The sequence below is a fragment of the Rhodococcus sp. KBS0724 genome (genome assembly GCF_005938745.2).
In the GTDB taxonomy this organism is placed as follows: domain Bacteria; phylum Actinomycetota; class Actinomycetes; order Mycobacteriales; family Mycobacteriaceae; genus Rhodococcus_F.
Genome location: NZ_VCBX02000001.1, coordinates 57,672 through 115,342 on the forward strand (window position 1 = coordinate 57,672; position 57,671 = coordinate 115,342).

Below are 57,671 nucleotides of genomic sequence, written 5' to 3' on the forward strand. Positions count from 1 at the left end.
CCCGATATTGCACCGGCATACGGCCGCTCGCGCGTGTTGCCCCAGACCGGCGAAAAGTGCCGCTGCACTGGAGAACGCCGCCTCGGCAAGGTCGAAGTCTCCTCTCGCGACATGAAGGCCACCCATATTTTGGTCGACCATCGCGACTCGATCGATCGAGCCGAACGAGTCGAACGCCGCGCGAGCCTTGACAAACGAATTCTCCGCGTCGGCGAGCCTTCCGGCCTCGAGATAGACCTGACTGAGGTGGGAATCGCTGGTCGCAACCCCGTAGCGAATACCACTGTTCGAAAAGGCTTTTCGTGATTCGAGTAGTGCTTGCTCGGCATCGTCGTATCGACCCAAGGAGAGGAGGCACACGCCGATACTCTGTTGGCATGCGGCAGACTTCTCGACATTCTCCCCGTTCACGAATGCAGCTCGAGCGAACTCGAGCCCGTCAATTGCCGCCTCGTATTCAGCGTTTTGCATCAACACCAGAGCTAACTCTTGCCGACAATCCGCCTCCAACTCGGACTCGCCCAATCCCACGATCAGTGCGAGCGATTGGTTGACAAAGTCTTCCGCTCTGGATAATTCGAGCCCTTCTCGCGCGAGCGCGCCGAAGTATCGTAGGCATGTCGCACGAAGTACCGGCTCTTCCACGGCGCTGAACTCTGCCAAGGCCGAGATCAGTAGTCGCTCGGCGGAGACCAAGTCACCGAGCTGCATCTGGACTGTGGCCAAGTGCATGTCGCACGTGGCCACAGAAACGATGTCACCAAGGCGTGTGTGAGCTTGTCGCGCACGGTTATAGGCGTCAACTGCGTCGGAAGGCCTTCCCTGGTCTTCGTAGATCATTCCGAGGCCGACGTCGATACCTGCTGCGTCGTCCGGATGTTCGTCGGCAAACAGATTGCGCGCGGATACCAAGGATGTGATTGCGTCGTCGATCATTCGGAGATGCAACAGCAAGAGTCCCAACTGCCTGTGGCAGTGTGCGCTGCGACTTGGACGGTCTGTGCGCGAGTGCAGCGCGATCGCCGCTCGGTAGGACTCGACTGCGTCTGTCACACGTTTAGCCTCGAAGTAGAGGTCTCCGAGTTGTTCCCAGCAATCTCCCTCTGCATCAAGGACTTCAGCCGTTCGAAAGAAATCGATTGCGGCGTGCAATTCGATTTCGGTGTCAGCAAGGTCCTCGACAGTTGACGTGATTCCGATGAGGTACTGGCAACGAGCGGCTTCCAGACCCTTGTCGACTTCGCGGTAGAGTGTCCGCGCGATGGTGAACTGCGCCTTTGCGGAAGTGATGTCCTCCATCTCGAGGAGACACGATCCGGCACCTTCGTGGCAGCGGGCGGACTCCTCTATCTGCCCAGAGGCGAAGAATCCGCGTGCTGCCCGGCTGAACGCTGCGTACGCATGTTGGACAGCGCCACTGTCCTCGTACAGTTCGGCGAGCACACCGCAGTATGCGGCTCCGGTCTCGACATCACCCCAGGATTCGAAGAGGTCACATGATTTCTGGAGCCACACGATCGCCTCGCGCTTGTCACCTGTGTCCGCGAGAACGAGGCCGAGTTCGCCGGCGCAGTCTGCTGTCAATTCCGGATCGTCGAGATCTGTCAGCAATTCCAGTGCCTGGCGCAACGTTTTGATCGAATCTGCGAATTGTTCGATGTCCGCCTGTGCAATGCCGATCAATCGTAGGCAGTGTGCGATGCCGTGAAGTTCGCCTTCTCTGACACATTCGCGCTGTGCGGCCCGAAGAAGTTCCAGCGCGTCGATGGCGTTGCCATCGGCAAGAAGATCGAGTCCGTCTAGATACAGACGGCTCGGCCAAGGGTGGTGTTTCATATTCATCCCACTCGGTCGGGCATGAATTTGCCGATCGTCCATCGACCTATTCCGAATACAACTGCATACGTGGCAAACACTGTCAGTGATCCCACAGAATCAACCTCGTCGCAATTGGTGGACATTCCAGATGCCGACGAAAGTAGCACGATAAGTCCCAATGCGGTGCCGACGATCAAGAGTCCCGTCTCAGGCCTCGCTCCGATCGTGCTTCCCAAAATTACAGCCGCAATAATACCGAGTGCAAGTGGAGTGGAACCCGAGGTGACCCCGACAGGAGAGGTGAGAAACAGGACGACATCAATAGCGCCGAACCAGGCCAGGCCGGCGACTGCTGCGCCGTTTATATTCATACCCCCGATAACGAACCCGCACGCAGCGCTGAGGAATGCGATCGCGACGAACAGTGCAACTGCGCTTATCCGCAGCGGTACATTCGTATCTATTCCGCAAATACTTGGCTCAGTGAGTTCTGACATCGCCGGCACCAGGGCTATAAGTCCGATCACGGAGTAGAGCAGGTCGGCCCCGATGGATACCCCTGGTAACGAGCCGAGCAGGGCAACGACCAGGGCGAAAATGCCAACTGCCACTCCCACTTCGGCCGGAGAGCCAAACGTCGGACTCTCGGACGCTGACAGTTGCACAAGCGCACTCACTGCTATGAACCCTGCCAGAAATGAACGTCCAAATCTATTCGAATTCGATGACGATTTCAATGGGAAGGTTGACCCACCTGGGTGTTCAGCGCGCGATGCTCGCCCGCCGAGCACGAAATACACCACCATCATCAGGAAGGCTAGAACGATGACGATCGCAGTCATAATGGGAAGTGAGTAGACATTGCGACCAGTCCTTCCGTCCGATCCGATATTGGCGAGGTTTCGAATAGGAGGACGATCACCTGCTTGTCGGATAATGATGAAGGAGTTCAGCGCCGGCCGAAAGTCATTCGATGAGACTAATCTACGAAGACGTTTCAATAGGGAGTTGGTGACATGTCGGGGAGCAGTGACTGGGCCGTCAGTGGTTGGTGGATCGGCCGTGAACTCGGCCGTGGTGGTCGTGCCGAGGCAACCCTGACACGAAATGACCTGATCGAATTATGGGTTAAGGCTTCGGCGTCACCGAAACCGAATATCAGGCACTTCGCCGAAGATCTTACGACGTGGACACACGAACTGGGAGCCACTGAATGGGTCGAGACGATGACCACACCTGAGGTTGCGCGACGTATGCGTCAGGGCGTCAACGAAGTGGCAACAGGTGTCGAAATTTGGGACATGGTGAGCATGATTGCTGCAGAGTATGCGGATCCCTTCGCGCGATGCTCCGCCAATGTTGTTCGGGACGTGAGGGCAGAGCGTCCTAGAGGTCTGTCCACTGCAATGGTTGATTCCATTCGGCCGCTCGAAGAAAACCATCCACGCACCGCTGCGCGAAACGCCATGATCGCAACCGAGCAGTGCGGCACAGTGACATCAACTCGAGATCATGCCGATCGCTTTGTCGAGACCCCGCAGTCGTTCACGAGTGAGATCGTGGCCGCAGCTATGCGGGGGTACAGCGGAAAGTTGGTGGACTATCTGGATCGAATCGCCGACGATGACGGCAATGAAGACCTCGAAATCCTCAGCAGCGCAATCGAAGATATGACCATCAGATATGGTGAACCCGACGTTGCGGATCGCTCCCCGTCAGCAGAGGAAATCGAGTTTGTCGAGCAAACTCTCGAGTCCTATCTCAATCGACGAATTGTCGACACCGGAGATCTCGACAGGCCACTGATCCAAGGAAGCAACCTGTACACCAGCTACGACGTCGTGGGCGAGACATGGCGCCGTGCACGTCGAAATATGTTGAAGCTTCATATCGCCGAAATTGAACTGACCGATGACCTCGTGACACGCGTCTACAAATCGAATCGCCACCGTGCGACGCAGGATCTGCGCCGCAAACTGTTCCGATCAGCTGATCGGACGGCCCACGCGCAACACCCTGAGAGCTATGGTCCTGAACGCACTGAACTGGCGCTCGGCCACCGAGGTGTGTTGATGAGGCTTCTGTTCGCCCGCGCGCATAGGTACGTGATGGACAGCTCGATCGAGTCGAGTCATCCGTGGGGCAAAAAATACGAAGGGCCGCTGCCGTGTTGGGAACGCGAGGTAGTTCTCGACATACTGCTATCGGATGCCGAGACCGTGCTCGATGGTTCCGTCCCCGAGGTCGCAGCATTCATAGACCGAGGCGCTGTTCGGCCAATGGTGCGTCACCTGCTCGAAGTACGCAGACCCACGAACACCCTCGCCCCTAGTCCGACAAAATCGGTTGCGCTGGTCATGCAACTCTTACAGGGGGCCCTGGCAATGGCAATCAATGACGACGACATCTTTGCCGGCGACGGTATCGAACTCGTCGGAAAGAAGGCCGCAGGACAAACCTGGACGCAGAAATCTGCTGAAATCATTCGGAGGCTTCGGACACACCGCGACGAATGGACCGAGTTGACGGAGACGAACAAGTGAGTGCATCGAAATACTCGCGCTCGATACGACGCGATGGCGGCGATCTCTCTTGGGACAGTGACGTTGCTCCCGCGGTTGCAGAAGTTGCGGTGTCCATCGCACCCGGCGTTGTAGTAGTCGTCGACGCTGCGGACACGTCGACGGTCCTGCGTTGGCATGTGGCCGAGGGCGGTGGCATCAGAGCGCTGGCCGCGGCCTGTGTGGAACCTGGCCTTGGCGGAATCCTCGAACGTGCGGCCAGTGGCATCGAAAGCGAATGTGACGCTGTTCATCTCGATGCACGGTGGACTCGTCTGGGTCTGACCGCGGCCTGTGGTCGCTGGTCGATGGTTCGGATGAACGAGAGCGTACTGGTGTTGGACGGCGCTGCCGCGCGACATCGAATCGGCGATACCGCCGCGGCTGCTCGCCTTTTTGCGGTTGCGTCTGCAACTCTCGAAGGGTTGGGGGTGGATTGTTTGAACGGTGAGATGTCCAGCAGCGCAGCCAAAGAGATGGCGATCGTGACGCTGGAAGCGGCAGAAGCGGTATCCGAAACGACTTGGGGTTACGTTCTGATGGACCTCGCTGCCCGAGTGCAGGCCGCCACCGCGTTCGACGACGACACGCTGCGGCAGTGGATCGAAGATCTGGTGGAAACACAATCGTTGAGCTTGGTGGATACGGATATGGCCGGTGACGGAACTCGCTCTCGTGCTTCGGTCTTCAGTGGGTACATCGATCCGCATGTGGTACCTCCGCGGATTCTCGCGTGGCGTGGTGCGAGCACGCCGGATATCGAAGCGACTTATCGCGCCGAGGGGGAGACGGGGAGAGTGATTTTGTCCGCACAATTGGCGCAAGGCATCGATGCCCACTCCCGCGAAGCCGGAGAGATGTTGGCGTACGCTGCAAATCGCAGATCAGGGCAGCTTCTCGTGAGCGTTCCAATGGTGGCCGATGGAACCAGCCTGATCGGGATGATGGAGATAGACGAGGATTCCCTTTCCGACATATGTTTCGGGATCTTTTGTGCTTCTAGCGATCCTCGCGATCTCCGTGCCGGCGATTCGGCCGGTGTGCTGGTCGACGTCGATCGGCTCATGCTGGAAGCGTGGGGATTGCAACGCGCGAAGTTGACCGCCCTGTACGTCGCGAACTCGACGTCGGAGTCGGAGGCTCGTAGAGCTGTGACGTCGGCAGCGCGCGGATTCACTCGGGAGGCATTGGATGCGGCTGAATCAGCGGTGGAGAAATTGACTTGGCTGAATGATGAGTTCGGTCGCGACAGTCAGTCGTGGGGTGCCCTGCTGGAAAGCAGAATCGAGGCAATCGAGCGCTTCATGGCAGCTGTGGAGGATGACAGGGCTGAACCACCAGGCACGCAGCCGCTATTGGCCGAATTGTTGATCACGCCGTCGGACGACAATGACCGCTCGGACGGGCGATCGTGACTCTCAGGTTCGAGAATCGCTCGGTTGTTCTTGTGCGAGCCGCCGATGCGGGCCCCACGTACATGTCATGGACGTGGATGGATACTCCCGACGTTCCCCATGCCGAACGTCTGGACAGCGAGAACCTTTCCGCAGCCATGACAATGCTCGATCAAGCCCTGCTGTCGCCATTGCCGTTGGGCCGGGGAGAACAGTCACAGGTCGAGTCCAAAGAGGATGCGGCGAGTCGGGCGCTGTTGCAGGGTGCGTTCGCCAGCCTCGACGGTGAACGGAAATTGGCTGCGTTGCTCACCGAGGCTGCGCTTCCGACGACGTTGCGCCGACAGATCTGTGAGCGATTCGAATCCCACGGAACAGTCCACGTCAGGATCACCCCTAGTCCTCGGATCGCACGTGTTCCCTGGGAATTGCTTTTCGCAGACGCCGATCGGAGATTGCTCGACATTGCGCTGGTGACCTTCGATCCGCCGGCGACAGTTCACGCTCATCGAAGCGTTCTGCCTCCGAACTGGGAAGATGTGCGTCACCTTCCTCCACTGCACGTCCTCGATCCACGTCTGCCCCCGAGTGCCCTCGAGCACGGCTTTCGGCAAACTTTGTCGGGTTTATCGAAAAATGCACTGCTCGATGGTATTTCAGAAGAACTCGAGTCAGTTTTCGGAGATCAAGCTGTCAAGATAGACGTGCCGAGAAAATTCGACCGAATTGCGTTGTCAGACGCTCTGCAGGACGGGAGATCCCGGTTGTTCTACTTCGGGCATGTATCCTCGAGTCCCGACGAACCAGGGTCTGCGTCTATTCACCTGTTCGATACGGTTGGGCCTCCGACTTCTGGGCGTGGGCAATGGGGAATGGCTGAGCCATTTCGATCGCTGACGGCACCCGGTCACGCGGCGTCGCCCAGCCAAGACCGTCACTTACCCTTGTGCGCACTGGATTTCCTTCTTGGTACACAGCAGTGTTCGGACGAGCGAGTATGGAGTCGGTACGGATCGGATCGAAGGAATTACGGCTTCGAAATCTGGCCTATTCCATGTCGTGTAGCGCTCATAGCGTGTGAGGGTGGCGTGGATTTCCGATCGGCCGAGACTTTCGGTTTGGTGATTGCGTTGGTGGACTCCGGGGCTTCGCTGGTGACCACTACCCGCTGGACGCTTCCGACCGACAGTGCTTTCCACAGCATCGGAAAAGTGCGGCGATCAACGCTTCCCACAGTCGAATTAGCGCTGGTTGTCGATCGCGCACACAATGGGATCAACGCAGTGGAGGCCGTCACTCATTGGCAACGTGACCAATTGCGCTTGTGGGAATCCAACCCGGGTGATCTGACGTATTCACCGATCGTGTGGGCATCGCTTACGCACACTGTTGCCATAGCGCGACAGGTCGACTCCGGCGATTTCTAGGCGCGTGAATTCCAGGTGCGGTTGAACTTTCCGGAGTCGACCGAAGCGCTCAGTTCCTGAGGAATTGTGTGCGTAAGGTAGTTTCGCAACTTGTCGTTGACCGCAATTCCCACTGCCCCCGCGGTGCTCAGGTACGCAGCCAACTTGGCGTGATCGAAGTTCGGCGAGCTACCTAACTGACGCAACTCCGTCCAGGCGATATCTTCACGTCCGATCGTTAACTCTCGCAACATCTCCCACGCCGCCGACGCTATTGCCTGTAGCAAACGATCCTCGTCGATGTTCCCTCTGGGTGACCGGCATAATCGGAGGATTTCGTCGCGCACCGTGGCATATTCCGGGATTGCGACCATCATGTAGATCGACCAACGTGGATCGCCGTCGTCCATCGAAGACCCCCCGAGTGAGGCGGTGTGGTCGAACACCGCACGCCTCACACTAGGTTTCGATTTTCACTACGGATATCGAGTGAACGACCGACAGATACAAGTGAGACGCAGGAGCTGTCAGAGCTCGTCGATCCCGATAAGTCCGTCCTGAAGTGCCCGCGCAAGCAACGCGGCTTTGGTCGGTGCTGTTCTCCCCGCCTCGTCGTACTTGCCGCGAATTCGTGTGAGGTGAGTGTTGACCGTTCCCGGTGCGATGTACAGCCTTTGCGAGACTACGGATTTGGAGTCGCACTGAATCCAGGCGAGTAAGACTTCCTTCTCGCGTGTACTGAGGCCCGGATCGATGCGGCGTGGCCGAATGTCATTGTTGTTCGGGTTGTAGTCGCTGGAGGTCATGTAGGCGTCCTTGGTGTCCGGGTGCCACCTTTGGTGGCGATGGTTTCTTGACTTCTATGAAAAGCGAGATATTTCGGGACGTCACTCCCTTTGGTGATTGCATGTCCATTCACGTGACAGTGAACACTCTCAATTCGGAGCGAAAATGGGCTGTAGCTGGGTAAAGTGTTCTTCGGGATATAGCCGTGGAAAGTTGTTACTGGACACCGAAAGGGCAAGACATGTCGGACGATGCCACGGCCGTGCAATTCATCGATGCCGGAGTGGCATCGTTGACAGAGAACTCGCGGGATTTTCTCCGACGTGGACTGCGAATTGACGACGTTGTCAATCAGGCAGGTTCGTCGTCGGCAACGTTCTTTCGGAAATTCAACAGTAAGGCGGTTTTTGTCGAGGCCGTGCTTACGCGGTTGAGCGAATCCAATTGGAACTCGACCGACGAGGTCAAGGACATGGTGCGTGACCAGTTGCGGGCCTGCGGCAATTCGCTCCGCCCGGCAGTCACCGCGCTGGTTGCCGAAGCGTTCCGCCCGTTGGTGGACCCATCTTCCGTAACCGAGAATCTCTTGTCTCATGTCTTTGCACGCAATCACAGAGGAACTGCGCAGGCCGTGAAGAATGATTACGTTCAGCGCGACGCTCTGGTTTTGGCCGCATATGAAGGCTTGTTCGAACAGGCCGACGCCACATTCCGGAGGCCGTTTACCGCAAGGTCCTTTGCAGCGGCATTCAATGCCATTCTCGATGGGTTCCGGATTCGGAGTCTGGCGGACCCCGAGTCCGTGTCCGCCACGGTTGTCTCCGATGCACTGTTCGCTTTTCTCGGGGCAGTGGTCGACACTTCCGGGCGCCACCAACATCTCGACGACATGGTCGGCAACGTTGATGCTCCTTCCTCACTCGGACCACTGCCCCGAGATCCCCGGGCAGCTATTCTTGCCGCTGCCCGGGGTGAATTCGGGAAACGCGGATATTTCATGACTCAGGTAGACGACATTGCAGATAACGCGGGTGTTCCACGCCCGACCGTCAAGAAACTCTTCCCAACCAAGCCTCATATTCTTGTTGCAGCGCTACAGGGGAGGGTGGACATTCTTCGAGAAACCGTTGCCGACGATGTGTTGATCGGCCTGGACGAGATCACAATCGTCGAGAATTACATGCTTCGATGTGCGCAACTCGCGACAGACGAGACCGAATTCATGGACGCCCTGTTGGTCGCAGTCGCCCACGACACGTACGGTGAGCCGGAAAGTTTGCTGTCACTGAAGACGCAGCTCAACCTTCCGGCCATCATCGCACCGGTTGTTCAGCAAGGTCAGGACATCGGGTTGTTCTCGACTATCGGCACACCGATAGACATCGCCGCCGGTTTGACGAACGCTCTCCTGCTGCGTTGTTTCACCCGGCGGACCGAGACCCCTGAGGACAACGCCACTTTTGTCGGTGGGCTGCTGCTGCGCGGGTTGACCAGACTCTGAACGAAATCCGTACGTGGATCACTGGGCCATGAGTGCGGTAAACGCTCGTTCGTCGAGTTCGTTCCATCGACCGGTGGAGTTGGCGCCGTCGCCGAGCAGGACCTGGTCCAGATCGAAGCGGTATCGACGCGACGGTAAGTTATTGCCGCACACCAACAACCGTGCCGCCAGTGCCGCGACGGACCCCGCCGCAGTGGCAGCGGTGCCCAACTGTGGCCATGATGGCAAAGTTCGACCGACCTGGGTGAGCGAGTATCGAGTTCTCGGAGTGACCTTGCTTCCGACAATCGCGTTGGCTATCCGCGCTCGATTCTCAGGATCGCGCAGTTGGTCGTCGGTCAATCCGACCAACTCCCCGGCGTTGCCGTGAAACGGGGGATAGTCGGGATCCAGATCATAGCGCTCGATATCGAGAATCACGTTGTCGCCGTTATCCGTGGCCATCACGACGGGTATGCCCTTTGCCCGTGCGCGCAGACGAATGGCGACTTTCATCGCGAGGTCGTCCATTTCCTCTACGAGTACCGACAAGGATGCGATCCCGTTGCCTCCCAGGAATCGGTCCGATTCGGTTTCCGAGTACCCGCGCGGGAAGGAATCTATGTCGGTGTAGGGGTCAGTTTCGAGTAGACGGCGTTGCGCAAGAGTCACTTTCGATTCTCCCAAGTCGCAGACGGACGCAGCTAGGCGATTGAGATTGCTGGGCCCCAATGTGTCAGGATCCGCGATGCGAAACCGACGCGCGCCTGTCAAAGAGCACACGGAGACAACCGACGATCCAACGCTGAGTCCAGCCACCCCGATCAATGCCCGACTCCACGCGTGTTGCTCGTCGTCGTCCAGCAGATATCGGTTTCGAGTGGTTCGCAGTCGGTAGAAGTTCTCAGCGTCAGGCAACCGGACGATTGCCGAACGCCACGGGTAGACGACGTACCGACTTGCGCATTCGACGGTGTGCTCGTCATTCCACCTGTTCGGATCGCCATCGCCAAACGAATCGACGACGGTCAACTCCGAGCGGGCGGATTCCCAACCGTCGACAAATCGTAGACCCGATTCGGGTTGTAACAGAGTTCGAATGCGGTCGGAGTCTTGTGTGGGATGCAGTATTTCGATCATCATGCGCCTACCTTTTCCACCTGCGTTTGCTTGATTTCGTATTGAAAGTCGCTGCTTCCGAACAGGCAAAAGTGCACATTGGGCTTTGCGCGGTCACCCAAAATCTGCACTAGTTCGCGGTATTCGCTGCTAGAGGCGGCAAGAGCCTCGACCACCGTTCGTCGAACCAGTTCAGCGCATGCGGTATTCCCACGCGTGTCCAGAGTCTTGTCGCGTCGCAATTCGACTCGCAGCTCCAATGTGTCGCGCAGGTCGGGGCCGGGTCGCCGAGCGAGTACAGATTTTCCGGTGATCGTGTCGACCAACTGCGGGTGCGACAGCGCGGCACGGATGGGTTCGGGATACAGATTGACCGCATAGAACGACATGGCGACGTCGGTACGCCGCTTCAGGACGATGAAACCCGCTCTTGCGGATGATGTTCGAAGATCCAGGTCGTGGCCGAGTTCGGCCAGATATCGACTGGTGTCGTGCTGGCTCAGAATTCGGCCGATGTCATTGATTCGGTAGCGGATCAGCGGAATCGTATTGTCGACCGTGAACAGAAAATGACCCTCCTCGTCGATTTCCGTGTAGCGATACGAAGGGTCGTATTCGACGAGAGTCGACGAGGCGGCAGCACCACCGAACAGGGCCTCGTCGACATCGTGATGTTCGAGGGCAAGACGGCGTAAGGAAATCGATGTTGGCGTCTCGTGCCCCATCATCCCTGCGTCGGCGGTGCCGTAGACAAGGCATATGTCTTGCGGGCGACCGGACTTACCGATCAGATCCAGCACGCCGTCGCGCCAGGATTCTCCGATGCTCTCGCCGGCAAGCAGCAACTTAAGGTCCTGGTTGAGGACCACCGGATCCGCGCCGTCGAGAACGTCACGGACGAATGGTGGATAGCCAGCGATGACGACTTGATCGTGGTGTTTGCCGAGCGTTGCGATGTTCTCACGAACCGTCTCGACGTCCACCCCGGGAGCTATGACGGACAACGGGAACCCACGCTGATTCAGTTCTTCCGCCGCGCGCAATGTATAGGTTCCACCGATCCAGTTGCCCATCGCGAAGCAGACAACGAGCAACGTCGATCGCTTGTCAGCATCGAATTGCCGCATGATGCGCCCATGGAGCGCAACGCTGTGTGCCAGAGATGCAGCGGACCGTGGCCAGTGCGTCGGCCGACCGGAGGATCCCGAGCTCGACGACCAGATTCGTGCCCCTGTGACATCGCCGCCAAGCATGAGATCTTTCAGCTCGTACGCAGCAATGTAGTTACTTTTCGAAGTGGTGGGAATTTTCGTGAAGTCGTCCACGCCACGGATCTCGTCTGGATCGAATCCTTGTTCTGACAAGAATTGTGTGTAGGCAGGTACGACGTCAACCGCACGCCGGAAAATGGCCAATGCGTGATCGGCGCCTGGTGAAGTGGGTGACGAACTGGTCGGATGCATCAGGGCGGGTCCTTTCGTGTGGCGAGTTCTGATGTCGCCGTGCACACGAGAGACCGAACCCCCGGAGCATCACCGGGAGCCGATGGATGCCGAGAATCGTGGGGTAGTCAGGACCGGAAATCGCCCATGTCAGTCGATCGGACTATTGAACGGACGGTCAACTGTGGTGCAAGGTTTTTTGACGCAGCAACCACAAACGAAGGAGTTCGATATGGCGGAATGCAGGAAGTGTCACAGGCCGGTTCATGACTGCTCGGCGTGCAACGGAGGACGAGCGAGCGGCATGTTCGGAAAGCTCACATGCAGCAAGTGCAACAACACCGGCTCGACGTGCAATGAACACGGCGGGTACTGGAAGTAGAGCCCTCGGAGGGCCGCCCCGTATCTTCTTGAGAGGAAGTTTCGTGCAGATTTTCCTGGCTTTTTTGATCGTCACGATAGTGGGTTTTGTTTCAGCACTTGCAGTTGGCGGCGGGGCGGCATTCTGGTTTGCCATCGCATGGTTTGTGGGCCTGGTGATCCTCAGTTTGGTTCTCGGCGCATACGCCAAACGGCAGATAGATGTAGTGCATTCCGCTGATCCCCCGACAATCCAACAAGTAATCGAAAGCCATTTCAGTGGGGTTGGATGGAAGAACGTCCAGGGCGATGGTTTGATGAACTTCCAGTCGCGAGGGATCGGGATCAATTCGTGGAACTCGAAGAACCCCGTAGTGTCAGTCAGCCTTTCGCCGACTGTCGACGGCGGCACTGAAGTGTCAATCTGGATGTCGGAGTGGGTGACTCGAACGGGAATTGTTTCTTCCTGTGACAGAGTTGTTTCCAAGCGATGGACTTTGCTGAGGAAGCTCGCAGCACTCGAAGGTGAGTCCGAGGTTCGGTTGTAGCAGGATTAGAAGGGCTGTGCATCATGGGAATGTTCTCCCGAACCAAGGCGCCGACTACCGACTGGGCCACGGAACGCATTGCGGCAGTTCCCAACTGGGCGACCCACCAAAGCCTGCGGCCCGGACTATCCGACGTGGCACAGGAATTGGTCGACAGCCACTCGGGAAGTTCCAACGCCATCGACGTGGACAAGGTTGTTCATGCAATCGTAAACATTGTGGAATCCCTTGCTGTAAAACACCTTCCGGACAACGCGGATGCGATCAGCGCAATCGTGCGTCGTCCCGGGCCTGAACGCGACGACATCTGGAATTACTTCACTCATTGCGCTGCCAAAGGTGTTGCGGTGTCGGAACATATCGGCGGGATTCTGGTCGGACCACAAATGGCCGAAACTTTCGAGACCATGGCCCGAGAAGGACATTTCTCGAAGTCCGGGAATGTCACTCCTGAAGGCCTGCCGATTCTGTCTCCGGATTCGAGTGACACGACAACGTTGAGTGACCCGGGACTCGGTGAGAATGACCCGATACAGATAGCGTTCGGGCTGATGTCCAGCGTTGGTTTGAGCCTCGTCGTCTACGGTCCGTCAGATCTGGCGAGTTGTTTCACTGCCGTCGCCGGCGTGATTCCCGCGTTCCGCGGTTCTGTGACGGATGGTGGATGGCTTGGATCGTTCTCGAGCATCGAGAACGTGTTGTGGTTCGGGATCGAGAGCGCAGACAGTTCTGCGATCATCGTTACCGTTCTGCCGGATGCGGACTCTGGGCGGGTGCTCCGTGAATTCGTCAATCCACTCGGCGCTCTGGATGGGTCATGGTTCACCGCCTTGGCGCAGAAAACATTGGTGCCCAGCACCTTTGCCGATATCTTCGGCAGGTCGGTTCATCGTCGGATTTGGCACCTTCCAGGTCTCGAACATCTCAGACCACACGATCACGGACCGATCGAGCTTTCGTGGGATTTCAAGCGCCGGTTGGTGGGGGCCGGGTGGGACTCTCTCGACGGTGACAACTACAAGAAGGACGTACCTTCTCCGGAAGGTTCTTCGATTGTGTATTTTGCGCCGTGGAGAGATAAACACTGCGTCTTTCTCGTGCTCGGGCCTTCGGAGAACGGGCAGATTCCCGAGAACCTGCGCGGTGTCGATCTGGACGACTGCCAGATCGGCGTCGAGTACGAACACACCACCTTGATCAAACCGCTGTATTCGTCACCCTCGTTGTCGGATGTGCAGGCTGCGACGGAGCGTGTCCTCGACCGGGCGAGGTTCCTGTTCTCGAGCGAGACATCCAGTGTGCCGGATATCTTGACGTTGACCAAAGGTGCGAACACTCCCGTCCGGGCGCCCCTGATTCGTGTTGCGCTTGCGTGGCACGGCAACCCAGCCGAAGCCAATGTGGATACGTCGGCACTGCTTCTCGGAGCACACGAGAGGGTGCAATCGGATAGTGATTTTGTCTTCTACAACCAGTCGGTTCATGCCACCGGCGCTGTGGTTTACGAGTCTCGCCAGGTAGCGAACGGTGTTGACGGTTGTGATTCCATCCGGATGGATTTATCCCGCGCGGCAACGTACACCGACAAGATCGTGATTGTCGGATCGATCGACCGTGGGCAGTTCTCGGGTCTTCGTGGTCTCCATGCGACCGTCGTCGATCTGAGTACCGGTCATCCTGTGATCAACTTTCCGATTGACGGACTCACGTCTGAAACCGCGTTGGTGGTCGGAGAGCTGTACCGCCGCAACGGTGAATGGAAGTTTCGGGCAGTGGGGCAAGGCTATGCCTCTGGTCTGCGCGGTGTCGCAACGGATTACGGAATCAATGTGGACTGAAGTGCCACCTGCGCTGCGTTGTAGCCGCCCATCCCGTGGACGCCGCCGCCCGGAGGAGTTGCGGACGAGCAGAGGAAGACGCCTGGAACCCCGGTGGCATAAGGGTCCAACCCGAATCTGGGGCGGGCGATGATCTGTCTCGGGGTGTTTGCACCCGCAGAAATGTCGCCACCCACGTAATTGGGGTTGTAGGCCGCCATTTGCGGGACAGTGCGAACGTGCACCCCGACGATCCGGTCTCGGAAGCCCGGCGCGAAGCGTTCGATCTGCCGAGTGACGGACTCGGTGACGTCACCTGAATATCCATGCGGGACATGTGCATACGACCACAGGGGATGGATATCTCCCACTGATCGTGACGGGTCGGCCAGGAATTGCTGACCGACGAGAATGAATGGTGCGGAAGGCATTTCACCCCGGGCGGTCTGGCGCTCGACGGCGGCGATTTCCGGCATCGAGCCGGCGAGGTGCAGGGTGCCGGCTTTCCGGGCGTGCGGATTTGTCCACGGTACGACGCTTCCGTCTGAGTCACCGCGCACGGCGTAGTCGACTTTGTAGGCGGCTGGTCCGTAGCGGTAGCGACGGTAGGCGCGCGCAATGCGATCGGGCTGATGACCGTCGAGGAGTCGTGCCGCGGCGTCGGGTGCGAGGTCGAGCATCACGATGTCGTAGCCGGCCAATGAGGAGAAGTCGGTGACCCAGTTCCCGGTTTCGATCGTGTCGCCGAGGCTGCGCAGAATGGAGGCCAGAGCAGCGGCAATTGCGCCGGACCCGCCTCGGGCGACCGGCCAGCCATGTGCGTGGGCTCCGGCGGTGAGTATCAGTCCGCCTGCGCTGGACAGTGGGGTGTTCAGCGTCCCGAACATGTGGGCGGCATTGCCACCGAACAGTGCCTGGGCTTGCGGGGTCTTCCACATTCGCGCGAAGCCAGTTGCCGGAAGAATCGCGCCGGCGCCGAACCTGGCCAGTGTCAGCGGATGCTTCGGGACGTGGATGATCGGTTGAAAGACGTCCTGAACCAACGCGTCGAAGTGCTCCGAGAGATACCCGAACACAGAGCGCCACCGTTTACCGTCGACGCCCATCGCGTCGACGGTTCGGTTGATATCGCGCCACAGAACCCCAGCGGTGCCGTCGTCGAGTGGATGGACCAGATCGATTTCGGGCCAGAGCCACTCCAATCCGTGATCGGCGAAACCGAATTCCCGGTCGAGGCCGCGGAAGAACGGTGATGCCAGTGCGGTGGGGTGGAAGGCCGCGCAGTCGTCGTGGATGAGTCCGTCGACGATGTATTCGCTGCTGCGGGTGCCGCCGCCGATTTTGTCGGCGCCTTCGATGACGTGGACCGCGATTCCGTGTCGGGCGAGTTCGATTGCCGCTGCCAGTCCGTTGGGGCCGCTGCCCACGACCACCGCTGTTGTCATGCGGCTGAGCGTACGTAATTCACAGCGTCCGTAAATCGCAGGGAGCGTAGGGAAATCACACGAATGAGATTCCGTTAACAATTGATGCCACCACAGGCCTTGGTTGATCGATCAACTTTTGCTAAAGTTTCAGACACACTGGCCGCAGCTGATCTTTATCGCTGCGGCCAGTTGTTGCATTTATCGCACTTTTAGGCCGGTTGCCTGGGGATTCGGTATCCTGTGAAGCGGAACTTCTCTGCACGAACGCAGCCCTGAATCTTTCCGAGGCGCTCTCGGGCGTCCTGCATCGCCGCAGTTCAGAGCAAATATAGGGCTACCTTAGTTGCGCGCATGCTGGGGTTCTGAATTATCGTTTTCGTTACACGGTTGACTCGCAGAAGTTTCAACCGACTGTGCCGGTCACATCGTCGTGCCGGTGCTGCGGACTTGCATTGCAAGTTGATGACCATCAGCGTTGCTGGTCGTCGGTGCATCTTTATGGCATACGAAGGCTGGGTATGAAGCAACTTCCAGGCCCCCAGGGCCTCTATCACCCGTCCAATGAGCACGACTCCTGTGGAGTCGCATTTGTTGTCGACATGAAGGGTCGCCGCAGTCGCGACATCGTCGAAAAGGCGATTACCGCTCTGGTGAACCTCGAGCATCGCGGCGCGGCCGGCTCCGAACCCAACACGGGTGACGGTGCGGGCATCCTCCTGCAGGTACCCGACAAGTTCTTCCGGGCTGTCGTGGACTTCCCGCTGCCCGCCGAAGGCGCGTACGCAACGGGTATCGCGTTCCTGCCGCAGGGCGACGCCGAAGCGCACGAGGCTGCTGCCGCGGTCGAGAAGATCGTCGTCGACGAGGGCCTGACGGTTCTCGGTTGGCGCGAGGTCGGAACCGACGACTCGTCGCTCGGCGCATTGGCGCGCGATGCGATGCCGACGTTCCGCCAGATCTTCATCGGTTCCGAGGGTGACAAGTTCACAGGCATGGACCTCGAGCGTCGTGCCTACGTCGTGCGTAAGCGCACCGAGCACGAGCTCGGCAGTTCGGGCGCCGGCAAGGGCGGCCCGGGTAGCGAGACGGTGTACTTCCCCAGCCTCTCCGGCCAGACCTTCGTATACAAGGGCATGCTCACCACCCCGCAGCTCAAGGGTTTCTACCTGGACCTGCAGGACGATCGTGTCGAGAGTGCGTTGGGCCTCGTCCACTCGCGCTTCTCCACCAACACGTTCCCGTCGTGGCCGCTGGCGCACCCGTTCCGCCGGGTCGCACACAACGGTGAGATCAACACCGTCACCGGCAACGAGAACTGGATGCGCGCTCGCGAGTCCCTCATCGACAGCGACGTCTTCGGTGGCCGCGAGAACCTCGAGAAGATCTTCCCGATCTGCACCCAGGGCGCATCCGACACCGCTCGTTTCGACGAGGTTCTCGAGATGTTGCACCTCGCCGGCCGCAGCCTGCCGCACGCAGTTCTCATGATGATCCCGGAAGCCTGGGAGAAGCACGAGAGCATGGACCCCGCTCGTCGGGCGTTCTACGAGTACCACTCGGCTCTCATGGAGCCTTGGGACGGACCGGCCTCGGTGTGCTTCACCGACGGCACCGTCATCGGCGCTGTGCTGGACCGCAACGGTCTGCGTCCTTCGCGTCTGTGGATCACCGAGGACGGCCTTGTCGTCATGGCGTCGGAGGTCGGCGTTCTTCCGATCGATCCGTCCACAGTGGTCAAGAAGGTCCGCCTGCAGCCCGGCCGCATGTTCCTCGTGGACACAGCCCAGGGCCGGATCATCAGCGACGACGAACTGAAGTCGGAACTCGCCGCAGAGCATCCGTACCAGCAGTGGATCGACGAAGGTCTCATCCACATGGACGATCTGCCGGATCGCCCGTACACGTACATGTCGCACGAGCGTGTCGTGCTGCGTCAGCAGCTCTTCGGTTTCACCAACGAAGAGGTCAACCTGCTCGTCAAGCCGATGGCCCTCTCCGGTGCCGAGGCTCTGGGCTCGATGGGTACCGACACCCCGATCGCCGTGCTCTCCGCACGCCCTCGGATGCTGTTCGACTACTTCTCGCAGCTGTTCGCTCAGGTCACCAACCCGCCGCTCGACGCTATTCGTGAAGAGGTTGTCACCAGCCTCGGTGCCACGCTCGGCCCCGAGGGCGACCTGCTGCACCCGAGCGCTGATTCCTGCAAGCAGATCGCGCTCCCGCAGCCGATCCTGCACAACGACGATCTGTCGAAGCTCGTTCACGTCAACGACGACGGCGAATTCCCCGGCTTCCGCAGTGTTGTCATCCGTGGCCTGTACCCCGTCAAGGAAGGCGGCGACGGTATCCGTCGTGCGCTCGACGGCATCAAGTACCAGGTTTCGCAGGCAATCGCGGGTGGCGCACGCCTCGTCGTGCTCTCGGACCGTGAGTCCACCGAGGATTACGCACCGATCCCGTCGCTGCTCCTGACCTCGGCCGTGCACCACCACCTGGTTCGTGAGAAGTCGCGCACCAAGGTCGGTCTCATCGTCGAGGCCGGCGACGCCCGCGAGGTGCACCACATGGCGCTCCTCATCGGCTTCGGTGCTGCCGCAGTCAACCCGTACATGGCTTTCGAGACCATCGACGAGTTCCTGCAGAACAAGGAACTCGAGGGTCTGACCCTCGAGAAGGGCATCGCCAACTACATCAAGGCTGCCGGCAAGGGTGTCCTGAAGGTGATGTCCAAGATGGGCATCTCGACGCTGGCGTCGTACACCGGTGCTCAGCTGTTCCAGGTCATCGGCCTGTCGCAGGAGCTGACGGACGAGTACTTCACCGGTCTGCAGTCGCAGCTCGGCGGTATCGGCCTCGATCAGATTGCTGCCGATGTAGCTGCGCGTCACCGCGTCGCGTACCTCGACCGTCCGGAAGAGCGCGCTCACCGCGAGCTCGAGGTCGGCGGCGAGTACCAGTGGCGTCGTGAGGGCGAGTACCACCTGTTCAACCCGGACACGGTCTTCAAGCTCCAGCACGCAACTCGCACCGGCCAGTACGAGGTGTTCAAGGAGTACACGACTCTGGTCAACGACCAGTCGGAGCGCCTTGCGGCTCTGCGTGGTCTGTTCGACTTCAACATCGGCAAGCGGCCGTCGATTTCCATCGACGAGGTCGAGCCGGCCAGCGAGATCGTCAAGCGTTTCTCGACGGGTGCGATGAGCTACGGCTCCATCTCCGCCGAGGCTCACGAGACGCTCGCTATCGCGATGAACCGTCTGGGCGCTCGCTCCAATTCCGGTGAGGGCGGCGAACATCCGTCACGCTTCACGCCGGACGAGAACGGCGATTCGCGTCGCAGTGCGATCAAGCAGGTTGCGTCGGGACGCTTCGGTGTCACGTCGCACTACCTGAGCAACTGCACCGACATCCAGATCAAGATGGCGCAGGGAGCCAAGCCCGGTGAGGGCGGCCAGCTTCCGGCTCACAAGGTGTACCCGTGGGTGGCCGAGGTTCGGCACTCCACGCCTGGCGTCGGACTGATTTCGCCGCCGCCGCACCACGACATCTACTCGATCGAGGATCTCGCTCAGCTGATCCACGACCTGAAGAATGCAAACCCGCAGGCCCGCATCCACGTGAAGCTGGTCTCCGAGGTCGGCGTCGGAACCGTCGCGGCCGGTGTCTCCAAGGCACACGCCGACGTCGTTCTGATCTCCGGTCACGACGGTGGCACCGGTGCCACCCCGCTGACCTCCGTCAAGCACGCCGGCGCACCGTGGGAGCTCGGCCTCGCCGAGACCCAGCAGACGTTGCTGCTCAACGGTCTTCGTGACCGCATCGTCGTGCAGGTCGACGGCCAGCTCAAGACGGGTCGCGACGTTGTCGTTGCTGCTCTGCTCGGCGGCGAGGAGTTCGGTTTTGCCACCGCACCGCTGGTGGTCTCGGGCTGCATCATGATGCGCGTCTGCCATCTCGACACCTGCCCCGTCGGTGTTGCGACGCAGAACCCGGTGCTGCGCAAGCGTTTCAGTGGCAAGCCGGAATTCGTCGAGAACTTCTTCATGTTCATCGCCGAAGAGGTTCGCGAGCTTCTCGCGGAACTCGGTTTCCGCACGCTGCTCGAAGCAGTCGGCCAGGTCGACATGCTGGACACCACGCGCGCCCTCGATCACTGGAAGGGAAGCAAGGCAGGCAATCTCGATCTGTCGCCGATCCTCACCCAGGTCGAGTCCGCGTTCATGGACCAGGACGTCCACTGCACCGGAACGCAGGATCACGGCCTCGACAAGGCACTCGATCAGCAGTTGATCGTGTCGGCACGCAACGCACTCGACAAGGGTGAGCCGGTCGCATTCGAGTCCGCGATCACCAACGTCAACCGCACGGTCGGCACCATGCTCGGCCACGAGGTCACCAAGGCGTTCGGCGGAGAGGGCTTGCCCGACAACACCATCGACATCACGTTCACCGGTTCCGCCGGTAACAGCTTCGGTGCGTTCGTGCCCCGCGGCATGACCCTGCGCCTGAACGGCGACGCCAACGACTTCGTCGGCAAGGGTCTCTCGGGTGGACGCATCGTCGTACGCCCGCCGCTCAATGCAGCGGAAGGCTTTGTCGCCGAGGACAACATCATCGGTGGCAACGTGATCCTGTTCGGCGCCACCAGCGGCGAGGCTCTGCTTCGCGGTGTGGTCGGCGAACGCTTCGCAGTCCGTAACTCCGGCGCCACTGCCGTCGTCGAGGGTGTGGGCGATCATGGTTGCGAGTACATGACGGGTGGAAAGGTGGTCATCCTCGGAGCCACCGGACGTAACTTCGGTGCCGGTATGTCCGGCGGCGTCGCGTACATCTACAACCCCGACAGGGCATTCGAGAAGAACCTCAACACCGAACTGGTGGACCTCGAGGATCTTTCGGGCGACGACTTCACCTGGTTGAAGAGCGCCATCGAACGTCATCGCGACGAAACCGGTTCCGAGGTTGCGACACGCATCCTCGCGGACTGGTCGCAGCAGGTGGGTCACTTCGCAAAGGTGATGCCCCGCGACTACAAGAAGGTTCTTTTGGCCATCGCGGCCGCAGAGAAGGATGGCAAGAACGTGGACGAGGCAGTGATGGAGGCAGCTCGTGGGTGATCCAAGCGGCTTCATGAAGCACACGTCCCGCGAACTTCCGGTTCGCCGGCCGGTGCCGTTGCGCCTGCTCGACTGGAAAGAGGTCTACGAGGAGTTCCCGAAGGAAACCCTCAAGACCCAGGCCAGCCGTTGCATGGACTGCGGAATTCCGTTCTGCCATAACGGTTGCCCTCTCGGAAACTTGATTCCCGAGTGGAACGACCTGGTGTACAAGGACCACTGGCACGACGCGATCGAGCGTTTGCATGCGACCAACAACTTCCCGGAGTTCACCGGTCGCCTGTGCCCAGCACCTTGTGAGGCGTCCTGTGTTCTGGGCATCAACCAGGATCCGGTCACCATCAAGCAGGTCGAGGTCGAGATCATCGACAAGGCCTTCGACGAGGGATGGGTCAAGCCGGTTCGCGCGGCGCGTTCCACCAACAAGCGCGTCGCCGTTGTCGGCAGTGGTCCGGCCGGTCTGGCTGCAGCGCAGCAGCTGACGCGTGCCGGTCACGCAGTGACGGTCTTCGAGCGGGCAGACCGCATCGGTGGCCTGCTGCGCTACGGCATCCCCGAGTTCAAGATGGAGAAGCGTCACATCGACCGCCGTCTCGAGCAGATGGAAGCCGAAGGCACCGTCTTCAAGACCAACGTCAATGTGGGCGTGGATATCACGGCTGACGAACTGCGCGAGCAGTTCGACGCCGTGGTTCTCGCCGGCGGCGCCACCGCAGCTCGCGACCTGCCGATCCCAGGCCGCGAACTCGACGGCATCCACCAGGCGATGGAGTACCTCCCGATCGCCAACCGCGTTCAGCTCGGTGACCTCGATGCTCCGACCATCGATGCAAAGGGCAAGAAGGTTGTCATCATCGGTGGCGGCGACACCGGCGCCGACTGCCTCGGTACCTCGCACCGTCAGGGCGCTGCCAGCGTCCATCAGTTCGAGATCATGCCGCGCCCCCCGGAGACTCGCGCATCGCAGACTCCGTGGCCGACATACCCGTTGATGTACCGCGTGGCTTCGGCTCACGAAGAGGGCGGCGAGCGCCTGTTCTCCGTCAACACCGAGAAGTTTGTCGGTGAAGACGGCAAGGTCACCGGCCTCAAGGCTCACGAGGTCGAGATGAAGTCGGGTCGCTTCGAGAAGGTCGAGGGCTCGGACTTCGAGCTCGAGGCTGACCTCGTGTTCCTGGCCATGGGCTTCGTCGGACCCGAAAAGCCGGGTCTGCTCACCGATCTCGGTGTCGACCTGAACGAGCGTGGCAACGTGGCCCGCACGTCCAAGTGGAACACGAACGTCGACGGCGTCTTCGTAGCCGGCGACATGGGCCGCGGCCAGTCCCTGATCGTCTGGGCAATCGCCGAGGGACGTTCCGCAGCAGCTGCTGTGGACACGTACCTCGAGGGTGAGACGGCGCTTCCGGCTCCGATCCTCCCGACGGCGGCTCCGCAGCGCTAGTCGCACGAGACATACAAAACCGCACCCCACCACAACGGTGGGGTGCGGTTTTGTATGTGGACGACAAAAGCGCACGTTCGTAGCCACACCCTGGACCACGTTCAACCGCTATGCTGCTCAGATATCTGCGGTGAGTACAGGGGCCCGCCTGATTGGATACGGGGTTTTTGATGGGTGCGAAGCGCTTCGTTGCGATGTTGTCGGTTGTTGCGGCCGCCGGTGTAGTGCAGGCCGTCGGCGCACCGACGGCATCCGCAGCGCCTTGCCCCGAACTGTATGTCGTGGCGATTCCGGGAACGTGGGAGCCGTCAGGCGCTTCGCCCGGTGCAGGCATGCTCGCGCCGGTCACCAGCGGCCTCCCGTCGTCGGTACGCACCGACTACGTCACGTACTCGGCTACCGCCTTCCCGTGGGAATCAAATGTCTACGCCAGGTCGAAGAAGCAGGCCGTCGACAATGCGCGCGGCATGATCGGGGCGATGGCTGCATCGTGCGGTGACACTCGATTCGCGATAGTCGGGTACAGCCAGGGCGCCGACGCGGCCGGAGACCTCGCCGCCGAAATCGGGACGGGCATCGGTGTCGTACCGCCCAATCGTGTTGCCGGAGTCGGTCTGCTGTCCGATCCGCGTCGATCCGAGTCCGATGCGTTGGTCGGTCCCTGGGTTGGCGGAAACGGCGCCAGTGGTGCTCGCATCGGCGGATTCGGTTGGCTGTCAGCCGATACCGTCACTCTCTGTGCTGCGGGCGATCTGTACTGCTCGACGCCCGAAGATGATTTTGTGATGCGTCTGGCCGGATTCATGGCGCAGGTTTCCGATCCGACTCCGGCAACGGCCCTCTCGTTGCGTGACGAAGCAGCTGTGATCGTGCGTGACTTGATCACTGCGGGTGGACTTCCCGCACTCATGGCGCAACTTGATCCCGGCGCCAACAGCCGACGTGTCGATCAGTTGGTCGATTTCTACGGATCGCAGGTCCATACCGACTACACCCGTTACGTGGTCGACGGTTCGGGCACAACGGCTACGTCGTGGCTGCATAACTGGCTGGCGGGTAAAGCCTGATATCAGCAGTACGTGTTTTCTGCTGTCTCCACATAGATTTCGGCGATTCGCGCTGACGGCATCGGCGTGATCTGGGCATAGACGTCGCCAACTGCCTTGAATTCTGCGAGTACCTCGGATCGCGGCATGCCCTGGGCGATGGCGTTGCAGGTACCGTCGGCGTAGAGGATCTCGGCGGAGTCCATGCCGCTCGGCGGGATTCCCGCCAGTCGCAGTGCTGCGAGGTAGCGCTGACCCCGTTCACCGGCTCCGGCAACAATTTCGTCCGGTGAGCGTGCGTCGATCGGGGTATTTGCTTCGACAGCTGCCGGAGGTGCACTCGGCAGTGCCGGCGATTCGAGTGTGCCAGCTTCGAGTGTGCCGGGTTCGACGGTACTAGGCTGCTGCGCTTCGACCGCAGGCGTCGAGGTGGGAGAAGCCGCAGGGGCGGTCGTCGTCGATGTTGCTGCGCTCGCCGACGCGACGCCTGTTGCCGAACTCATTGTCTCGGTGGCTGATTCGTCACTGCAGGCACTGAGGAGCAGGCCGCTCGCGGCAAGGCACGCAATCAGGTGTTTGGTGTTCATCGCTCCTGAGTGTGACACACCGTATCGGATAAATCGTACATTTTAAGGAAATTTCCTTGGGGCTATTTTCGACTCGAAACTGTGTGATATACATCTGTCCAGGTTGTTACTTGTGAGTAAGAACACTCCACTGCGTTTGGTTCTGGCAGTCGACTACACAAGCAGCGACTGTCACTCCCACACGATTCGAAGGAGTCTCAGTGCACAACTCTCGGAAGAATTCCCGTGCTCGCCGCATCGGCGTACGCGCAGCAGTAATCGCCGGAACTGCCGGTACCGTGCTGGCAATGGCGGCGCCCATGGCGTCAGCTGACCCCGTTGCAGAGTCGATTCCCGGCGCCGCTGTGTGTCCGGCGACCGCCGAATCCTGTGTGTCTGTCGTGGTCAACAGCGGGACTTTCGAAAACAACGGCTTCAACCTGCCCATCGGTGACGGCGACATGATCATCGCTGCAGAAGCCGGTTCGGGGGTAGGCGATGAGACCGTTCTCTTGCCACGCGACGACGGTCATTTCGGTGTTTACGCCAAGCCGATGACTGTGCCAGGCGGAGTGCTCGGTATCGATCTGCCCTTCAACAATCTGTTCGGGCTGGCGGCAGTCACCGCTGAGGTGCAGGCGGTGGACGTGCCTGTTTTCAACGATCTGATCACCAACATGGACATCAGCCTGCCGGTTCGGATGAAGATCAACAACGCCTTCCTGGGCAACAACTGCTACTTGGGATCCGAGGCAGCGCCGGTGAACTTCCATCTCACGCCTACGGCCGACTCCAGCCCAGCTTTCGAGGTATTGCCGTCCGGTTCGTTGAAGGTCAGCCCCGTCAAGAGCGCGACAACCGACTTCGCTATTCCGGCTGCCAGTGGTTGTGGCCCGTTCGGTGTGTTGAATCCGATCGTCAATTGGCGAGCCAAGACGCCCGCAACTTCGGGAACGTCGCTCAATACCGTGTCGACGGCATACCTGTACCCGGGTGGTATCGACGGCAGTGATCCGCTTGACGATCTCGGTGGCGGAACGGGCTCACTCGGATCGAGTGGCAGCTCGGGCTCTTAGTATGCCGCACCTTCACGCCTCAATTCTTCTGCCGACCTGGCAGATTGGCCGCATCTGTGGCTGAAGTTCCACAATTCCAAAGGATAATGTAGTGCAGAATTCAGTAAAGAGTTCGCGGGCAAAGCGATTCGGTGTCCGCGTCGCAGTCGTAGCCGGTAGTGCCGGCACCGTACTTGCCCTGGCGGCACCGATGGTATCTGCGCAGGAGGCCCTCCCGCCGATTCCCGGCGCTGCGGTGTGTAACGACACTGTAGGTGCGCAGGTATGTTTGACCGTCGACGTCCTGAATGGAGCGTTCGACAACAACGGATTCAACCTGCCGATCAAAGCTGGGGACATGATCATCACGTCAGCCTTGGATGAGACCGCTGACGGCGCTGTCTTCACTCCTCGCGCTGATGGGCACAACGGTTTGTATGCCAAGCCCATGACAGTGCCGGGCGGGGTGCTCGGTATCGATCTGCCGTTCAACAATCTGTTCGGGTTGGCGGGTGTCACGGCTGAGGTGAAGGCGGTCGCGGCTCCGTCGTTCAACGGTGACCTGATGGATTTCGACATCAGTCTGCCCGTCAAGATGAAGATCAACAACGCCTTCCTGGGCAACAACTGCTACCTGGGGTCCGAGGCGGAACCGGTGAATTTCCGTCTGAAGAACGCGAATCCGGACGAAGCGCCGGAGTTCGAGGCAATTGACACGGCGGTGAAGTTCCTCGGCATCGAGAACGTTGCCGAAGATTTTGCCATTCCGAAGGCGAGTGGTTGCGGCCCGTTCGGCGTCCTGAATCCGATCGTCAACTGGCGTGCAAAAACACCTGCCACGGCAGGCACGTCTCTGGCGACTACGTCCGACGCCTACATCTTCACTCCTGGCTTCGAGGGTAGCGATCCGCTCGACGATCTCGGCGGTGGAACGGGTTCCCTGGGGTCGAGCGGTAGCTCGGGGTCCTGACCCCTTCGTGCGGTTGCTTCACATTTGCCCATAGCTCAGTATTGTCAGCGGCAAGACCATTGCCGGCTGTTCACTACTTATGGGAGATTCGCCGATGAATCATGTTCGAGTTCTGTCTTGGGCGGCTGCAGGTGCCATGGGAGTAGCAATAGTTACCGGCGCACCTGCAGTTGCCGAACCCTTGCCAGGGGCAACACCGTCGGTGGTGACAGTCGATTCGATTCAAGTCGCCCGCTCGTTGCCGATCGGCACCGAGGTTACGGTGTCAGGAACTGCGACTACATCGTCCGGGGACTTCGAATCCAGCTTTTACGACAAGGGATTTGGTCTCCAGAGCGGCAATTCGGGCATCTATATCAGTGATCCCGACAATTCGGCCGTATCTGTTGGTGACCGGGTTGAGGTCAGCGGTGTCCTCGCAGATCAGGAGGGCCTGCTTGTCGTTCGGCCGAATGCGGTCACGCGTCTTGGTTTCGCCACGGCGGTACGGCCGGAACGGTTGCCGCTCAGCGCAATCGGTGAGAGCAGCGAGGGGCGGCTCGTTAAATTGTCCGGCATCGTCAGCGCGCCCGTCGTCGATGATCTGCCGTACGGACACAAGATTGTGGTGTCGGGAGCCGGAGGAAGCACCGTAATCTTTGTGAACACTCAGGCGGGTATCGACCCCGCGTCAATTCTGGTTGGCCGACCGATCACCGTCACCGGCTTCAGTGGACAGTATGCGGACACCTATGAAGTACTGCCCCGCTCGAAAGATGACGTGCAACAAGGATTCGCGGGAAGTCTTTCATTCGGAAGCTGACAGCCGCCTCATAGAGCATTGAGGCGGGCTCCGACGCGCATGGAACTCGGGTAGAACCGGCTGAGTCGGTACCCGAGTTTCGCTTCGGGGGTGACGGGCACAATTGCCTTGTTGGTCCGCACTGCCTTGACGATGGCGCTTGCCACCCGGTCGGGTGTGAAGTTTCGGCGATGGTAGAAGTTGTCCGCCTTGGTTTGATTCCGAAGTTGTTCCGCTGCAGTCGTTCCGGCGAACTCGGTGGTCTTGACGATGTTGGTGTCGACAATGCCGGGGCAGATGGTGCTGACGCCGATTCCGGACGGAAGCAGCTCTGCGCGTAGACAGTCGGAGAGCATGAACACGGCAGCTTTGCTGGTCGAGTATGCGGTCAATGCTTTCTGCGGTGTGTATGCCGCGGCGGACGAGAGGTTGACGATGTGTCCGCCGGAGCCGCGTTTGATCATCATCGGCGAGAAGGCGCGGCAGCCGTACACAACTCCCCAGAAGTTGATGTCCATGACTCGCTCGAATTGTCCCTGTGTGGTGTCTGCGAAGGTTCCCGAGAAGCCGATGCCGGCATTGTTGACCACGATGTCGGGAACTCCGTGGTGTGCGGCGACGGTTTCCGCGAATCGAGTCATGGCTTGCTCGTCGGAAACGTCCACCTGATACGCGTGGGCACCGCCGCCGAAGACTGCGTCGGCTCCGCCGACGCTCGCGGGCGAGTTGATGAGTGCGGCTGTGTCCTGGGCGCTTTCGAGGTTGACGTCGCACACAACGAGGATTGAGCCCTCGGCGGCAAAAGCGAGCGCGGTCTCGCGGCCGATGCCACTGCCTGCTCCGGTGACAACCACTAGCGTCCCGGTGAGGTCGCGTAGGCGTCGTTGCAGCTTTGCTCCGCGTCGCCAACTCCCGACATCCCTGATCAGTCCCATGTGGTTCAGTTTCATGCGTTTCCCCCTCGTTTTGCGCAGCTTAGGCTATTTTGCGAAACACTGTGTCTCAGGTCACAAACTGTGAGAACTTCGCATCACACCGCAGTTATACGACCGACCTGGAGGTTTCGATGAGCCGCAATTCCCGATCAGGTAGTCGCGGCGTGGCAGTTGCCGCGCTGGCTATCTCTGCAAGTTTGTTCCTTGCCTCATGTGCCGGAAATGACGACAACGGGGGCGGGGGCGGGGGAGAGTCGGCCGATTCCGGGTCGTCGTTGAAGATCGGAATGGTGAACGAGCAGGCCGATCCAGGTTCGCCCACCAAGGGTGGCACCCTCACCTTCAGCGGCTACTCACCGGTGACGACACTCGATCCGGCCAAGGCTCAGGTATCAGGCTCCACCGGTGGCAGCGAGCTCAGTGCAATCTATGACGTGCTGATGCGATACGACCCCATCGAGCAGACGTTTGTGCCCCAGTTGGCGCAGTCGCTCGAGCCGAATGACGAAAGCACCACGTGGACGTTGAAGCTGCGTGACGGCGTGACATTCAGTGACGGAACACCTTTCGATGCGCAAGCCGTTACTGCGAGTATCAACCGCTACATGACGAACAAGGGGCCGCAGTCGGGATTGTGGATCGACAAGGTCGTCTCGATGGACACGCCGGATGCAACGACGGTTGTCTTCAACCTGGTTGATCCGTGGACGGGTATCGAGCCGATGCTCTCGACCGGTCCCGGCATGATCGTTGCTCCGGCGGCGCAGCAGGGAGATCAGTTCACGCCGATCGGTGCCGGTGCGTTCACGCTCGAGAAGTTTGCTCCCAACGAGGAAATGCTGCTCGCTGCTCGTGCTGACTACTACGGTGGCGCGCCGAATGTCGACAAACTCAAGATGGTCAGCATTCTCGGTGCGCAGCCCACTTCCGAGGCCCTGAAGTCCGGCGGTATCGATGCGGCGTACATACGCACGTTGGGGCCGATCCTCGATCTGATCGAGAACGGCAACCCGGGCTTCATCGACATTCCCTCGCTCGGCTATATCGCAAACGTCAATATGGCTCCCGGTCGGCCCGGAGCGGATCTGCGTGTGCGCCAAGCGATGACGTACGCCGTCGATCCGGCGACTTTGGATGTCCGTGCCAACGACGGTAAGGGTCTGCCGGGTCAGGTTATCTTCCAGGACACGTCGCGCTGGCACAACGATGTTGCTCCGATCGGTGTGGATCCGGCCAAGGCGAAGGAACTGCTCGATCAGGCGAAGGCGGACGGTTACGACGGCAAGATCAGCTACCTCACGATGCAGGAGCCGTCGGCGCAGGCCACGGCGCTCGCTGTGCAGGCGATGCTCAATGCCGTCGGTTTCGACGTCCAGATCGAGAACGTCAACAACGTCGGTGACTTGGTCAAGCGGATGTATGCCGATCGCGATTACGACATGGCGACCGCTGCTCTCAACCTCACCGAGGCGGACCCTTCCGAGCGTCTCTACACGGGCCTCAAGACCGGTGGACGTAACAACACCACGGGCTACTCGGACGCCGAAATGGATCAGTTGCTCGACGAGTTGGGTGTTGCAATCAGCGACGACGACAAGAAGGCCGTCCTCGTGAAGATTCAGGAACGGGCCAACGAGACCCTGCCGTGGCAGGTATGGGGCACCGGACCGGCTTTGGACGTGTGGAATCAGAACGTGCACGGACTTCAGCCGAGTCTCGACGGGATCCTGCTCTTCGACGAGGTGTGGAAGAAGTAAGGCGCACCGGCCTTGGCCACGGACTTTCCACTGAGTGGGACTAAAAATTAATACTTGTGCCTTAGGTCACAAACTGTGACAGCTTCGCATCACATCACAGTTTTAGTCCGATCTGGAGGTTCGTAAATGAGTCGCAGTTCTAGGCGCGGCAGTCGAAAGGTCGCGGCAGTCGCACTGGCTGTTTCCGCCGGTTTGTTCTTGTCCTCGTGTGCCGACAGTGGAGCGGACGGCGGCAGCGGCGACGCGCCGGAATCCGGCTCGGCTCTCACGATCGGTCCCGTCAACGTTCAGTCGAACGAGGGTGATCCGGTCAAGGGCGGAACGCTGACGTTCAGCGGTTATTCCGCGGTGACGAGTCTCGATCCGTCGAAGACGCAGATTGCCGGCTCGGTGGGCGGATCGGAGCTCGGGGCGATCTACGACACCCTGCTTCGCTACGACTCGACGTCGCAGAAGTTCGTTCCGAAGCTCGCCAACTCGATGGAGCCGAGCTCGGATTTCAAGACGTGGACGCTCAAGCTGCGTGACGGTGTGAAGTTCAGTGATGGCACCCAGGTCGACTCCGCTGCCGTGTCGTCGAGTCTGGCTCGGTACGTCACCAACAAGGGGCCGCAGTCCAGCCTGTATGCGTCGAAGGTTACGTCCGTCGACACACCGGACGCGTCGACGGTCGTCTTCAATCTGGCCGATCCGTGGACGGGTATCGAGGCGCTTCTCGCTACCGGCCCCGGCATGATCGTTGCGCCCAGTGCGCAGCAGGGTGACAAGTTCACCCCGATCGGCGCGGGTGCGTTCACGCTCGAGAAGTTCGCTCCCAACGAGGAGCTGATTCTCGACGCCCGTGAGGATTACTTCGCCGGTGCTCCGAATGTGGACAAGTTGCGAATGATCAGCATCGTCGGTTCGCAGGCTACGAGTGATTCGCTCAAGAGCGGCGGCGCGGATGTCACGTACATGCGCTCGCTTCCGAACGTGCTCGATCTGATCGACTCCGGCTACCCCGGTTACGTCGACATTCCGTCACTGTCGTACCTGTCCCTGATCAACACCGCTCCGGGTCGTCCGGGCGCCGATGTGCGAGTGCGTCAGGCACTGGCTCTGGCCACGGATCCCGTTGCACTCGACAACCGACTCAACGAAGGTAAGGGCCTTCCGGGGCAGGTCATCTTCCAGGACAGCTCGCGCTGGCACAACGACGAGGCTCCGATCGGCGTCGACCCGGCCAAGGCCAAGCAGCTTCTCGACGAGGCAAAGGCCGACGGTTTCGACGGCAAGATCACGTACCTGACCCTGCAGGAGAACTCCGCTCAGGCGATGGCTCTCGCGCTGCAGTCCATGGCTAACGCCGTTGGCTTCGACTTCCAGATCGAGTACGTCAACTCGGTTGCCGATGTCGTCAAGCGTTTGTACGTCGACCGTGACTTCGACATGTCGACCGGTTCCGCCAACCTTCCGGAAGCCGATCCGTTCGAGCGTCTGTACTCGAACCTCAAGACCGGTGGCCGAAACAACGCGACAAGCTTCTCCGACGCTCAGATGGACACGCTGCTCGACGAGTTGGGTGTGGCAACGTCCGACGACGCGAAGAAGGAGGTCCTTGCCAAGATCCAGGCACGCGCCACCGAGGTTGTGCCGTGGCAGATCCTCGGAAACACGCCGTGGCTTGGTGTGTGGGCCAAGAACGTTCACGGAGTCCAGCAGAGCATCGACGGAATCATGTTCTTCGACGAGGCGTGGAAGACCAACTGAAAAAATGTGAATAACTGAATACGGAAAGACCGAAGCCGGAGATGCGCACTGCGTCTCCGGCTTCGGTGTTTTTCGCTTCGGTGTATTTCGGGGTATCTAGCCCATCAGATCGTGGACGTAGCACCAGCGCCAGGACTCGCCTGGTTCATGGGAACGCATGACGGGATGCCCGGTCTCGCGATAGTGGTTGGTGGCGTGTTGGTGCGGGCTGGAGTCGCAGCATCCGACGTGGCCGCAGGTGAGGCAGATTCGCAGATGTGACCAGTTGTCCTCGCCCAGTTCGGCGCATTCTTGACAGACTCCGGGAGTTAAAGCGGCCGGGTCGGTTTCGGGCGTTTCAGTCAATTCTTCGCAACCGCTTGCCACCGGTTCGGGTGCCGGTGTGCGGGATGCGACGCGCTTCAGGATCTTTTTCATCACTATCCATAGTGCACGGTGGCCGCTGATCCTGCATGCTGCCAGAGTGAACGGCATATTACTGGGGGTTGTTGTAGCGGCTTTGCTGGTCGCAGCGGTTGCGCGTCGATTCGGATTGTCGTCGCCGTTGATACTGGTGGTCTTCGGGTTGATCGCGTGTCAGATACCCGGCGTACCGGATCTCGAGCTCGATCCGGATCTTGTTCTGTTCGTGGTGTTACCACCGCTGCTGTACTCGGCGGCGTTGGACAGTTCATATCTGGCATTGCGATCGAACCTGCGCCCCATCGGGTTTCTCGCGGTGGGCTTGCCCCTCGCGACGACGGCCGCGGTCGGCTTGGTCGCGTATCTGATCGTGCCGGAGTTCTCGATTGCCGCCGCGCTGGTTCTCGGTGCGATTGTGGCACCGCCGGATGCGGTGTCGGCGAGCGCAATCGGACGCAGGCTCGGACTGCCGCGTCGGATCATGACACTCCTGGGCGGTGAGAGCCTGCTCAACGACGCGACCGCGTTGACGGCATACAAGGTGGCTTTGGCGGCCGCTGTGGGCACGGGCGCGACCTTGGCCAGCGGTTTCGAGACATTTGTGGTTGCCGCGCTCGGCGGTACGGCGATCGGACTGGCGGTGGGGTTCGTCATCGCCAAAGTGCGTGGAAAACTTCGTGATCCGGTGATGGAGAGCGCAATCGGCTTGGTCGTGCCGTTCTTCACCTACCTGGCTGCGGAAGAGATTCACGCGTCCGGCGTCATTGCCGTGGTTGTTGCCGGACTGTTCCTGGGGCAGCGCTCCACTCGGGCCAGTTATGCGACGCGCCTGCAGGATACGGCGGTGTGGAAGGCCGTCGACCTCATCCTGGAGTCGTTTGTGTTCTTGTTGATCGGGCTCCAATTGCCCAGTGTGGTGAGCGGATTGCAGGGGTACAGCACGTCGATGGTGGTGTGGGCGTCCATTGCGGTGCTCGCGACTGTTGTTGTGGTGCGGATCGCGTGGGTCTTTCCGTTCACGTACCTGCCACGGTGGTTGTCGCCGCGGATCCGGGCGCGAGAACCGGATGTTTCGGTTCGATCGGTATTTGTCGTGTCGTGGGCCGGTATGCGCGGAGTCGTGTCACTGGCAGCGGCTTTTGCCATTCCTTTGACAGTGAACAGTGGTGAGGAGTTCCCGGGACGGTCCCTGATCTTGTTCCTGACTTTTGTTGTCGTCGTCGGAACGTTGCTCCTGCACGGTCTTTCGCTGCCGTGGGTGATCCGGACGCTCGGCGTCCAGGGAGAGGAAGCGCAGTCCGACGCAAGAGCGGAGGCGGCGGCGCAGGACAAGGCGGCGCGGGCAGCGGCGGCGCGATTGGACGAGTTGGTCGCTGAGCAGGACGGCGGTGTGCCCGCGGTGCGAGATCGAGCCGCGGACATCTTGCGGACCTGGAACACGCACCGAGCCAACTCGGCGTGGGAACGGCTCGGGCGTAGCGACGACGATCTGGGGGAGAGTCCGTCGGCGGCATTCCGGGCTTTGCGTCTCGAAATGATCGATGCCGAGCGCACGGTATTCATTGCCGAACGCGACGGCGGCCGCATTGATGACGAGGTACTACGGAAGGTACTGCGTGAGCTCGATCTGGAGGAAGCCACCCTAGATCGGGACTAGCTCGGGACTAGACCGATAGGTCTCTTTGTTTTGGCGGAAAATGCAGGCCAGGGCCTATTGACATAACCGTTGAGGACCGCAACTTAACAAATTCCACTGAGCGGGACTCGCTCGAACCATTCTGTGCGTCGCATCACACACTGTTTCTTGTTCAACAAGAAGTCACAGTTTTTCCTGCCTTGGAGGCATCAGAATGAGTCGTAGTTCCCGCCGTGGGCATCGCAGATTAGCTGCGGTCACGCTGGCGATCACCGCAAGTATGTTTCTGGCGTCGTGCGCCGACAACGGCTCGAGCGGCGGCGGTGAATCTGTCGAGTCGGGTTCCGCGCTCAAGATCGGAATGGTCAACGAACAGGCCGATGCCGGCACCCCGACCACCGGTGGCACGCTGACGTTCAGCGGCTATTCCGCAGTGACATCACTCGATCCGGCGAAGATCCAGGTTGCCGGCGCTACGGGTGGCAGTGAGCTCAGCGCGATTTACGACGTACTGATGCGCTACGACCCCATCGAGCAGACGTTTGTGCCTCAGTTGGCGCAGTCCCTCGAGCCGAGTTCGGACAGCAAGACGTGGACGCTGAAGCTCCGTGACGGCGTCAAGTTCAGCGACGGAACGACGCTCGATTCCAAGGCAGTGGTCGACAGCATCAACCGCTACGTCAACAACAAGGCAGCGCAGTCGAGCCTGTGGGCAGCCAAGGTTGCCTCCATGGACACCCCAGACGCAACGACGGTTGTCTTCAACCTCGTCGATCCGTGGACCGGTATCCAGTCGATGCTCTCCACCGGCCCCGGCATGATCGTCGCTCCGGCTGCGCAGCAGGGTGATCAGTTCACTCCTATCGGCGCAGGCGCATTCACGCTCGAGCGTTTTGCTCCCAACGAGGAACTCCTGCTCGCTGCCCGCCCCGATTACTTCGGCGGCGCACCGAAGGTCGACAAGCTCAAGCTCATCAGCATCGTCGGAGCTCAGCCCACTTCCGAGGCTCTCAAGACCGGTGGCATCGACGCGGCCTACATGCGCACGCTCACCCCGATCCTCGATCTGATCGAGAACGGCAACCCGGGCTTCATCGACATCCCGTCGCTCGGCTACATCGCAAACGTCAACATGGCGGAGGGTCGCCCCGGTTCGGATCTGCGCGTTCGTCAGGCAATGGCGTTGGCCATCGACCCCGAGACGCTCAACACCCGCGTCAACAACGGCAAGGGCCTGCCCGGCCAGGAGATCTTCCAGGACACCTCCCGCTGGCACAACGACGTCGCGCCGACCGGTGTGGATCCGGCCAAGGCCAAGGAACTGCTCGATCAGGCCAAGGCCGACGGTTACGACGGCAAGGTCACCTTCCTCTCCATCCAGGAGCCGTCCGCGCAGGCAACCGCTCTCGGCGTGCAGGCCATGCTCAACGCCGTCGGATTCGACGCGCAGATCGAGTACGTCACCGGCGCAGGCGATCTGGTCAAGCGTATGTACGTCGATCATGACTACGACATGAGCACAGCAGCTGGTTCGCTGTCCGAGGCCGACCCGTTCGAGCGTCTCTACACGGGCATCAAGTCCGGTGGCCGTAACAACGTCACCAACTACGCCGACGCCGAAATGGACGTCCTGCTCGACCAGCTCGGTGTTGCCACCAACGACGAGGACAAGAAGGCTGTTCTCGCCAAGATTCAGGAACGCGCCACCGAGACGGTGCCGTGGATCGTCTGGGGCAACGTCCCGACGTTCGACGTGTGGAACCAGAACGTTCACGGCCTGAAGCAGAGCATCGACGGAATCATGCTGTTCGACAGCGTTTGGAAGTCCTGACTCGAACTGAACGTGTCCGGCCCCGCGGGGCCGGACACGCTTGACAGAGACGAATGAGATACGAGGAATTGCTGTGAAGTGCGAGTTGGCTGCCCGAAGGAGACGAAAGCTATGAACATCGGCGCAATCGGTAAGAAGTTGGGCCAGCTCGTCATTGTGCTCCTCATCGTCAGTTTCGGAACCTTCGTTCTGGCGTCGTTGATCCCCGGTGACCCGGCGGTCGCGGTATTGGGTGAGGGTCGTACCCCCGCCGAATACGAGGAAATGCGTCAGCAGCTCGGACTCAACGATCCACTCCTGGTTCGTTATTGGGACTGGCTGACGAGCGCCCTCACCGGCGATCTCGGTACCTCGCTGGTTCCGCCGCAGCAGGAAGTCCTCACGGCAATCGGCTCGGCTCTCCCGGTCAGCGTTCAGCTTGCAGTGATGGGTCTTGTCATCGCTCTTGTTGTCGCTGTTCCGCTCGCACTGTGGTCCGCCCATCACGAGGGTGGCGTCATCGACCGCGTCATCAGCGCCGCAACGTTCGGTGTCCTCTCGATTCCGAGCTTCCTGGCCGGTTTGCTCCTCATCATGGTGACGGTCAACTGGCTCGGCTGGTTCCCCCGCTCGCAGTGGGTGCGCATCGGTGACAGCATCTCCGGAAACCTTTCGCACGCAATACTTCCCGCAATCACCATCAGCCTTCTCGAGATGGCGATGTTCACCCGCGTTCTGCGCAGCGACCTCGTGACCACCCTGCGTGAGGATTACATCCTCGCCTCGAAGGCCAAGGGCATGCCCACGCTGCGCGTCCTGTTCAGTGACGCACTGCGCCCGTCGTCGTTCTCGCTCATCACCATGATGGGTCTGGCGCTCGGCGGCATGATCGGCAGTACCGTCATCGTCGAGACGCTGTTCTCACTGCCCGGAATGGGCACACTCATCGTTCGGGCTGCACAACAAGGCGATTCGCCGATGCTGTTGGGTGCGGTGGTCGTGATCGCCGTCATCTACGTGGTCGTCAACAGTGCGATCGACGTTCTGTACACCTATCTTGACCCGAGGAGTCGTCGTGTCCATGTCTGAAGTGACGCCCGACGGAGCGGCCCCGTCGCCGGCCCCGTCCGAGGTGATGACATATCGGCAGCAGACCGTCCTGCTGGCACCCGGTCCGATAGAAACGCTGGAGAAGCCGAAGAATCTGGTCCTGATCGGCACGATCCTGACCGTCGTCGGTATCGCTCTGCTCGGCACCGCCCTGTTCGGGTCCGGCATCATGATGATGGTTCGTATCGTCATCGGCCTGGCCTCCCTCGTGTTCCTGTTCAAGGGACTGGGAAAGGTCGGTATCGCAAAGTGGGGCAGCCAATTCGACCTGTCGTACTGGTTGGCCTGCATCTGGCTCGTCGCTCTGGTTGTTGCGGCCATCGTCGCGCCGCTCCTGCCTCTCGGTGAGTACAAGGACACGGTCAAGACTTTGGCCGAGCCCGGCTTCGCGCCTCCCAGCCTGCTTTCGGAGCATCCGCTCGGTACCAACAACTTCGGACTCGATCTCCTGGCCCGCGCGCTGTACGGAGCGCGTGCCTCGCTGACCGTCGCAATCTGTGCGGTGCTCATCGGTATCGTCATCGGTGGCACGATCGGCGTCATGGCCGGATACTTCCGGGGCAAGATCGACGCGGTAGTCGGGATCCTCACCAACTCGCTGCTCGCAATTCCGTCTCTGGTTCTGCTGATCGCACTTGCTGCCGTCCTCACGTCGAACCTGCGCAACATCACGCTGGCACTGTCGATCCTCTGCATTCCCAGCATGGTTCGAATAGCAAGAGCCAATACGATAGTGGTCGCCCAACGCGAGTTCGTCCTCGCGGCCCGGGCGATGGGTGCCACCAAATGGCGAGTCATCTGGCGAGAGTTGGTACCCAACGTTCTTGTTCCCGTCGCAGCACTCGGCCTCGTTGCCGTGTCCGGCCTGATCGTCGCGGAAGCATCGCTCAGCTTCCTCGGACTCGGCATCGCACAGCCGGATCCCACGTGGGGCAACATGATCGCAGAAGGCCAGGGCGGCATCGTGGAGAAGCACCCGTTCATCGTTCTGGTGCCCGGCGTCTTCCTCTTCCTGACGGTGTTCTCGTTCAACCTCATCGGTGAGAAGTATCGGAGCAAGCTGTGACCACTTCAGTGACAAATGGCGTACCGCTGCTGCAAGCGGACAACATCCGAACCGTATTCGCGACTCCCCGAGGAAAACTGCGGGCCGTCGACGGTGTGTCGATCCACGTTTCCGAGGGTGAGACTCTTGGCATCGTCGGTGAATCGGGTTCCGGCAAGTCGGTTCTCGGCCGCACCATCATGGGCCTGCTCCAGAAGGGGCCAGCTCTCGACATCACCGGAACGGTCACGTTTGCCGGCCGCGATATGGCGACGATGAAAAAGTCCGAGATGAAGCACTTCTGGGGCCCGGAGATCGCCATGGTCTTCCAGGATCCGATGACCTCGCTCAACCCGTTCAAGCGTATCGGCACGCACATCACCGAATCCTTGAAGTTCCATCTCGGACTCAAGAAGGACGCGGCCCGCGACCGCGCCGCGGAACTGCTGTCGATGGTGGGAATTCCGGAGCCGAAGCGTCGCCTCGACCAGTACCCCCACGAGCTGTCCGGCGGTATGCGCCAGCGAGTGGTGATCGCGATGGCTCTGGCCTGCGAGCCGAAGTTGCTGATCGCGGACGAGCCGACCACGGCATTGGACGTGACGGTGCAGAAGCAGATCCTGGATCTGCTCGCATCGCTCAACGACAAGCTCAACATGGCCGTGATCCTCATCAGTCACGACTTGGGCGTGGTGTCGGGACGTTCTGATCGCGTCGCCGTCATGTACGCCGGTTCCGTCGTGGAAACCTCGGCGACGGAAGAGCTTTTCTCACGTCCACGGCACCCGTACACCGAAGCGCTGATGGCCGCGATTCCGCGACTCGATTCGCCGACGCACACGGTGCTGCAAACCATTCCGGGTGGACTGCCGGACATGACAAAGCCGATGGCCGGTTGCCGCTTTGCAGCTCGCTGCAGGTATGCCCAAGACGACTGCTTGACCGGCGACCCGGCACTCGCGCTCGGTGGACCGGGCGACAATACGTCGGACGGCCATTCGTTTGCGTGCCATTTCCCCGTCGACACCCCTGAGGGCACAGCGGCATTGGTAGCCAACGAGAAGGCCGGCAAGACCGCAGCGGGTCTATCGCTCGCAGTGAAGGAGATGGTCTGATGACTGCAGCAATCGATACCAAGAAGCCGTCAAAGCTCGACGACGCGTTGACCGTCGAAGATCTTGTTGTCGAGTTCAACGTCGGCAAGGGTCAGACAGTGCATGCCGTCTCCGGAATCAGTTTCACCGTCGCCGCGGGTGAAACTCTCGGTGTGGTCGGTGAATCCGGCTGCGGTAAGTCCACCGCCGGGCGAGCCATCATGCAGTTGCCTTCGCCGACATCGGGTTCCATCCGACTCGGTGACGTCGAGATGACAACGCTGGACTCGGAAGAATTGCGTCGCAGCCGCACTCAGCTGCAGATGATCTTCCAGGATCCGATCTCCTCTCTCAACCCGCGCCGCAAGGTCAAGGCGCTCGTGACCGAAGGGCCTTCGATCTGGGGCGGTGAGGACAAGGCCGCGATCGAGGCCCGCGCCCGCGCCGTCCTCGCCGAGGTCGGTCTCGACCCGGACGTGGTCTGGGACCGCACACCCCGCGAGTTGTCGGGTGGTCAGTGTCAACGTATCTGCATCGCACGGGCTTTGATGCTCGACCCCAAGGTGCTGATCTGCGACGAACCCGTCTCCAGTCTCGACGTCTCGGTGCAGGCGCAGATCCTGAACCTCCTCGAGGATGCCAAGAAGAGGCACGGGCTTTCACTGCTGTTCATCGCGCACAACATGGCCGTTGTGAAGAACATCAGCGACCGCGTGATGATCATGTACTTGGGCCGCATCTGCGAAATCGTTCCCGCAGAAGACATGCAGAACCGCGCGCTGCATCCGTACACGCAGTTGCTGCTGTCCTCGATCCCCGATCCCGACGCAACAGTTACCGCGGCGCAGAACGTCGAACAGAAGGTCATCGAACTTCCGTCGCCGCTGAACCCACCGAGTGGTTGCCGATTCCGCACCCGGTGCCCGCTCGCCACGGATCGCTGCGCCGAGGAAGTTCCGGAGCTACGACTCGTCGACGGCGGACACCAGGTGGCGTGCCACAACGTGTGAGATGAGCTAGACGCGCAACATGTTTCGAACGTGACCGGTTTCGTTGACCGACGCAACCCGACGGTTGCCGTTGCGGGACACGAGAACACGAGTGACGGAGACGTACTCGATCGGGAACGTCAGCGGACGCTCCAGACCGAGTAGCTCCTGCAGAACGATATTGACGACGCCGCCGTGGCAGAACACCGCAACGGTGGCGTCGTTGTCTGTGGCGGCGACGATGTCGTCGATCGCTCCGAGGACACGCACGCGGAATGCGTCGGCGTCGACCGATTCGGGTAGCCAACCGGCTTTGATCCGCTCGTAGGTTTGCGGTGCTCGCTCCAACACCTGGTGCATCGGGATGTAGTGCGATTGCTCGGCGTCGTACTCGGCCAGCCCGGCGTGCTCGGTGACCGGTAGTCCGAGAACGTCCGATACCGGAGCCGCGGTTTCCAGGGCGCGCTTCTGGGGGCTACTGAACAGTCCCGTGATCCGGTACGGGGCCAACGCCGCAGGCAGTCGGTGTGCCTGGGCGTGACCCTCGTCGGTCAGCGCGGGATCAGCACGACCCTCGGTGACCTCTGCCAGTTCAGGGAGCGCGTGTCGGATCAGGAGTAGTTGCACACGGGACACCTTGCCAGACGGCGGTGTCGGCGGGGATCGTGCCGTTGCCGGGGAGCGGACCACTGGCAAGCAGAACCTCGCCGTCGGGAAGCGGGATCGATTCCGAAGAGGTGTTCACGACGACGCGCAGTGTACTGCCGCGCCGGAAGTCCAGAACCTGATCGTTGTCGTTGTCGTTGTCACCGCTCATCCAGGTCAGCGGCTCGGTGGCCAGCGCCGACAGACTGCGCCGTAGCGCCAGAGCGCTGCGGTACAGCTCGAGAGTGGAGTCGGCATTGCCCGTCTGGAACTCGACGGTGCGCTCACCCCAGCCTTGTGGCTGCGGCAACCAGGGTGCTTGATTGGCATTCGCGGGGCTGAACCCGTACGGCGCGGTGTCGCCCGACCATGGCAGTGGCACACGGCAGCCGTCGCGGCCACGTTCGCGGTGTCCCGTGCGTTCCCAGATCGGATCCTGCAACTGATCGTCCGGGATGTTCTCCACCTCGGCGAGGCCGAGTTCTTCGCCCTGATAGATGTAGACACCACCGGGGAGCGCAAGCATCAGCATCGCCGCCGCACGTGCGCGGCGCTCGCCGAGTTCGAAGTCGCCGGGGATGTCGCGGATCTGGCTCAGGAACCATGTACGCGAATCTGTCTGCGGCCTGGCATATTTCGACAGATGGCGAACGCCATCGTGGTTGGACAACACCCAGGTGGGAGATGCATTCACCGCGGCATGCGACGTGATCGTCGTGTCGATGACGCTGCGCAGAGTCGATCCGTTCCACGGTGCGAGCAGGAAGTTGAAGTTGAACGCACTGTGGAGTTCGTCCGGGCGCAGGTAACGAGTGAGGCGGGCGGGGTTGCCCACCCAGGCTTCGGCGACAAAAACACGCGGCGGGTCGTAACTGTCGGCCACCGCACGCCACGAACGGTAGATGTCATGCACCTCGTCGCGGTCGAAGTGCGGATGCTCTACCGGTTCGGAACCGTCGGCGGGGATCGGCGTGGGATATGTCAGCCCGTTCAGGTCGGGCAGATCTGCGTCCTTGCACAGTGACTGAGCAACGTCGATGCGGAATCCGTCGACACCACGGTCGAACCAGAACCGCAACGTGGTCTCGAAGTCGCCGCGGATATCGTCGTTGCGCCAGTTAATATCCGGCTGCCCCGGTGTGAACAGGTGCAGGTACCACTCACCTGGATTGCCGTCCGAATCCTTGATCCGTGTCCATGCGGGACCGCCGAAGGAACTGACCCAGTCGTTCGGGGCTTCGTCGCCGGCCGCGCCTTTGCCGGGGCGGAAGTGGAACCGGTCGCGCTCAGGCGATCCGGGCTGCGCGAGCAAGGCTTCCCGGAACCACGGATGGGCCTCGGAGACGTGATTGGGCACCAGGTCGAGGATGACGCGCATACCGAGATCATGAGCTTCGGTGATCATGGCCTCGGCCTGCTCAATCGTTCCGAAAGACGGTTCGATGCTGCGGTAATCGGAGATGTCGTAGCCGGCGTCCTCCATCGGCGACGGGTACCACGGATTGACCCAGATCGCGTCGACACCTAGCTTTGCCAGATAGCTCAAGCGATTTCGGATTCCGGCGATGTCGCCGACGCCGTCACCATTTCCGTCGGCGAAGCTGCGGATGTAGACCTGGTAGATCGCGGCGCTGCGCCACCAGTCGTTATCGCGGAAAATATTGTCAGGCAAGGTGTTTCTCTTCTCGGTAGGGGTGTTACGGCTCAGTAGGCTCTTACAGAACGAGTAGCGGTCGCAGAGTGGTCTCGGCGATCTTCAATCCCGTTTTGATGCGCTCTTCTCCGCCGCGCCAGACGGGGTCCTCATGTTCCACGGACAGCGTTCCGGTGAAGCCGTGCTCGTACAAAGCGTCGACGATGGGGCTCCACTCGATTTGCCCCCGTCCGGGGACTCGATATCGCCACCAGCCGGCATCCCAGGGGTTCTCGCGAGCAGCTTTGCCGAAGATCCCGTACCGGTTGAGTCGGTCTTGCCGGATCTCGACGTCCTTGGCCTGCGCGTGCACGATCCGGTGTGCATACGGCGCGATAGTCGTCAGAGGATCGATGCCCTGCCACACCAAATGCGAAGGGTCCCAGTTCAGATAGAGACCCAAATCGAACATCCACTCCCAGAGTTCGGGGGAGTAGGCGAGGTTGGCCGGGTAGCCGTCGGGATGCCACCCTTCCATCGGGCAGTTCTCGATGGTGATCTGCACGTCGCGTTCGCCGGCGTAGTCGACGATATCGCGGAAGGCTGGTTCGGCGTCGGCCATGTTCTGGGCGACTGTCCGTGTCCAGTCGCGGCCGATGAACGTTCCCACGTACGGCACACCGAGCGTCGACGCCGTGTCGATCACACACTTCAGGTGGGTTCTGATTACCTCGCGGCGAACCGGGTCGGGGTGAAGGTTGTTCTCGTAGTACGCGAGGGCGGAAATCGAGAGATCATGCCGTGCCAGGAGGTCCCAGGTCTTGTCCGCCTCACGGGACCCGAAAGTCTCGACAGGCAGATGAGCAGCTTCGTAGAACTGTCGCCCGACGCTCGGCCAGGTGGCGACTTCCAACGCGTCGTAACCGGTTTTCCCCGCCCACGTGGCAATTTCCTCGAGGCTGAGCATCGGTAGGGCCGCGGTCAACATACCTAGCTTCACTCAACTGTTCTAACAGGTTGAGTGCGTTCGAATTTCGGAAGTCTTGGTGAGTGAGAAAGACGGAGACTCGAGTCGAAACGTCCCCGCGGGGACGTTTTCGGCAAACCTGTCGGTACCGGCGGCTAAGGTCGACGCACATTCGCAGGGTGGGGGAACATCATGACGGAAACAGACAGGGAAACGGTCGATCGGCTCGGTACCGAAATCTGCGCACTTGCCGGGCATATTGCTGCGGCAACGGCCCGATTCCTTATTTTGGTGGCGCGGTTCGACGAGACTCGCGGCTGGACGGGGCCAGGCCTGCATTCCTGTGCCCATTGGCTTTCGTGGAAGTGCGGGCTGAGCCAACACACCGGACGCGAATATGTCCGGGTTGCAAAAGCTCTCACCACATTGCCGACCATGCGTGCTGCGTTCGAAGAAGGCCGCCTTTCGTATTCCAAAGTGCGATCTTTGACGCGCGTTGCCACACCGCTCAACGACAAACAGATGGTGCGACTCGGTACGAGTGCTCCGGCCGGTCAGATCGACCGTCTTGTTGCCGGATTGCGCAAGGCAACGAGTGATGATCAGGGTAAGCCGAAGCTGGACAGGTTCGAAACCCGATGGCACTGGGATCCGGACACCGGCGACTTCGTTTTCCGGGGACGCCTAGCAGCCCAAGACGGCGCAAAGGTATTGGCGGCGTTAGCAAATGCGGAGCGGGACCGCACGCGCACCGGTGACGAATCTGAAGAGTCTGAAAAGCCTGCAGAGCCGCAAAAACGCCCACCGCGCGATATCGGACCAGCGCTGGTCGCGATGGCTGACATCGTCTCGGTAGCAAAGGATGCCGGTAAGCGTAGCCGTCCAGCCGAAGTGGTGTTTCTACGCGAGGAGAAGGTTATGCGAGTGTCCGGTGGGCCTGCGCTCGAGGACGCTGACGCCGACGAAGTGCTGTGTGATGCACGGGTGCGGACGGCAAGCACCAAGCAGAAATGCATGCTCAGCCTTGGTCGGCGGACTCGCATCACCAGTGCAAAGCAAGTGATGGCGCTCATGTACCGCGACGGGTGTTGCCGCACACCAGGATGTGGACGAACTCGATTCCTGCACGCTCATCATGTTCGATTCTGGCGCGCTGGCGGGAAGACTGACCTGGACAACCTGATCATGTTGTGCGGCACGTGCCATCGGGCGTTGCACCGCGATGAATTCACAATTATCGCGCGGGGCGAGCAGCAATTCGAGTTCCGTCTTCGTGGCGGTTCGGTGATGGAACCGGCTCCGCCGTCAGTGGGTTTCGCGGATCGATTGCTCAGCGGAGAGGTTGCTGACGATGCGATAGTGCCCGACTGGGGCGGTGACGCTCTCCACTTGAATCACGCGGTCAGCGTCATTCTGGACGGTTGGGCTGCGTGAGTAGCGGCCTGTGGAGAGTCACTGTTGCCAATGCCAGCAGTCGGTCGTCCGCACTGGCGTCCACTAATTGGATGCTCAGCACGGCGTGATCCGAAGCGTCGCGGATCACCGTGCCATAGGATCGCGCGGGTCCAGTGCGGACTTGTGACAGGTAGTGCATCTGCATGTCTGTTGCAACCAGTTCGGGCCGCATAGCCTGGGCTGCTGATTCCACGAGCAGTGCCTGCGCGCCACCCATGATCGTGCCGATTTGATTGACCACAAACGGTGTGAGGTCGAGTTCGAGAACGCCGGCCGAAGCATCGATGACGCGCATTCCGAGTCGGGAGTAGATCGTTCCCTCGACCGCTTGGGTCGGATGCTCCCTGAGTGTGCCGATCCACTGGTCCGGGGTGTACGAATCCGCGTCGCCCGCGGCAGAACGAGGAATGCGGGCGAAGGTGACAAGTCCACGAGCAGCGAGTGTGGGTCCGCTGCCCGAGTCGATCGCCTCGGCCAACTCGCGGAGGTCGGTGCGGCCGTGGCCGTCGTAGACATCGGCAGAGACGATGATCGTCTTCTTGCCGATGCGCACGAGCTTACTGTCGACAACGATCGGTCCCTCGGTCAGCGGACCGGCGGAATGTAGCGAGAGATCCTGGGTTGCAGTCCAATCGGGCCGGCAGGCCACCAAGGCTGGGTCGGAGGTTACATAATCGGCGACGGTCATCAGTACTCCCAAGGAGGCCTGGCCCGCGTGTGATCGCAGCTTGTCGGTGAGATCGGCCCGCATCAGCGAGCGCTCCGGTGTCGCCTGAAACGAGGCCAGTCCGAAGTCGGAGGTGAAGGTTTTCAGGCTGGCAAGCACCTGTAGCGACGAACCGTTCGCAAGGACCATAAAAATGAGAATAGCATTCTCATTCGACGGATCGAATCAGATCGGCGAGTTGGTCTGGCTGATCGATCATCGCGTGATGGTGGGCGGGACGCAGGACGTGGAAGCTCCCGCCCAGGTAGGTTGCGAGCCGCTGTTGTTTGGCCATCCAGGACACCGACCACGGTGTCGAGTGCCCGGTGTGGGCAGCTACGACGCTGATGCCGATGTCCGGCAGTCGGTGATCATCGGACTCGCGTAACTTGTTGAGCTCCATGGCCATATCGGTGTATGCGACGTATTCGATCATGGCAGCTTCGAGGTAGTGCGGTTCGCGGTAGATGTGACGAACCCATTCGGCCATTGTGTGCGACGGGCCTGTCGGTGGCACTGACTGGTTGAGAATTTTTCGGGTGGTTGTGCCCAGAAGTCGTTGCAACCCAGTTGTGCTGAAGGATGTGGCGGCCGCATGTGAGGCTGCCAGAAGGAGGTGGCGGGGGATGATTCGCTTCGGGTTCTTCTCGGCGCTGGAGTCGAGTAGGAGGATGCCTGCCGTCCGAGCGGGGAACAGTCTGGCAAAACCTTCGACGTAGAATCCGGCTATCGAATGGCCAACTGCCACAGCAGGTTCAGTGATTCCGACGGCATCGAGAACGTCGGCGATGCGTTGCGCTTCGCTGTGCCCGGTCGGGACTTCAAAGGATGGGTCGCTGAGTCCGAAGCCCGGTCGATCGAACCGGATCACGGTGTGGTCGCGGCTGAGGTTGCGTGCGCAGTCGTCCCAGTCGAACCAGTTGCCGGCCAGTCCGCCGCAGAGGACGACGGCGGGTCCGTCGCCCTCTACGAGCACGTGCAGGCTGTCCCCGCCGACCGTCATCAACTCGCCCGGTGGTTTCACGTGGAACAGTCCCGGCACCAGAGCCTCGATTACTGGCGTGGTTTCGCGAGGGGGAACGCCAAGGTTTCGCGGATGCTGCCGCCGGTGATCAGCATGACAACACGGTCGACGCCCATTCCGAGTCCGCCCGTCGGTGGCATCGCGTGTTCGAGAGCTTGGAGGAATTCCTCGTCCAACTCCATGGCCTCTGGGTCGCCGCCGGCCGCCAGCATCGACTGCTCGGTAAGACGATTGCGCTGATCAACCGGGTCGGTCAGCTCGCTGTACGCCGTTCCGAGTTCCACTCCCCACGCCACCAGGTCCCATTTCTCGGCGACGCCGGGAATGTTGCGGTGCGGGCGGGTGAGCGGCGACATCGAGGTGGGAAAGTTGGTGTAGAACGTCGGGAACTCGGTGAAGTCCTCGACCAGGTGCTCGTACATTTCCTGTGCCACGGCACCGGCGTCCCAGTTGGACTGATACGGAATTTCGTTGTCGTCGCACAATTTTTGCAGCTTTTCCAGGCTTGTCTCCGGCGATACGTCGACGCCAAGTTTTTCGGCGACGGCCCCGTGCATCGTCTTGACGGGCCACTCGCCGGAGATGTCGACCTCGACCAATTCGCCGTCGGGTCCTGGCCGCATGATGATCTCGCGTCCGAACGCTGCCACGGCCGCGGCCTGGATGAGCTCGCGGCACATCCGCATCATGCCCTCGTAATCACTGTGCGCTTCGTACGCCTCGAGGATCGTGAATTCGGGGTTGTGTTTGAAGTCGACACCTTCGTTGCGGAATACGCGTCCGATCTCGAAGACCTTTTCCATACCGGCGACGCACAACCGCTTCAGGTACAACTCGGGCGCGATGCGTAGGTACAGATCGAGGTTGTACGCATTGATGTGCGTCAGGAACGGTGCAGCGTTGGCGCCGCCGTGAACCTGCTGCAGGATCGGCGTCTCCACCTCGAGGAACCCGCGGTTCCCGAGCGAATCACGCAGCGACTTGACGACGGCACTTCTGGCTTCGAGCAGGTCGCGGGCCTTGGGGTTGAGAGCGATGTCGAGGTATCGCTGGCGGACACGAGTTTCGGGATCCGACAGACCCTTCCACTTGTCGGGCAGCGGATGCAGGCACTTGCCGTTCATGCGCCATTCGAGGGCGACCAGCGACAGTTCACCCTTGCGGCTACGACCGATGGTTCCGCTGACCTCGATCAGGTCGCCGAGATCGAATTCGGCGGCGAACTCCGTCAACTTCTCGCGCCCGACGTGGTCCTGGTCCACCAGTACCTGAATGTCGCCGGACCAGTCACGCACGTCGGCGAATGCAACACCGCCGTAGTCACGGATCCGGAGGATTCGCCCGGCAATCCGTACCCGGGTGCCTTCCGGTGACTGTGCTGCCGCGGCAATCGTGTGTGTCGGGGGGTAGGCGACGGGATACGCGCTGATGCCTTCGTCGGCGAGCGTCGCCAGTTTGTTCATCCGGACGCGAACCTGCTCGGGCCGTCGTGGTCCCGGTGCTGCCACCGCCGGTGCGGAGTCCGGCAGGCTGCCGTCGGCGTGCAGACCTTCGGCGGTGACCAGTGCAGCTGGCAGCGTTTCGTGAATTCCGGTGTGCTGGGTTGCCTTGCTGGATCTGCGACTGACGGTAGGTAGAACAACAAAGCCTTCGGCGATCGCCGACGCAAATCCGACGCGGGGGAGTTCGCGATTGTCCTCGAAGCACAGGAAGCGCGGCGCCCAGTCCGGCTGATACTTCACGTTGGAGCGGTACAGGGCTTCGAGCTGCCACCAACGGGAGAAGAAGACCAACACCGATCGCCAGATACGCAGGATCGGTCCGGCGCCGATACGGGAGCCTTCCTCGAACACGGATCGGAACACCGCAAAGTTGAGCGAGACTCGGACGATGCCGAATTCGTCGGAGCGCGTGGCAAGTTCGGAGACCATCAACTCCACAACACCGTTGGGTGCGGTCGGCTTACGCCGCATGAGGTCGAGGGAGACGCCGTTCGATCCCCACGGGACGAGCGAGAGCATGCCGACGACGGATTCGTCATCGGTTCCTTCGCCCATCACGGCTTCGACGAGAAGGCAGTCGCCGTCGAGCGGATCGCCCAGCCGGCCGAGTGCCATGGAGAAGCCGCGCTCGGTTTCGGTGTCGCGCCAGTCGTCGGCGCGAACGATGGCGGCGGACATGTCGATCGGGGGCACGTCGCGGTGGCGTCGCATCCGGACGGTCACGCTGCCGCGTCGTACGCGAGTGACGGCCTGGCGCACCGGGCGCATGTCGCGTCCGTTGAGATTGAATTCGCGGGTACGCAGGATCGCCTCGTCGCCGAGTTGCAGGACGTTGAGTCCCGCACGCTTGTAGGCGGTGGCTCCGGTTTCGCTGGCACCCATGACGGCGGTGGCCCAGCCGTACTTCGACGCAAGGTCCTGCCAGGCTTCGATGGCGTGCGGCCAGGCTTCGGGATCGCCGATCGGATCGCCGCTGGCCAGGCAGACGCCGATCTCGACGCGGTAGGTGACCGCGGCTTTGCCACTCGGAGCGAAGATCGCGGCCTTGTCGCGGCGGGTGGCGAAGTAGGCGAGGGAATCGTCGGCACCAAAACCTTGGATGAGTCCGCGGATCGCGGACTCGTCGTTGCCGGTGAGCGCGTTGTTGGATCGTTGGGCGCGGAAGAGGGTGATGACGGCGGCGAGGAGGGCCATTGCGCCGAGGAGACCGAGGATCGTGTTCACGAAGGCGTGGGGGTGGCCGTCGAAGACTTCGTTGTCGACCGCCGCTGCAGCAGTCACACGGTTCAGTGCCCAGAGGAATCGCTGCCCTTCCGGGAGCGAGCCGGGGAAGAGTGCTACCAGTCCCCAGCCCAGCAGGGTAGCGATCGCCATGCCGCCGATCAGGACGCCGAGAGCTTTCCACCCCGCGCCGCGTCGTACGCGGGTGTAGAACTCGGGACGGGCCGCGATCAGAATTCCGATGATGATCAGCAGCACCACCGCGGCGACGGCGTTGTTCGGATTCTTGTCGGTGATCGTGGACGCGATGTCGGTCAGAGCGATCAGCGCAAGATAGATCGTCAACAGCCACCACGCGATGCGTTTGCGACTGGCGAGTGCGGCAGCGAGCAATCCGACGACGAGCGCCCACGACAAGCTCGTATCCGGTGCATCGAAGTAGTAGTTGTCGATGTATTCGCGTGGGACCCGGACGATATGGCGCAGCGTCGGCGAAAGACTCCACAGGAAAACGAGGACGGAGAAAACTCCGAGGATCAAGCCGGAAATGTGCGGGACCTGGCTCAGTCGGCCCGACTGGAATCGGCGTGCCTTCCGGGGATTTTCCGGCGGAGTTTCAACCAACTCCGCGGTTGTATCCGTTACCTCGCTGATAGGTGCCATCGAGCTTCCTCCCATGCCGGTCAATCAGTCCCACTGTTCAGTGTGGCCGTTCATGTCCGGTTTTGTGCGAGGAGCAGAATGATTGCCATGAGTGCCAACATTCCCGCAGTACCGATCCGCGACGAAATGATCCGTCTCGGCCAGTTCCTCAAGCTCGCCAACCTCATCGAATCCGGCGCAGAAGCCAAGGAAGTCATCGCCGACGGCATGGTGTCGGTCAACGGCGAGGTGGAGGACCGTCGCGGTCGTCAGCTCCGTGACGGTGACGTGGTCGAGATCGGCGGGATGGCCGCCAAGGTGGAAGCTCCCGCCTGATCTCGACCCACACTTCTAGCTTTCGCGGACGACTACCCCGTCCTGGTCGCTGTAGACGATCTCACCGGGATTGAAGGTGACACCACCGATTTCGACGGGCACGTTCTTCTCGCCGGAACCGGTCTGCGTGCTTTTGCGCGGGTTGGTGCCGAGAGCTTTGACGCCGATGTCGAGGGTCCGAAGGATCGCGGAGTCACGGACGGCGCCGTTGACGATCACTCCGGCCCAGCCGTTGTCGACTCCGCGACCGGCGATGATGTCGCCGACCAGAGCAGTGTGGATGCTCGCATCACCGTCGACGACGAGGACGCCGCCGTTGCCCGGTTCGCTGAGGGTCTGCTTCACCAGCAGGTTGTCCTGGAAGCACTTGATGGTGGTGATGGGGCCGGCAAAAATTTCACGTCCACCGAACGTCGTGAACTGCGTGTCGCAGCTACGGATGTCGGGTCCGATTTCGTCGGCAAGGTCAGCAGTGGCTACAGGCTCGGTCATGCACGACAGAATAGTCGCCGACGAGAAAATGGCTTCTACGACTTGGCGCACATCACTTTCCGATAGCCTGGCCCCGAACTATTCGATCCATTGCAGTTGGCGACCAGGAGTATTCTGTGACGATTTTTGCGATTCTGGACTTGCGGTTGAAGAAGGAAAGCCTTGATAACGCTCGCGAGGTAGTCGGGAGAATCCTGGCTGAAACCCGTGCGTTCGACGGTTGTGAAGGCGTCGACGTCGTGATCGATGCCGAGGACGAAGCGCACTGGCTGTGCGTGGAGAAGTGGGCGTCTCCCGAGGCTGATGCCGCTTACCGCGAATGGCGAGCGGGTCCGGGAGCTATCAAGGATTTGGGACCGCTTCTCGCCGGGGCACCGGGTCTGGGTAAGTACGCGTTGGATTCCGCGATCTGATCTTCCTTGATCACGTTCGGCCACTTCAGGCTTGCGCCTGCTCACTCGGCTTGGCGTGCTTGACGGGACATCCGGTGGGGAAAGTTCCGAGTTGATCGACCTTGTAGCCGGCCGGGTAGCTGCGGATATTCGGAAGATCGCGGGCGAATTTGCGGGTGGTGCGCGGTGGGAAGAATCGCAAGAGGCGGCCGCGTGCCTTGAGGGCGCTCCGGGAGAGCGCCCTCACCACCGCGGGTGGACGCTTGTACCCGAACGCCTCGAGTAGGTGATCGTCCATGAGCGAGTAGGCGAATGCCTTGATCAGGGGCTTCGGCGCCAGGTTGTTGGGCGGGAACGTGCACATGAGTTCGAGTGTGGAATCGGCGACAGCCCGGGCTCCGGGATCGAACGAAAAGTGTTCGCGCTCATACTCGTCCAAGAGTTTTGCGAATCCGTCGTAGGTGGCGGGCATGTCCTTGATGTTCATGTGACGGCCGAGTTCACGGTAATAGAAGGTGGATCCGGCTATTTCGTTGGGCGTCAGCGGGCGCCAACCGTACGACTCGAGCCAGCGGACCGGAGTGACGACAAAAGTGGCCAACACGTAGCGCATGTCGTCGTTGGAGATGTCGTACGAGCCGTGCATCTGATTCATGCGGCGAACGCTCGATCGACCTTCGTTGCTGCCCAGGCCGTGCTCGAGGACTGCGTCGAGAATGAGGCTTGTGTCGTCGTAGCGTTTCTGGACCCGGTCGGTGAATTCGCCGGTGGAAAAGAGTAGTTTGCCGATCGACGGCACCGCGTAGGTGCGGAACAGTGCAAAGCTGAGGGCCTGGTTGATATCCCAGGGAAACTCTTGAGCAGCAAGAATGCGAGACATCTCTTCGTAGTCGGTCTCGGGATCGAGTTGATCCGTGCGCGCGCGAAGGTCGTAGCGCTTCATGTGAACACTCCCATGGCTTCGGTGTGAGCTGTGCCACCGAGAGTAGTTCTGACAACGCATGTTGTCTAGAGGTGTCGAATTGCCACCGTTCGGTCGTTTCGGGTGTTGTACCAGGGGTATCCGATCAGGGAGTTGTCGACCCGAGGAGTTTCCATGAGTACCTCCCGCACCGCCCGAATTCTGGCAGTCGTCGGATTGCCGATCGTTGCGTCATTCGCTTACGTGGGCACCGCGTCGGCGGATCCACCACATCCGTTCGGTGGTGCTGCCGTGACCATCGGTTGCCCCAACCAGGGGTCACTGGCATCGATGACCGGTCTCACGGGGCAGTCCGGGCCCGAAGCAAATCCGCCGATCGCGAAGGGCGACATACGCTTCGAGTCCTTCCCTGCGGCCGCACCGATACCGGCCGCCGGGCAGGTCACCGTCGCGTGGGTCAATACCGACACCGGCAAGGCCGGAATCGTCGATCTGATGGGGACGTACCCTTACCTGTCGGCGACTGTGAATACCGGCGTCGGCAACGTTGTTGCGACCGCTTTCGGTTCCATCAACTGGGGCAGTAGCCCTATCTGCCAGAGCAATCCGACGATCGGCCGGTTCATAGCCTGACTTTTGCAGCAGTGGCGGTATCGCGCGATTATCTGTCATCTCGGAGATACCGCCACGGCCCTGTAGCCACATATTCTGAAATATATTCGGTACAAGCATATTTCGGAATGCGGAAAAGGTGGCGACGTGAACGGGTCGAGCGCGCGTCAGTTGATGAGCCGGATGCTCGTCGAGAAACGTCACAGCCTTGCGCCCGAAATGGTCGGCATGCGCTGCGAGGGTGCTCGCCGCATGCACGGCCTCAGCAGGCGTGACGTCGCGCAGATCGCCGACATCAGCTTCAATCACTATCAACGGCTGGAACAAGGCACATCCGTAGGTGTTTCGGCTCCGGTCATGGCGCGTATCTGCGATGCATTGTTAATGGAAGGCGACGAGAAAGCGCGCATGCTGGCGTTGCACCAAGCATGGGCGCGTCCGCGTCATCCTCTGACTGGATCCCGAGCGCCTGGATCTCAAGCCACGGGGGAGATTTCCGGCAGGCAGCGCTCGAGTTCGGCCGGCGTGTAGAAGTAGCTTCCGCTTGCAACCGGCGTGCATGGCTCGGCAAATGCGGTTTCACGCTCGTTGTAAAGCATGCGAACCAGTTGTGCGTTGTCCGGTCCGGCAAAGACGTCCCACTGGATGTTGGCGCCCATCGGGCTTACCTGCTCGCCGCGCCACGGGTTGTTGTCGTACGTGTAGAGGGTGCCCTCGGGTTGCGCGACCGTGCTGCCGGGAAGCTTCAGTAGCGCAGCAAAGGGGATGATCGTTTCGGCGTGTGCAAATCGAAAGTCCGCTCCGGGCAGCGAATCTGCACTCGAGTGCTCTTTCAGGCCCGCCAGGAATTCATCGCGGAGCACCGACGCCATCCGGTAGGTCACGTCCTCGCCGACAAATCCCGGACCCTTGGCGTAGAAGTCCTCTGCGTCGTTGGTGTACGCCAGCCACTGGGCGTCGTCCTGGTCGATGAAGCGCCCGAAGTTCCAGTCGCCTTCCTCGGACATGCCCGGGGTGATGATGTACGTGTTGTAGAGCATGTACGCGGCGTCGACCTCATTGTCGATCTTCTCCGAGCCCTTGCCCCGGTCGACGAGCGAGAACTCCCCGGCGACAAGACGATCCACGAAGCTCTTCGAGTACAGCTTTTCCATCATGTGACGCGACACGTCGCGAGTGCGAGGCAGGTTCTCGATCTGCTCGTCCACGGCTTCGAGGCGAGGATCGGAATCCTCGTATTCCTTGTAGTCCTCGTTCAGATCGGAATCGTGGAAGTAGAGGACATCCGGATCGGACGTCACGGCTCCGATATTTCCGGCGACGGCCGGGACGGCGGTGCTCACACCTTGGGCGAAGTTGGCGGCGCTGTCCACTGCGCGGTCTACACCCGAGGACGTCAGGGTGATCGCGCCGTCCTGCTCGGCGATTGCGTCGAACAGCTGCGGAAGGCGTTCTGTCACACGCGCACCCATCTCGCGATGCTCGGTGACGCCGAGACCACTCAGGTTGCCGTAGCCCAACTCGTCATTGGCGGCCATGAGCTCGCGAAGTACGGGTCCGAACTCCTTGCCGGCGGGAGTCAGGGCGTTCTCAGCCTCGGCGATCTCCCACAGTTGCAGGCTCAGGTCATCGTATTTCAGGCTCGAGAGCGCGCGGGAACCGTGGCGTGCAACGCTTTCCGTGTACACGGGAGTGAAACCCGCGGGCGCGGCCTGGAGTTCGCCGATGCTCTGGCCGGGTGAATACGGCGTCTTGGACGTGAAGCCCCCGACTGCAGGGGTGCCCGGAGCTTCGGAAGATCCGGAGCTGGAACCGAAATCCAGTGATCCGAAGGGTGATGCGCCGGCAATGGCCGAAGTGCCAGTCGTGACGAGCATGAGTCCGACAGCGCCTGCGGCTGCCAGCAAACCGAAGCGGGGGCTTCGCATGGTGATGATTCCTTTCTGATCGCGCCGATATGGCACGACGAACAGGAAGTTAGATCGGCTAAGCGTCTGTCAGTAGCCATAGGACAGACGTCCAGGTGGCCGGAGGGTTAATAGTCGGTTTCACAGGGCCAGTCCGGCTGCGCTTTTGATAAACAGGACCGTTGCTGCGGCGAGGATGATGTAGGTGGTTGTGCGGCTCAAGACCGCCAGGGAGATTCGCCGCGCCATCTGCGAGCCGAGCAGGTGTCCGCACACCAACAGTGGCGACAACGCCGCTGCGGTGAGCAATTCGTTTCCGGTGATACCGATCTGGAACTGGAGCGCGACAAGCGTAGCCGCCGCCATGACGAGAAAGATCGTCGACAGCGTGGAGCGCAGGGCGGCAGCATTGTTCGGTCGATAGGTCAGCGACAGTGGCGGACCCGGCATTGCCGCCAACGCGCCCATGAATCCGGCTGCGGCGCCGGCGCCGGCCAGTGTTCGCCGCGACCCGGTGACGGACTTGCCCGCGAGCATCGCGGCTCCCGCGGCCAGCGCGAGAATCGCCACCAGGAGTTGAACCGACGCCGTATCAACGCGTTGGATGAACCACAGGCCGACGGCGATACCGGGAAGCATTGTGATGGTTGCGATTCCGACTGTGCGGGTGTCGCAGTGCCCGCGTTCTCGGGTCACCACGAGCAGCATCATCGGAATGGTGAGAATCAGCAGCGGAGCCGGAACAAGCCACGGGGCAATCAGAATGAGGGCGGGCCCGGCAATCAAGCCGAAACCCGAGCCGGTTGCCGATTGAATCGCCGAAGACGCGACAAGTACGCAGGCAACCAGGAGAAGGATCACATTCCCATTCTCTGGGCGATCTGGCACTGACGGAAGATCCAGATCGTGGGAGTATTGAGGGGGCCAGAATCAGGAGGAGCCGGTTGCGATCACACGAAAATCTTGGCGAGTTTCTCGCGGGCAGGTCGGTGTATCTCGACTCTGCTACCAATACGCCGATGTACCGGCGCGTTCGGGCGATGCTCGAAGACCTCCTCGCGCGCGGAGTGTTCGACGGTGGTCGGCCCATGCCGTCCACCCGCTACCTGGCGCAGGAACTCGGTGTTTCCCGAAACACGGTGGCAGCGGCCTACGACGAGCTGATCGCGCTCGGAGTGATCGAGAGTCGTCCTCGTAGTGGTCTTTACGCCGCAGCTCCGCTCACTCGAACACATTCTCCGCAGTCGCCGTCTCCCGCCCCGGCGGTGGACTGGTCCACGTTGATTCAGCCCCGGGAGAGCGTCGAGTTCACCCGCACTCTTGGGCATCCCGACGCTTTCGACTATCCGTACCCGTTCATCAGTTCTCAGCCCGAACTGCGGTCATTCCCGGTCCGCGGTTGGTTGCGCGCCGCGAGCGAGGCGATGACGGGCCCGCATCTGCGATACAGCGTGCGTGACGCCGTCGATCAGGACGACCCGCTACTGGTCGAGGCGCTGCGCAAGGAGATTCTCCCGTCGCGCGGTATCGAAGCGGCGGCCGACGAGATCTTGGTGACCAGTGGAACCCAGCAGGGTTTGTCGTTGATTGCCGACGTTCTGTTGCGACCCGACAAGATCATGGGGTTCGAGAACCCCGGATACCTCGACGCGATGCATATTTTCAAGCGCTCCGGAGTGGAACTGTCTCCCATACCCGTCGACGGGCGCGGTGCAGTGTTCGACAGCTCGACGGTCTTCGACGCCATGTACCTCACGCCCAGTCATCACCACCCCACCAACGTCACGTTGAGCCTGCCTCGCCGCAAGCTACTCCTCGAATTGTTGGAGGAGAGAAACGGTTTTGTGATCGAGGACGACTACGACAGCGAATTCCGCTTTCGCGGAAGACCGACACCGTCCCTCAAGTCCTTGGGGGACAACCGCCGGGTGATCTACCTCGGTTCCTTCTCGAAGTTTCTCTCCGCGGGCCTACGCATCGGGTACATCGTGGCGGATCCGCCTGTCATTGCGGCACTTCGAGCGGAACGGCACCATCGCACCAAACACCTTCCGGGACATATTCAGCGGTCGCTGGCGCTGTTCATCATGTCCGGCGACTATCACAAGGTGTTGCGCTCCCATCGCCGTCGGCTCAAGCAGAACTGGGAGATCATCACCGAGTCGATCAACAAGTACATGCCGCGAGTTGAGACGCCGTCGTTTCCTCCGGGCGGTGTCAGTGTCTGGTACACCGGTCCGGAGGATCTCGATGCTGCCGAACTCACAGAACGAGCAGCCAAGCAGGGAATCCTGGTGGCCGACGGCTCCCGCTACTTCTTCCCGGGGACAGGATCCCGGAACTGCCTGCGACTGGGTTTCGGTTCGATAGACCAGAATTCGATCGAACCGGGGATCGCACTGCTCGGCGGAATCGCTCACCGACTGCTGGATGAATCACGCTGAATCGGTGAGTACTGAATCAGTGAGTACTGAATCAGTGAGTGAGTCCTCGCGCTCGGTGGGCCCGGGCGACGCGACCGACCGCCAGGGTCATCGCAGCGCGTCGTAGCGTGGTGCCGGTAGTCGCAGCCTGATCCAGCACCGCAGCCCAAGCCGCAGTCATCCGATCATCGAGTCCCCGCTCTACCTCGGCGAGAGTCCACCAGTAACCCTGTTGCGCCTGAACCCATTCGAAGTACGAGACAACCACGCCGCCGGCGTTGGCCAGGATGTCCGGGACCACCAGCACCCCGGCCAGCCCGAGGACGTCGTCGGCCTCGGCGGTGGTCGGCCCGTTTGCACCTTCCACGATGACGCGTGCCTTGATGCGATGTGCGTTGCCGCCGTGGATAACTCCTTCAACTGCAGCGGGAATCAGGAGGTCGACATCGAGTTCGAGAACGGCGTCCGGGTCGATCGGCTGTCCGCCGGGGAAGGCGGCGACGGACCCGTGTTCCGCGACGTGGGCTCGCAGTAGGTGCAGGTTCAATCCGGCAGTGTTGTGTACCGCGCCGAATCTGTCACTGACAGAGACGATCCGGACTCCGGCGTCGGCGAGATAGTCGGCGGCATCGGCCCCCACCTTGCCGTAACCCTGGACGACGGCAGTGGCCGAGTTCGTTGCTATGCCTTCTCTTTTCAGTGCCAACAACGCGATGTGCGCTACACCGCGCGACGTCGACGTCCGACGGCCGAGCGAGCCGCCGAGATCAAGAGGCTTGCCCGTCACCACACCCGGGACACCACGGCCCCGAGTGGCGGAATAGGCATCCATCATCCAGGCCATCGTCTGCTCGTCGGTGCCGATGTCGGGAGCGGGAATATCGTTGTCCGGACCGATGACCGGTGAGATGCCCTGGGTATAGGTTCTTGTCAGCCGCTCGAGTTCGGCAGGGGAGAGAGTCAGGGGATCGACGTCCACTCCACCTTTTGCCCCGCCGTACGGAATATCGAGGAGCGCGCACTTCCAGGTCATCCACATCGCCAATGCGCGGACCTCGTCGAGGTCTACGTCTGCGCTGTAGCGAATCCCACCCTTCGCCGGCCCGCGCGCGATGCTGTGTTGCACAC

Annotated in this window: 47 protein-coding genes (2 of these 47 cut by a window edge); 26 read left to right on the plus strand and 21 right to left on the minus strand. The window is 60.9% G+C overall.

Annotated features, from left to right (window positions below):
- Both FFI94_RS00270 and FFI94_RS00275 read right to left on the minus strand, forming a co-directional pair.
- On the minus strand, window positions 1-1,836 hold the 5' portion of the coding sequence (locus FFI94_RS00270) for a tetratricopeptide repeat protein (protein WP_185993097.1). The gene continues 729 nt to the left of window position 1, outside the view; the window shows 1,836 of its 2,565 coding nt (coding positions 1-1,836); it begins with the start codon at window positions 1,834-1,836; the stop codon falls past the left edge of the window.
- 2 nt (window positions 1,837-1,838) lie between these two features.
- Window positions 1,839-2,495 carry a hypothetical protein gene (locus tag FFI94_RS00275; protein WP_138871230.1) on the minus strand — a complete coding sequence of 219 codons (657 nt, stop codon included), beginning with the start codon at window positions 2,493-2,495 and terminating at the stop codon, window positions 1,839-1,841.
- A 339-nt stretch (window positions 2,496-2,834) separates the two neighbouring features.
- On the opposite strand from FFI94_RS00275, the gene FFI94_RS00280 reads away from it, so the two are divergent.
- Genes FFI94_RS00280 through FFI94_RS00290 form a run of 3 tightly spaced genes read left to right on the plus strand, consistent with a single transcriptional unit; the run spans window position 2,835 to window position 7,200 of the window.
- Window positions 2,835-4,361, plus strand: coding sequence for a hypothetical protein (locus FFI94_RS00280; RefSeq protein WP_138871231.1), 1,527 nt, complete (start codon window positions 2,835-2,837; stop codon window positions 4,359-4,361).
- On the plus strand, window positions 4,358-5,794 hold the full coding sequence (locus FFI94_RS00285; protein ID WP_138871232.1) for a hypothetical protein: 1,437 nt from the start codon (window positions 4,358-4,360) through the stop codon (window positions 5,792-5,794). The genes FFI94_RS00280 and FFI94_RS00285 overlap by 4 nt, the downstream gene beginning before the upstream one ends.
- Window positions 5,791-7,200, plus strand: coding sequence for a hypothetical protein (locus FFI94_RS00290; protein ID WP_138871233.1), 1,410 nt, complete (start codon window positions 5,791-5,793; stop codon window positions 7,198-7,200). Before FFI94_RS00285 ends, FFI94_RS00290 begins: the two co-directional genes overlap by 4 nt.
- Here FFI94_RS00290 and FFI94_RS00295 read toward each other — a convergent pair.
- Together FFI94_RS00295 and FFI94_RS00300 are read right to left on the minus strand one after the other, a co-directional pair.
- Window positions 7,197-7,589, minus strand: a complete 393-nt coding sequence (locus FFI94_RS00295; protein ID WP_144298279.1) for a hypothetical protein — start codon at window positions 7,587-7,589, stop codon at window positions 7,197-7,199. The two genes, FFI94_RS00290 and FFI94_RS00295, sit on opposite strands and share 4 nt — an antisense overlap.
- Window positions 7,590-7,706: 117 nt before the next feature.
- Complete coding sequence (locus FFI94_RS00300; RefSeq protein ID WP_138871235.1) at window positions 7,707-7,985, minus strand: LuxR C-terminal-related transcriptional regulator; 279 nt, start codon at window positions 7,983-7,985, stop codon at window positions 7,707-7,709.
- A 221-nt stretch (window positions 7,986-8,206) separates the two neighbouring features.
- On the opposite strand from FFI94_RS00300, the gene FFI94_RS00305 reads away from it, so the two are divergent.
- The gene (locus FFI94_RS00305; protein WP_138871236.1) at window positions 8,207-9,466 is read left to right on the plus strand and encodes a TetR/AcrR family transcriptional regulator; all 1,260 of its coding nucleotides are present in this window, start codon (window positions 8,207-8,209) and stop codon (window positions 9,464-9,466) included.
- 18 nt (window positions 9,467-9,484) lie between these two features.
- Here the strand turns inward: FFI94_RS00305 and FFI94_RS00310 are convergent, their stop codons facing one another.
- Window positions 9,485-10,588 carry a ThiF family adenylyltransferase gene (locus FFI94_RS00310; protein WP_313905492.1) on the minus strand — a complete coding sequence of 368 codons (1,104 nt, stop codon included), beginning with the start codon at window positions 10,586-10,588 and terminating at the stop codon, window positions 9,485-9,487.
- Window positions 10,585-12,027 carry a phenylacetate--CoA ligase family protein gene (locus FFI94_RS00315; protein ID WP_138871237.1) on the minus strand — a complete coding sequence of 481 codons (1,443 nt, stop codon included), beginning with the start codon at window positions 12,025-12,027 and terminating at the stop codon, window positions 10,585-10,587. The genes FFI94_RS00310 and FFI94_RS00315 overlap by 4 nt, the downstream gene beginning before the upstream one ends.
- 404 nt (window positions 12,028-12,431) lie before the next feature.
- Here FFI94_RS00315 and FFI94_RS00320 point away from each other — a divergent pair, with 404 nt between their 5' ends.
- The gene (locus FFI94_RS00320; protein ID WP_138871238.1) at window positions 12,432-12,914 is read left to right on the plus strand and encodes a hypothetical protein; all 483 of its coding nucleotides are present in this window, start codon (window positions 12,432-12,434) and stop codon (window positions 12,912-12,914) included.
- A gap of 23 nt (window positions 12,915-12,937) precedes the next feature.
- On the plus strand, window positions 12,938-14,752 hold the full coding sequence (locus FFI94_RS00325; protein WP_138871239.1) for a TerD family protein: 1,815 nt from the start codon (window positions 12,938-12,940) through the stop codon (window positions 14,750-14,752).
- Here the strand turns inward: FFI94_RS00325 and FFI94_RS00330 are convergent.
- Window positions 14,731-16,176, minus strand: a complete 1,446-nt coding sequence (locus FFI94_RS00330) for an NAD(P)/FAD-dependent oxidoreductase (RefSeq protein ID WP_138871240.1) — start codon at window positions 16,174-16,176, stop codon at window positions 14,731-14,733. The two genes, FFI94_RS00325 and FFI94_RS00330, sit on opposite strands and share 22 nt — an antisense overlap.
- A gap of 500 nt (window positions 16,177-16,676) precedes the next feature.
- Here FFI94_RS00330 and gltB point away from each other — a divergent pair, with 500 nt between their 5' ends.
- The 3 genes from gltB to FFI94_RS00345 all read left to right on the plus strand — a co-directional run bounded on the left by gltB (window position 16,677) and on the right by FFI94_RS00345 (window position 23,786).
- Window positions 16,677-21,275: a glutamate synthase large subunit gene (gltB, locus tag FFI94_RS00335; protein WP_138871241.1), complete on the plus strand. Its 4,599-nt coding sequence runs from the start codon at window positions 16,677-16,679 to the stop codon at window positions 21,273-21,275.
- Window positions 21,268-22,719, plus strand: coding sequence for a glutamate synthase subunit beta (locus tag FFI94_RS00340; RefSeq protein WP_138871242.1), 1,452 nt, complete (start codon window positions 21,268-21,270; stop codon window positions 22,717-22,719). The genes gltB and FFI94_RS00340 overlap by 8 nt, the downstream gene beginning before the upstream one ends.
- A gap of 170 nt (window positions 22,720-22,889) precedes the next feature.
- Entirely contained in the window at window positions 22,890-23,786 is an 897-nt protein-coding gene (locus FFI94_RS00345; protein WP_138871243.1) for a cutinase family protein, read from the plus strand.
- Between the two features lie 2 nt (window positions 23,787-23,788).
- Here the strand turns inward: FFI94_RS00345 and FFI94_RS00350 are convergent, their stop codons facing one another.
- Window positions 23,789-24,352 carry a DUF732 domain-containing protein gene (locus FFI94_RS00350; protein ID WP_138871244.1) on the minus strand — a complete coding sequence of 188 codons (564 nt, stop codon included), beginning with the start codon at window positions 24,350-24,352 and terminating at the stop codon, window positions 23,789-23,791.
- A 200-nt stretch (window positions 24,353-24,552) separates the two neighbouring features.
- On the opposite strand from FFI94_RS00350, the gene FFI94_RS00355 reads away from it, so the two are divergent.
- From FFI94_RS00355 to FFI94_RS00365, 3 genes are all read left to right on the plus strand, one after another.
- Entirely contained in the window at window positions 24,553-25,407 is an 855-nt protein-coding gene (locus tag FFI94_RS00355) for a hypothetical protein (protein ID WP_138871245.1), read from the plus strand.
- 91 nt (window positions 25,408-25,498) lie between these two features.
- Window positions 25,499-26,356, plus strand: a complete 858-nt coding sequence (locus FFI94_RS00360; RefSeq protein ID WP_138871246.1) for a hypothetical protein — start codon at window positions 25,499-25,501, stop codon at window positions 26,354-26,356.
- A 136-nt stretch (window positions 26,357-26,492) separates the two neighbouring features.
- The gene (locus FFI94_RS00365; RefSeq protein ID WP_260683752.1) at window positions 26,493-27,158 is read left to right on the plus strand and encodes a hypothetical protein; all 666 of its coding nucleotides are present in this window, start codon (window positions 26,493-26,495) and stop codon (window positions 27,156-27,158) included.
- 8 nt (window positions 27,159-27,166) lie between these two features.
- Here FFI94_RS00365 and FFI94_RS00370 read toward each other — a convergent pair whose 3' ends face one another.
- The gene (locus FFI94_RS00370; RefSeq protein WP_138873524.1) at window positions 27,167-28,072 is read right to left on the minus strand and encodes an SDR family NAD(P)-dependent oxidoreductase; all 906 of its coding nucleotides are present in this window, start codon (window positions 28,070-28,072) and stop codon (window positions 27,167-27,169) included.
- 131 nt (window positions 28,073-28,203) lie between these two features.
- On the opposite strand from FFI94_RS00370, the gene FFI94_RS00375 reads away from it, so the two are divergent.
- Both FFI94_RS00375 and FFI94_RS00380 read left to right on the plus strand, forming a co-directional pair.
- Window positions 28,204-29,829 (plus strand): ABC transporter substrate-binding protein, encoded by a 1,626-nt coding sequence (locus tag FFI94_RS00375; protein ID WP_138871247.1) that lies wholly within the window; start codon window positions 28,204-28,206, stop codon window positions 29,827-29,829.
- A gap of 126 nt (window positions 29,830-29,955) precedes the next feature.
- Window positions 29,956-31,578, plus strand: coding sequence for an ABC transporter substrate-binding protein (locus tag FFI94_RS00380; RefSeq protein ID WP_138871248.1), 1,623 nt, complete (start codon window positions 29,956-29,958; stop codon window positions 31,576-31,578).
- A gap of 96 nt (window positions 31,579-31,674) precedes the next feature.
- Here FFI94_RS00380 and FFI94_RS00385 read toward each other — a convergent pair whose 3' ends face one another.
- Window positions 31,675-31,995: a UBP-type zinc finger domain-containing protein gene (locus FFI94_RS00385; protein WP_138871249.1), complete on the minus strand. Its 321-nt coding sequence runs from the start codon at window positions 31,993-31,995 to the stop codon at window positions 31,675-31,677.
- A gap of 46 nt (window positions 31,996-32,041) precedes the next feature.
- Between FFI94_RS00385 and FFI94_RS00390 the strand changes: the two genes are divergently transcribed.
- From FFI94_RS00390 to FFI94_RS00415, 6 genes are all read left to right on the plus strand, one after another.
- The gene (locus FFI94_RS00390) at window positions 32,042-33,637 is read left to right on the plus strand and encodes a Na+/H+ antiporter (protein WP_138871250.1); all 1,596 of its coding nucleotides are present in this window, start codon (window positions 32,042-32,044) and stop codon (window positions 33,635-33,637) included.
- 193 nt (window positions 33,638-33,830) lie between these two features.
- Window positions 33,831-35,447 (plus strand): ABC transporter substrate-binding protein, encoded by a 1,617-nt coding sequence (locus tag FFI94_RS00395; protein ID WP_138871251.1) that lies wholly within the window; start codon window positions 33,831-33,833, stop codon window positions 35,445-35,447.
- Window positions 35,448-35,558: 111 nt separating this feature from the next.
- Window positions 35,559-36,515, plus strand: coding sequence for an ABC transporter permease (locus tag FFI94_RS00400; protein WP_138871252.1), 957 nt, complete (start codon window positions 35,559-35,561; stop codon window positions 36,513-36,515).
- Window positions 36,508-37,602, plus strand: coding sequence for an ABC transporter permease (locus FFI94_RS00405; protein ID WP_260683753.1), 1,095 nt, complete (start codon window positions 36,508-36,510; stop codon window positions 37,600-37,602). Before FFI94_RS00400 ends, FFI94_RS00405 begins: the two co-directional genes overlap by 8 nt.
- A complete protein-coding gene (locus tag FFI94_RS00410; protein ID WP_138871254.1) occupies window positions 37,599-38,696 on the plus strand; it encodes an ABC transporter ATP-binding protein in 1,098 nt (365 codons plus the stop codon). Before FFI94_RS00405 ends, FFI94_RS00410 begins: the two co-directional genes overlap by 4 nt.
- Complete coding sequence (locus FFI94_RS00415) at window positions 38,696-39,685, plus strand: ABC transporter ATP-binding protein (protein WP_138871255.1); 990 nt, start codon at window positions 38,696-38,698, stop codon at window positions 39,683-39,685. Before FFI94_RS00410 ends, FFI94_RS00415 begins: the two co-directional genes overlap by 1 nt.
- A gap of 6 nt (window positions 39,686-39,691) precedes the next feature.
- On the opposite strand, the gene FFI94_RS00420 is transcribed toward FFI94_RS00415, so the two are convergent.
- The 3 genes from FFI94_RS00420 to FFI94_RS00430 are packed head-to-tail and all read right to left on the minus strand — an operon-like array spanning window position 39,692 to window position 42,942.
- Window positions 39,692-40,291, minus strand: coding sequence for a histidine phosphatase family protein (locus FFI94_RS00420; protein WP_138871256.1), 600 nt, complete (start codon window positions 40,289-40,291; stop codon window positions 39,692-39,694).
- Entirely contained in the window at window positions 40,257-41,981 is a 1,725-nt protein-coding gene (locus tag FFI94_RS00425) for a glycoside hydrolase family 13 protein (protein ID WP_138871257.1), read from the minus strand. The genes FFI94_RS00420 and FFI94_RS00425 overlap by 35 nt, the downstream gene beginning before the upstream one ends.
- Before the next feature lie 43 nt (window positions 41,982-42,024).
- Window positions 42,025-42,942 (minus strand): sugar phosphate isomerase/epimerase, encoded by a 918-nt coding sequence (locus FFI94_RS00430; RefSeq protein WP_138871258.1) that lies wholly within the window; start codon window positions 42,940-42,942, stop codon window positions 42,025-42,027.
- Window positions 42,943-43,101: 159 nt separating this feature from the next.
- On the opposite strand from FFI94_RS00430, the gene FFI94_RS00435 reads away from it, so the two are divergent.
- Window positions 43,102-44,343, plus strand: coding sequence for an HNH endonuclease signature motif containing protein (locus FFI94_RS00435; RefSeq protein WP_260683755.1), 1,242 nt, complete (start codon window positions 43,102-43,104; stop codon window positions 44,341-44,343).
- Here FFI94_RS00435 and FFI94_RS00440 read toward each other — a convergent pair.
- From FFI94_RS00440 to lysX, 3 genes are read right to left on the minus strand one after another with little or no spacing between them, the layout of a single operon-like run.
- Window positions 44,318-45,220, minus strand: a complete 903-nt coding sequence (locus FFI94_RS00440; RefSeq protein ID WP_138871259.1) for a PaaI family thioesterase — start codon at window positions 45,218-45,220, stop codon at window positions 44,318-44,320. The genes FFI94_RS00435 and FFI94_RS00440 overlap by 26 nt on opposite strands.
- Window positions 45,221-45,239: 19 nt before the next feature.
- On the minus strand, window positions 45,240-46,112 hold the full coding sequence (locus tag FFI94_RS00445) for an alpha/beta fold hydrolase (RefSeq protein WP_138871260.1): 873 nt from the start codon (window positions 46,110-46,112) through the stop codon (window positions 45,240-45,242).
- 11 nt (window positions 46,113-46,123) lie between these two features.
- On the minus strand, window positions 46,124-49,480 hold the full coding sequence (lysX, locus tag FFI94_RS00450; RefSeq protein ID WP_138871261.1) for a bifunctional lysylphosphatidylglycerol synthetase/lysine--tRNA ligase LysX: 3,357 nt from the start codon (window positions 49,478-49,480) through the stop codon (window positions 46,124-46,126).
- Window positions 49,481-49,567: 87 nt separating this feature from the next.
- Between lysX and FFI94_RS00455 the strand changes: the two genes are divergently transcribed.
- Complete coding sequence (locus FFI94_RS00455; RefSeq protein ID WP_033235435.1) at window positions 49,568-49,795, plus strand: RNA-binding S4 domain-containing protein; 228 nt, start codon at window positions 49,568-49,570, stop codon at window positions 49,793-49,795.
- 15 nt (window positions 49,796-49,810) lie between these two features.
- Here the strand turns inward: FFI94_RS00455 and rraA are convergent, their stop codons facing one another.
- On the minus strand, window positions 49,811-50,287 hold the full coding sequence (rraA, locus tag FFI94_RS00460; RefSeq protein WP_138871262.1) for a ribonuclease E activity regulator RraA: 477 nt from the start codon (window positions 50,285-50,287) through the stop codon (window positions 49,811-49,813).
- A 116-nt stretch (window positions 50,288-50,403) separates the two neighbouring features.
- Here rraA and FFI94_RS00465 point away from each other — a divergent pair, with 116 nt between their 5' ends.
- Window positions 50,404-50,700, plus strand: coding sequence for a putative quinol monooxygenase (locus FFI94_RS00465; RefSeq protein WP_138871263.1), 297 nt, complete (start codon window positions 50,404-50,406; stop codon window positions 50,698-50,700).
- A gap of 25 nt (window positions 50,701-50,725) precedes the next feature.
- Here FFI94_RS00465 and FFI94_RS00470 read toward each other — a convergent pair whose 3' ends face one another.
- Window positions 50,726-51,622 carry an oxygenase MpaB family protein gene (locus FFI94_RS00470; protein WP_138871264.1) on the minus strand — a complete coding sequence of 299 codons (897 nt, stop codon included), beginning with the start codon at window positions 51,620-51,622 and terminating at the stop codon, window positions 50,726-50,728.
- A gap of 153 nt (window positions 51,623-51,775) precedes the next feature.
- Between FFI94_RS00470 and FFI94_RS00475 the strand changes: the two genes are divergently transcribed.
- Window positions 51,776-52,234, plus strand: coding sequence for a hypothetical protein (locus FFI94_RS00475; protein WP_138871265.1), 459 nt, complete (start codon window positions 51,776-51,778; stop codon window positions 52,232-52,234).
- Window positions 52,235-52,360: 126 nt separating this feature from the next.
- The gene (locus FFI94_RS00480; RefSeq protein ID WP_138871266.1) at window positions 52,361-52,744 is read left to right on the plus strand and encodes a helix-turn-helix domain-containing protein; all 384 of its coding nucleotides are present in this window, start codon (window positions 52,361-52,363) and stop codon (window positions 52,742-52,744) included.
- Here FFI94_RS00480 and FFI94_RS00485 read toward each other — a convergent pair.
- Complete coding sequence (locus tag FFI94_RS00485; RefSeq protein ID WP_138871267.1) at window positions 52,690-54,141, minus strand: histidine-type phosphatase; 1,452 nt, start codon at window positions 54,139-54,141, stop codon at window positions 52,690-52,692. The genes FFI94_RS00480 and FFI94_RS00485 overlap by 55 nt on opposite strands.
- 120 nt (window positions 54,142-54,261) lie before the next feature.
- Window positions 54,262-54,981, minus strand: coding sequence for a TSUP family transporter (locus tag FFI94_RS00490; RefSeq protein WP_185993098.1), 720 nt, complete (start codon window positions 54,979-54,981; stop codon window positions 54,262-54,264).
- 83 nt (window positions 54,982-55,064) lie between these two features.
- Here FFI94_RS00490 and FFI94_RS00495 point away from each other — a divergent pair, with 83 nt between their 5' ends.
- A complete protein-coding gene (locus FFI94_RS00495; protein WP_138871269.1) occupies window positions 55,065-56,564 on the plus strand; it encodes a PLP-dependent aminotransferase family protein in 1,500 nt (499 codons plus the stop codon).
- Window positions 56,565-56,595: 31 nt separating this feature from the next.
- Here the strand turns inward: FFI94_RS00495 and FFI94_RS00500 are convergent, their stop codons facing one another.
- Window positions 56,596-57,671, minus strand: partial view of a Glu/Leu/Phe/Val dehydrogenase gene (locus FFI94_RS00500; RefSeq protein WP_138871270.1) — the 3' portion only. 184 nt of this gene lie beyond the right edge of the window; 1,076 of the gene's 1,260 nt are visible here — the last part of the coding sequence; its start codon lies beyond the right edge, outside the window — the gene reads right to left on this strand; its stop codon occupies window positions 56,596-56,598.

Bases quoted from the DNA above. Each gene is read 5' to 3' on its own strand.
- FFI94_RS00475 (WP_138871265.1), top strand. From the start codon at position 51,776: ATGAGTACCTCCCGCACCGCCCGAATTCTGGCAGTCGTCGGATTGCCG.
- FFI94_RS00310 (WP_313905492.1), bottom strand. From the start codon at position 10,588: ATGATGATCGAAATACTGCATCCCACACAAGACTCCGACCGCATTCGA.
- FFI94_RS00440 (WP_138871259.1), bottom strand. From the start codon at position 45,220: ATGGTCCTTGCGAACGGTTCGTCGCTACAGGTGCTTGCCAGCCTGAAA.
- FFI94_RS00435 (WP_260683755.1), top strand. From the start codon at position 43,102: ATGACGGAAACAGACAGGGAAACGGTCGATCGGCTCGGTACCGAAATC.
- gltB (WP_138871241.1), top strand. From the start codon at position 16,677: ATGAAGCAACTTCCAGGCCCCCAGGGCCTCTATCACCCGTCCAATGAG.
- FFI94_RS00365 (WP_260683752.1), top strand. From the start codon at position 26,493: ATGGGAGTAGCAATAGTTACCGGCGCACCTGCAGTTGCCGAACCCTTG.
- FFI94_RS00415 (WP_138871255.1), top strand. From the start codon at position 38,696: ATGACTGCAGCAATCGATACCAAGAAGCCGTCAAAGCTCGACGACGCG.
- FFI94_RS00295 (WP_144298279.1), bottom strand. From the start codon at position 7,589: ATGGACGACGGCGATCCACGTTGGTCGATCTACATGATGGTCGCAATC.
- rraA (WP_138871262.1), bottom strand. From the start codon at position 50,287: ATGACCGAGCCTGTAGCCACTGCTGACCTTGCCGACGAAATCGGACCC.
- FFI94_RS00325 (WP_138871239.1), top strand. From the start codon at position 12,938: ATGGGAATGTTCTCCCGAACCAAGGCGCCGACTACCGACTGGGCCACG.
- FFI94_RS00395 (WP_138871251.1), top strand. From the start codon at position 33,831: ATGAGTCGTAGTTCCCGCCGTGGGCATCGCAGATTAGCTGCGGTCACG.
- FFI94_RS00345 (WP_138871243.1), top strand. From the start codon at position 22,890: ATGGGTGCGAAGCGCTTCGTTGCGATGTTGTCGGTTGTTGCGGCCGCC.
- FFI94_RS00400 (WP_138871252.1), top strand. From the start codon at position 35,559: ATGAACATCGGCGCAATCGGTAAGAAGTTGGGCCAGCTCGTCATTGTG.
- FFI94_RS00405 (WP_260683753.1), top strand. From the start codon at position 36,508: ATGTCTGAAGTGACGCCCGACGGAGCGGCCCCGTCGCCGGCCCCGTCC.
- lysX (WP_138871261.1), bottom strand. From the start codon at position 49,480: ATGGCACCTATCAGCGAGGTAACGGATACAACCGCGGAGTTGGTTGAA.
- FFI94_RS00305 (WP_138871236.1), top strand. From the start codon at position 8,207: ATGTCGGACGATGCCACGGCCGTGCAATTCATCGATGCCGGAGTGGCA.
- FFI94_RS00350 (WP_138871244.1), bottom strand. From the start codon at position 24,352: ATGAACACCAAACACCTGATTGCGTGCCTTGCCGCGAGCGGCCTGCTC.
- FFI94_RS00485 (WP_138871267.1), bottom strand. From the start codon at position 54,141: ATGCGAAGCCCCCGCTTCGGTTTGCTGGCAGCCGCAGGCGCTGTCGGA.
- FFI94_RS00380 (WP_138871248.1), top strand. From the start codon at position 29,956: ATGAGTCGCAGTTCTAGGCGCGGCAGTCGAAAGGTCGCGGCAGTCGCA.
- FFI94_RS00315 (WP_138871237.1), bottom strand. From the start codon at position 12,027: ATGCATCCGACCAGTTCGTCACCCACTTCACCAGGCGCCGATCACGCA.
- FFI94_RS00470 (WP_138871264.1), bottom strand. From the start codon at position 51,622: ATGAAGCGCTACGACCTTCGCGCGCGCACGGATCAACTCGATCCCGAG.
- FFI94_RS00300 (WP_138871235.1), bottom strand. From the start codon at position 7,985: ATGACCTCCAGCGACTACAACCCGAACAACAATGACATTCGGCCACGC.
- FFI94_RS00370 (WP_138873524.1), bottom strand. From the start codon at position 28,072: ATGGGACTGATCAGGGATGTCGGGAGTTGGCGACGCGGAGCAAAGCTG.
- FFI94_RS00330 (WP_138871240.1), bottom strand. From the start codon at position 16,176: ATGACAACAGCGGTGGTCGTGGGCAGCGGCCCCAACGGACTGGCAGCG.
- FFI94_RS00375 (WP_138871247.1), top strand. From the start codon at position 28,204: ATGAGCCGCAATTCCCGATCAGGTAGTCGCGGCGTGGCAGTTGCCGCG.
- FFI94_RS00455 (WP_033235435.1), top strand. From the start codon at position 49,568: ATGAGTGCCAACATTCCCGCAGTACCGATCCGCGACGAAATGATCCGT.
- FFI94_RS00385 (WP_138871249.1), bottom strand. From the start codon at position 31,995: ATGAAAAAGATCCTGAAGCGCGTCGCATCCCGCACACCGGCACCCGAA.
- FFI94_RS00280 (WP_138871231.1), top strand. From the start codon at position 2,835: ATGTCGGGGAGCAGTGACTGGGCCGTCAGTGGTTGGTGGATCGGCCGT.